The organism is Aeromonas sp. 600724 (genome assembly GCF_049175135.1).
Lineage (GTDB): Bacteria > Pseudomonadota > Gammaproteobacteria > Enterobacterales > Aeromonadaceae > Aeromonas > Aeromonas veronii_A.
Window position 1 is genome coordinate 53,918 of sequence record NZ_JAAKUM010000019.1, and the last position, 49,424, is coordinate 103,341.

Consider the following 49,424-nt stretch of genomic DNA (forward strand, 5'->3'; position numbering starts at 1 on the left):
GTGCAAAAACCTCACAAGGATGCCAGTCCGCTCACTAAACCCGATATTTTGCCACCGCCTTGTTGAGCAGCTGGGCCTGCTCGTTGAGGCCCTCGCTGGATCTCGCATTTTCCTCCGCCATGATGCTCGACTCCTGGGCGATGTCGCGGATGTTGTTGACGTTGCGGTTCACCTCGTTGGCCACCAAACTCTGCTGTTCGATGGCGGCGGCAATCTGGGTGCTCATGTCCATGATGTTGGTAACATCCTGAGTGATCTGCCCCAGCAACTCCCCTGCAGTACTGGCCTGATCCGAGCTGCGGTTGCCCTGCTCGCGGCAGGTTGCCATCACCTCGACGATGCTGCCGGTCTGTTTCTGCAGCGAGCTGATGATGCCGGCAATCTCCTGGGTCGATTTCTGGGTACGGATGGCCAGATTACGCACCTCATCGGCCACCACCGCAAAGCCGCGCCCCTGATCCCCTGCCCGAGCTGCTTCGATGGCTGCGTTGAGGGCCAGCAGGTTGGTCTGCTCGGCAATACCACGGATCACGTCGAGCACGGAGCCGATGGTCTCGCTCTCTTTTTGCAGCTGGCTCACCTCGCGGGATGAACTCTCCAGATTACCCGCCAGCGAGCGGATCTGCTCGACAGTATTCTCGACCGCAGCCCGCCCCTCCATCGCCTTGTTGTTGGTCGCCTGCGCATTGTTGGCCGCCTGCTCTGTGTTGCGGGCGATCTCTTCGATGGTAGAGCCCATCTCGGTGGACGCGGTCGCCACCATATCGGTCTCCTGCAGCTGACGCGCCGCCCCTTCACTGGTGCGCTTGACGTTGGCCGAAAGGTGATCCGCCGCTTCGGTCAGGGTGTGCACGCTCTGCTTCACATCGCCGATCAGATCGCGAAACCCGCCCAGCATCACGTCGAGATTGCCTGCCAGCTGGGCCATTTCATCTGCCCCGCGCAGTTCTATCTTCAAGCGCAGGTCATTATCCTGACGAATGCGGTTGACGGTGTCATTCACCTGAGTAATGGGACGGTCGATGCTGCGCCCCAGCAACACGCTCATGATGCCGATCAGCACAACAATCACCCCGCCACAGACCAGCATCAGGCTGTTGAGGCGAGCGCTCTGCCGCTCCAGCTCAGCGACAATGTGCTGATCGACGGCGGCAAACCCCTGTTCGGTCTGATGCACCAGATCCCGCATCTGGTTACGCAGCCCTTCATCCTCTTTCAGCCCCAGTACCTGCATCCCCTGCACCAGCGCCACAAAGTCCTGCCGGTACTGCTTGCTGGCCTGCTCCAGCTTGCCGCGATCCGCCTCCGGCAAAGTGGCAAGGCTATCCTGAAAACTCTTGTGCAAGGTCTCGAAACGCTCCAGATACTGGATATCGGAGCGCAGCATGAAGTCTTTCTCCGCCCGTCTCAGCTGCAACATGGTGATGAGCAGCCCCTGCTGATCCAGCTGCTTGAGTCCATTCTCCACCTCATGCACCGCCGCCCTCAGCTTGCCATAGAGCCCCTCCTCCGGCCCCAGACCAATCTTCTGCTGCTGGGCCACCAGATCGTTGAAGGCTTTGCCATAACCGCTGATCTGCTGATCCAGTCTGGTCAGCTCCCCCTCGACAGCCGCCAGATTGTCATCGGTCACCAGCTCCCGATTGTGCTGGTGAAAATCTGACAGCCCCTGATTGAAGCGCTCGACGAAGGTCACATCCTTACGGATCAGAAAATCCTTCTCGGCCCGCCGCAGGTTGAGCATGGCGATCTCCAGCTGGTCGATATTGCGCTGGGCTTCGGTCAGGTGACGGTGCACCTGGCTGGAGTAGATAAACAGGCCGCTCAGTACCAGCATGGCAACGGCAACCAGCACGGTATTCAGGATCAACTTATGACGGATAAGCACGATGGACCTCTCGCAAACAGGCAGTGAACTGCATTGAGCTTATGCAGAAAAGCGGCGACAGGTGATCTGTGCAAGGAATATTCATTGAAATGCCACACCCACTCCTTATACTGGTTGCACCTGTTTCCAGCCGTGGATTTGACACTATGGAATACAATACTTCTGAACTGTGCGACATCTATCAGGACATGGTGGATGTGCTTGAACCCATGCTCTGCTCCTTCGGCGGCCGCGCCTCTTTCGGCGGCGTCATCACCACCGTCAAATGCTTCGAATCGAATGGTCTTATACGTGAACTCGTCAAAGAGAACGGACTGGGACGCGTCTTGCTGATCGATGGCGGTGGCTCCATGCGCCGAGCTCTGATCGACAGCGACATCGCCACCACGGCGGCCGAGAACGATTGGGAAGGGATTGTCTGCTACGGCTGCGTCCGCGAAGTCGATATTCTGGAAGATCTGGACATCGGCATTCAGGCACTGGCAGCCATTCCGGTCGGTGCCGACAGCAAGGATGTAGGGGAGACCGATCTGCCGGTCAACTTCGGTGGCGTGACCTTCCTGCCTGACGACCACCTCTACGCCGATACCACAGGGGTGATCCTCTCCCCCGAGGCACTCGATATCGAGTAAGCCACAGACAGCGTGACGACGGGAGCCTTGGCTCCCGTTTTTTATGTCTGCAACTTGCTGAAAAATGACCAAAAAAGAGGGCCAGATAAACTGGCCCTTAACTGGAAGCAATGTGAGCAATGTCGTGCCTTCACAAGAAGTCCATCACGTTGGAACGAATGAAGTCTTTCCCGGAAAACAAGTTAACAATAATCATTCTCATTTAACTAGGCAAGCGCTATTTGCAGAAAGTGCAAAAAAATTGACCACCGCGAAGGGTGGTCAATCTGGTCAGGCTTGCCGGGTGGCCGTTTGCAGGCTGGATAATCCGGCCTCGCCCACCAGCTTGCGGCTGAGGTAACGCAACAAGACACCGTAGAGCGGCACGAACAAACCAAGGCTTATCAGCAACTTGAATACGTAATCGACGGTTGCGATCTCGACCCAGTGCTCTGCCATGAAAGGATCTGTGGTGCGCCAGAAGGCCACACTGAAGAAAGCGATGGTATCGACCAGATTACCGAACAGGGTGGAGGCCGCTGGTGCAATCCACCACTGCTTGAGCAGACGCAGGCGGTTGAACACCACCACATCCATGAACTGCCCTACCAGATAGGCCATAAAGCTGGCCAGCGCGATACGCGCTACGAACAGGTTGAACTCGGCCAGATGACCAACACCCTGGAAGCTCCCTTCGAAGAAGAGCACAGAGAGCGCATAGGAGACCGCCAGCGCAGGCAGCATCACGGTCTGGATAATCTTGCGTGCCAGACCGGCACCGAAGATCCGCACTGTCAGGTCGGTCGCCAGGAAGATAAACGGGAAGCTGAACGCACCCCAGGTGGTATGGAAGCCAAACACGGTGATCGGCAGCTGCACCAGATAGTTGCTGCTGGCAATGATCAGAATGTGGAACAACGACAGGCGAACGAGCGCCGTTTGGTACTGCGCAGGGGTCAGATTCATCTTGTGACCTTTTTGGTTAATGGGGTTAGGGAACCCATATCGCCACCATTGGCGATAATCGAGGGGCGAGATTATACGCCCCAAAACCGATAGTTCAATCTTTATGCGATTACGCTTGTCCAGGTTGGCCTGCGACAAAGCAGGCCTTGTGGGCGATAGTCACGCCTTGTGCTGTCTGGCGAGCCAGAGCAGCGCCTCCCGATCCGCCGGGCGCACCGCCTCCAGCCAGCAGCCGCTGTAGTGTTCGTACTCCAGCCGAAACTGGCTCTCTTCAAACTCCAGCAACCAGCTATGGCGGTCGGCCCCCGCATCCTGCTCGAGCGGCTGCAGCTCCCACTCTCGCAGCAAGGCCTGCGCCAACAGCGGGAACGTGTCCCAGTCGAGTGCCGGACAATCCAGCGTCACCACGCCAGCTTCGCTATCTACCTGTTTGATTTGCCAACTCATTCCCTGTCTCTCAGCTACTGCAGGAGAGCTCACCACCGCAATACCATGCCGGAGTCGGGGTGGCGAGATCCTCATATTCGGGTTGTTCATCATAGGGGTGCTGCAAGGCGGCGAACAGCCGCTCGAACGGCTGCATATCCCCTGCGTCGGCGGCGTCGATCACCTGCTGGGCCAGCGCATTGCGCAGCACATACTTGGGGTTGATGGCATCCATCTGCGCCTTGCGCACGGCATCCTCGCTGCCTTCGCGCATCAGCCGCGCCCGATAGCGTTCCAGCCACGCCTGCCAACCCACTGGTTCAGGCAACAGGGCCAGCAGAGATGCAGGCCCCCCCCCCTCTTGCGTCACCTCACCGAGACGGCGAAGGAACAGGTGGTAATCCACTTTGTTAGCCGCCAGCAACCGGAACAGCTCGCGGAACAGAGCCGGGTCATCCTCCTCCCACACCGCCAGCCCGAGTTTGGCCCGCATCAGTTCGGAGTAGTGCAGCATCAGCTGTTGCTCGTACTGGGCCAACGCTGCAGCCAGCGCATCACCGTCTACATGGCCAGCCAGCGCCTGCGCCAGTTTTTGCAGATTCCAGTAACCGACCGCGGGCTGCTGATCCAGCGCGTAGCGGCCCGCAGGGTCCGAGTGGTTGCAGACAAAATCGGGCACGTAGGCATCGATAAAGCCGTATGGCCCGTAATCCAGCGTCAGGCCGAGCAGCGACATGTTGTCGGTATTCATTACCCCGTGACAGAACCCCGCAGCCTGCCATTTGGCAATCAACCGCGCGGTGCGGCGCACCACTTCGGCAAACAGTTCGGCGCCACTCTCCAGCTCGGGGAAGTGGTGGCGCAGCAGATAGTCGATGAGTGGCGGGATCTTCTCTCCCTGCCCGCTCCAGGCGAAATACTCGATATGGCCGAAGCGCAGATGGCTGGGGGCGGTGCGCAGCACGGTCGCCCCGGTCTCCACCTGCTCGCGATAAACAGGCTCCTGACTGCCCACCAGCACCAGCGCTCGCGTGGTCGGGATGCCGAGAGCATGGAGCGCCTCGGAGGCGAGATACTCGCGAATACTGGAGCGCAGCACGGCGCGACCGTCACCAAAACGGGAGAACGGCGTCTTCCCTGCCCCCTTCAGGTGGAGATCCCAGCGCTGGCCATCCGGCGCCAGCTGCTCACCCAGCAGCAGCGCGCGACCATCCCCAAGCCGCGGGCTATAACCCCCAAACTGATGGCCCGCATAGACCTGCGCTACCGGCTGCATGCCTGGCAGCACTTTTCCCTCGCCACAACAGGCGATCCAGTCAGCCTTGCTGACGCCTCCCAGCCCCAACTCATCCAGCAAAGCCCGGTTGAGATGAAGCAACCGGGGCTGCTGCAGCGGCTGGGGGACCACGGGTTCACAGGCCCAGGGCAACTCGGTCGCAAAAGTGTTGATCAGCTTCATGGTTGTGCCATTCGTCCCTGCGTATGCTCGTGTCACTCTTTATACTGCCGTCAGCCATGCTTGCGCTAACTGGCAACCATCATTTTTCAATTCAAGGAGAAGAAGATGCAAAAATGGGTATATGCCCTGCCCTTGCTGGCACTGGCGTGGGGTCATCAGGCCAAGGCTGCCGATATAGAAGCCGGCAAAGCCAAGGCAGCGGCCTGTGCCGCCTGTCACGGCGTGGAAGGCAAGGCAATGATCCCCAACTATCCCCATCTGGCGGGTCAGAATGCCGCCTATCTGGTGAAACAGTTGAAAGCGTTCAAGGATGGCACCCGCAAAGAGCCCTTGATGGACCCCTTCATGGCGCCGCTGACCGATGCGGATATCGACAATCTGGCGGCCTTCTACGCCAGCCTGAAATAACCTCGCGTCTGACCCCAGGTTCTTCCGAGCCGCGCTTACCGTGGTCGATTAGGCTGCCTAATCGACCCTAACGACGGCAGTAGTCGATGATCAGGTCCATAAAGGCTTCGCCAAAACGTTCCAGCTTGCGGTGACCGACACCGTTGATGGCCAGCATCTCGTCCTCGGTCATCGGCATCAGCTGTGCCATCTCCACCAGGGTCGCATCGTTGAACACCACGTAGGGCGGCACCTCTTCATCCTCGGCAATCTGCTTGCGCAGACCGCGCAGCTCCTTGAACAACCGCTTGTCATAGTTGGCATTGTCGAGCAGACCGTTGCGCTTCTCCTTGCGGCTGGAGATGGGCTGTAGTCGGGGCACCGCCAGCTCAAGCTTCACCTCGCCACGCAGCACGGGGCGGGCCGCTTCGGTCAGCTGCAGCACCAGATTACGGGTGATGTTCTGGGTCAGCAGCCCCTTGTGGATCAGCTGGCGGATCACGCTCATCCAGTATTCGTGGCTCTGATCCTTGCCGATGCCGTAGGTCGACAGCTTATCGTGGCCATGATCCTTGATGCGCTGGTTGAGGGAACCGCGCAGCACCTCCACTACATAACCCACCCCGAAATTCTGCCCCACCCGCCAGACGCAGGAGAGCGCCTTCTGGGCATCTTCAGTGCCGTCATAGCTCTTGGGCGGATCGAGACAGATATCGCAGTTGCCGCACGGCTTGTCGTTGTACTCGCCGAAGTAGTTGAGCAGCACCTGACGGCGGCAGGTCTGCGCTTCGGCAAAGGCGGCCATCACGTTGAGCTTGTACTGCTCCACCTGCAGCTGCTGAGGGTTCTCGATGTTGTCGAGCAGACGGCGCACCCGACCGATGTCGGCGGGATCGTAGAGCAGCAGCGCCTCGGCGGGAGTGCCATCGCGCCCGGCGCGACCGGTCTCCTGATAGTAGGATTCGATGTTCTTCGGGATGTCGTAGTGCACCACGAAGCGCACATTGGGCTTGTCGATGCCCATACCGAACGCCACCGTCGCCACCACTATCTCGATGTCATCCTTGAGGAAGGCATCCTGGGTCTGCTGGCGCTGCTCGAGCGGCAGCCCCGCATGATAGGGCGCCGCCTTGCAGCCGTGGCGGGATAGCCGCTCGGCCACCTCCTCCACCCGGTTGCGGCTGGAGCAGTAGACGATGCCACAGTTGCCCTTCTGGCTCTGCACGTAACGCAGCAACTGCTCAGCGGCCTTGAACTTCTCCACCAGGCTGTAGCGGATATTGGGGCGATCGAAGCTGGCAGTGTGGATGAAGGGATCGTTCAGCTCTAGGCGGTGCAGCATGTCGCTGCGGGTCGCCTCGTCGGCGGTGGCCGTAAGCGCTACCACCGGCACCTGCGGGAACCACTGCTTGAGGCGCCCCAGCGCCGCATACTCAGGCCGGAAATCGTGGCCCCACTGGGAGACGCAGTGCGCCTCGTCGATGGCGAACAGCCCGAGCGGCAGCTCGGCCAGCCGATCCATAAACTCGTGCTGCAACAGTCGCTCGGGGGAGACATAGACCAGCTTGATCTCGCCGCGACGCATGGCGGCGAAGTTCTGGATCATCTCCTCCCGGCTAAGGGCCGAGTTGATGTAGACCGCCGCTACGCCGTTGGCGCGCAGGCTGTCGACCTGATCCTTCATCAGCGAAATAAGGGGAGAGACCACCACACCGAGCCCGGGCCGCAGCAGTGCCGGGATCTGGTAGCAGAGCGACTTGCCGCCGCCAGTAGGCTTGAGCACCAACGCATCGCGCCCCGCGACGATCTGCTCGATGATCTCGAGCTGACCCGGCCGAAACTGCTGATAGCCGAAGACCGCCTGCAGCAGGGCAAGCGGACTCTCTGGCTGAGGATCTGGCAGGGTTTCGGCAATCGCGGTCATGGGCTCTCCTTTGGGGTCGCCATTCTAAAGCAGCCGCCGCCCACAATAAACCTGCCATTGCGACTGTTAAAGAACTGTTGCAGACTGGCTGGAGTTTTTACTCGGCTTTGATGACAAGGATTGGGATCAGAGAATGAAACAGATGCTCAAGAAGATGGCGCTCAGTGGCATTGCCAACCTGTTTGCCGAGAAGATGCCGTTCAACAAGCTGATCGGCATGCAGGTGACCCACTACGACTTCGACAAGGTGGAACTGCGCATCAAGATGGACGACAAGCTGATCGGCAACCCCTTCCACAACATCCTGCACGGCGGTGTCACCGCCACGCTGCTGGATGTGGCGGGCGGCATGATCGTCGCCGCCTCCTGCATCGACGAGCTGGAGGAGTTCTCCCCCAGCTATCTCAAGGAGCGCTTCGCTCGCCTCGGCACCATAGATCTGCGGGTGGACTACCTGCGCCCGGGGCGCGGCAACGAGTTTATCGCCACCGCCCACATCATCCGGGCGGGCAGCAAGGTGGCCGTCGCCCGGATGGAGCTGCACAACGAAGAGGGCACCCACATCGCCTTCGGCACTGGTACCTATCTGGTGGGTTGAACCAAGTTAGTGCATAAAAACCACGCGGCTAATCCACTTTTAATCATTAGATTCCTTACCCCCTCTGGCCGAACAAGGTCCATACTGATAGTCGGGATTGTGTGCAGAGGGAGGATTGCAGGCGATGAGTGCGAAACTGGCCATCAAACCATCCAGAGCCTTGTTGACACAGCTCGAGTCCATGCTCGACGAGGTGCAGACACCCGAGTGTCGCCACTGGTTGGAACAGGAGCTTGAGGGGTATTCTCTCTCCTCACCCCTGCCTTGGTATCGCATCGTTCCCTGTCGGCAACGCGGTCACTTTCTGGATCTGAAAACGGGAAAATATTTGACCTGTCATATCAACAGTCAAACGCTATGCCAACGCGATCTGGCCCAAATTCAGTTCATTTATGCCCGTGAACCCGCCGCCCACTATTTGCTGCAACGCAATTCCGGTATTGAACCCTGGCCAGAACAGCTGCTGGAAGATTATCAGGAGCAGTTGATCCCCGGCCATCTCTGTCTGCAAGCCTGGCATGAGCCCGTGATTTCATTACGCGCACAACTGATGGAGGGAATAGAACATTTCATTAGTGAGTACCCCAAGCACGCGGCCTTGCTGCCTCAACACAGTTTCAAGGCTTTGCGGCATCAGCACTGGCATATCTGAGTAAGCGCCTGGCGCGCAAGGAGGGCACCATAGACAAGACCCATAGCGAGATTGCCACAATCTAGAGTGCCGGAGTCAGGATCAGACTCCACCGATGGGCCACCGAGCGGTGGCCCTTTTAATGTCTGTGGTCTTGCTTCGACCCTGCATACTGCAAGTCAGATCACTTGGCCAGGTAACAGGTCAGCAGCTAAAGAAAATTAGGAAAACAGGAAGGATAAATGCAAAAAGGCCGCTCTATTGAGCGGCCTTTTCAAATTTGGTCGGTGTGAGAGGATTCGAACCTCCGACCCCTTCGTCCCGAACGAAGTGCGCTACCAAGCTGCGCTACACACCGATGTCTGCGGGACGGGAATTTACCGAAAGCCCAGACCCGACACAAGTCTTTTTTGCATTTGCCAGGAAAAAAAGTGCCATTTGCTCAACTATTCAGCACTCTTTTCATCTGTTTACCGGGCTGCAGCCAGCTGGTGACATTCCGGAAACCGGCAATCAGGCCAGGCGCAGGGATGCCGGTCCCAGCAGACGGCGCTGCCAGTCAGCCACAGTGCCATGCTCCAGCCAGTCGGCTGCATGCTGGCGCCAGTTGGGGGAGAGGGCCAGATTCTCCAGCAACATCAGCAGATCCGCCTCGTTGCGCACCTGATTGAACAGGATATCCGCCGTGCGCTTCACCGTCAGTTCGGGATAGGGTCTGTCTACCAGCTCCATGGCCGACTCCGGCGACACAATCCCCTCCTCCAGCACCCGCAGCAGCCAGCCACAACGGCCATTCAGTTGCATCACCTGCGACATCTGGCCATAGCCAAAGCGCTGGTTGAGCTTGAAACAGGGGGATCTCGGCTGGCTGATCTGGATCAGCGCCTCACCGAGCCGATAGACATCGCCGATGCAGGCTTGCGCCTCGGTCAGCCCGAGACCGGAGAGGTTCTCGCCAAAGGCGGCAGGTTGCCAGGCTGTACGTGGCGCAGGCAAGCCCAGCGCGGTTTGCCAGGTCTGCCACCAGAGATAGTGATCGGCCGGATAGTAGTGGAGCGCCCGATCCGGGCCACCGTGGTGGCGCAGGTCACACTGCTCATCCCCTTCCAGACCGGCAAAGGTACAGCGAACTGGTGCAGAGATCGGTTGCTTGTGAATGGCGCTGGTGAGGCCGGGCACCAGCTCGGTGCCACGACCACTGAAAAAGGAGATCCGCATACTCATCCTCCGGATTGACGAGAGTAGGCGGATCTTATCATCTGACGAGTCAGGCGACTGCCTGCATCTGGTTGCTCATGGCGATCTCGGCGCGACGGCGCTTCTCCGCCTTGGCCATCAGATACCAGCTGCCGAAGGTAAAGAGCGATACCGACAGCAGGATCAGGCTGGCTACCGCGTTGATCTCGGGTTTCACCCCGAGCCGTACCGCCGAGAAGACCTCCATCGGCAAGGTAGTGGAGCCCGGGCCGGAGACGAAGCTAGCCAGCACCAGATCATCCAGCGACAGGGCGAACGACATCATGCCGCCTGCTGCCAGCGAGGGGGCGATCATCGGGATGGTGATCAGGAAGAACACCTTCCACGGCTTGGCGCCAAGATCCATGGCCGCCTCCTCTATGGAGAGATCCAGCTCCCGCAACCGCGCCGACACAACGATGGCTACGTAGGCGGTACAGAAGGTAGTGTGCGCGATCCAGATGGTCAACATGCCCCGCTCGGCGGGCCATCCCACCAGCTGGGCCATCGCCACGAACAGCAGCAGCAGCGACAGACCGGTGATCACCTCGGGCATCACCAGCGGTGCCGTCACCATGCCACCGAACAGGGTTCGACCACGGAAGTGGGGAATTCGGGTCAGCACGAATGCCGCCACCGTCCCCAGCGCCACCGCGGCGATCGCGGTGTAGAAAGCGATCTCCAGCGAGCGGAACACGGATCCAATCAGCTGCTTGTTGTCGAGCAGGCCGAAGTACCACTTGAGCGACCAACCGCCCCACACCGTCACCAGCTTGGAGGCGTTGAAGGAGTAGATCACCATGATGATCATGGGCAGGTAGATAAACAGCAGCCCAAGCCAGAGCATCAGCTTGGCAAAACCGAAACGTCTCATCATGCCTTGCCCTCCAGCTCTTTGGCCTGGTTACGGTTGAAGAGGATGATCGGAATGATCAGCACCGCCAGCATCACCACCGCCAGTGCAGAGGCGACCGGCCAGTCGCGGTTGTTGAAGAACTCCTGCCATAGCACCTTACCGATCATCAGGGTCTCCGGGCCGCCCAGCATTTCCGGAATAACGAACTCCCCCACCACCGGAATAAACACCAGCATGCAGCCGGCGATAATGCCGTTTTTGGAGAGCGGCACAGTGATCTGCCAGAAACGGGTCAGGTTGCGGGCCCCTAGGTCGGAGGCCGCCTCCAACAGGCTCTGATCGTGTTTGACCAGATTGGCGTAAAGCGGCAGCACCATGAAGGGCAGATAGGAGTAAACGATGCCGATATAGACCGCCAGGTTGGTATTGAGGATCTGCAGCGGTTCGTCAATCAGCCCGATCCCCAGCAAGACGCTGTTGAGCAGGCCGTTGTTACTGAGGATCCCCATCCACGCATAGACCCGGATCAGAATGGCGGTCCAGGTCGGCATCATGATCAGCAACAGCAGAACGGTCTGGGTCTCCTTGTTGGCCCGAGCGATGGAGTAGGCCATCGGATAGCCAATCAACAGGCAGAGCAGGGTGCTGACGAAGGCCATCTTGAGGGAGCCCAGATAGGCTGCGATATAGAGCTCATCCTCCTGCAGCAGCAGGTAGTTGCCCATGTTGAGCAGAATGGTGAGCTGATTGTCGGCCCAGCTCACCACATCGGTGTAAGGCGGGATCGCCACATCCGCTTCCGCAAAACTGATCTTCACCACGATGACAAAGGGCAGCAGGAAGAAGAGGAACAGCCAGAAGAAGGGGATGCCGATCACCAGCCGGCGCCCTCCGCCCCGCTTCAGTCGTTGCAAGATCTTCATGATTGCAGCACCACGCCGCTGTCATCTTCCCAGTAGAGGAACACCTGGTCATCCCAGGTTGGCCGCTTGCCGTGGCGTTCGGCATTGGCGATGAAAGCCTGAACGATTTTGCCCGAGGGCAGCTGGATGTGGTACACCGAGTGTCCGCCCAGATAAGCGATGTCATAGACCTCGCCCTTGGTCCAGTTGAAGTCCGGATGCTCGATTTCGGCCGGCTTTTGCAGGCTCATCAGCAGCTTCTCCGGCCGCAGGGCGTAGGTCACCTTCTTGTTCTCGGCACGGGAGCTGATCCCGTGGCCCACATAGATGGGCTGCTCCAGATCGGCACAGGCGATGATGGCGTGGTCCTGCTCATCCTCCACCAGCAGGCCGTCGAACAGGTTGACGTTGCCGATGAACTCGCACACCAGCCGACTGGCCGGGGTTTCGTAGATATCCATCGGGCTACCGATCTGCTCGATACAACCGTGATGCATGATGGCGATCCGCTCCGCCATGGTCATGGCCTCTTCTTGATCGTGGGTCACCATGACACAGGTAACCCCGACCCGCTCGATGATCTCCACCAGCTCCAGCTGCATCTTGGAGCGCAGCTTCTTGTCGAGCGCCCCCATCGGCTCATCAAGCAGCAGCAACTTGGGACGTTTCGCCAGCGAACGGGCCAGCGCTACCCGCTGGCGCTGGCCACCGGAGAGCTGGTGCGGCTTGCGACGGGCATACTGGGTCATCTGTACCAGCTTGAGCATCTCTTCGACACGGGCGTCGATCTCGGCCTTGGGCAGGCCATCCTGCTTGAGACCGAAAGCAATATTCTGTGCCACCGTCATATGGGGAAACAGGGCGTAGGACTGGAACATCATGTTGATGGGGCGTTCATAGGGGGGCATATCGGTGATATCCACCCCGTCGAGGAACAGACGCCCTTCGGTCGGGCGCTCGAACCCGGCCAGCATCCGCAGCAAGGTCGATTTACCGGAACCGGATCCTCCCAGCAGGGCGAAGATCTCCCCCTTGTGAATATTCAGGGAAACATTATCGACCGCCAGGGTTTCATCGAACTGCTTGCTAACCCTGTCTATTTTTACCAGCACTTCTTTGCGTTGCTGGCTGCCCTCAAGGGCTTTCTTGTAGGCACTGGAGGCTATCGCCATTACCAAACTCCCTAACGTGATACTGGCCTCACGGCCAATCCATAAAAGCGATTTGGCGCCCCAGAGCGGGCACCAAGGTCAGGTACCGGACTTGATCTTGCTCCAACTCCGGGTGATTTGACGCTGTACCGCGCGGGAATGTGCCTCCTGCACATAGAGCCGCTCCAGCACAGCCTGAGGCGGATAAACCCCCTCATCATTGCGCACCGTCTCATCCATGAACTCGCCAGCCTTGGCATTGGGGTTCGCATAGCCCACATAATTGCTGACCTTGGCGATCACCTCGGGCTGCAGAACATAGTTGATGAGAGCATGTGCCTCTTTGACATTGGTGGCATCAGACGGGATCGCCATCATGTCGAACCAGAGATTGCCCCCCTCTTTAGGAATGCTGTAGGCAATCTTCACCCCCTTGCCGGCCTCGTCGGCACGGGCTGCCGCCTGCAAGATGTCGCCGGAAAAGCCCGCTGCCACACAGATATCGCCGTTGGCGAGATCACCTATGTATTTGGAGGAGTGGAAGTAGGCCACATAGGGGCGCACCTTGAGCAACTGCGCCTCGGCGCGCTTGATATCGGCCGCGTCCTGGCTGTTGGGGTTCAGTCCAAGGTAGTTGAGGGCAGCCGGGATCATCTCGTCTGCCGAGTCGAGGAAGGCGACGCCGCAACGGGAGAGCTTCTCCATGTTTTCCGGCTCGAAGATGGCCGCCCAGGAGTCGATCTTGTCGACCCCCAGCACCGCCTTGATTTTGTCGACGTTGTAGCCGATGCCGTTGGTTCCCCACAGATAGGGCACCGCGTACTGATGGCCCGGATCCACCTTCTCGAGCTGCTTGAGCAGCACGGGATCCAGGTTGGCCAGATTGGGCAGCAAGCTCTTGTCCAGCTTCTGGAAAGCCCCCGCCTTGATCTGCTTGGAGAGGAAATTATTTGAGGGCACCACCAGATCGTAACCGGTCCGTCCGGTCAGCAACTTGCCTTCCAGGGTTTCGTTGGAGTCAAATACGTCATAGACGGTCTTGATCCCGGTCTCCTGCTGGAAATCGCTGAGGGTGGTCTCGCCGATATAGTCAGACCAGTTGTAGAAATGGAGCACAGGGGCTGCCTGGACTGCATTCGCCAATCCCATGGTCAGCGCTATGGTTAGCAATCTGGTTGTATTCACGGTGTCAGTTCTCCTGTTCAGTGGTTGACCGTCTGCGCATCCATTCGCGCGGCCCATCCGGATGGATGGCATCACTACCCTCCCGGCCGAACTGCGGACCGGGAGGGGTATTCGTTACTTACCGGACTTGATCTTGGTCCAGCTGCGGGTCATCAGACGCTGCACCTTGGCCGGCAGATCTGGGAAGGTGTAGATCTTCTGCAAGGTTGCAGAGTCCGGATAAACCCCCGGATCGGTACGGATCGCCTCGTCAACCAGCGGGGTCGCAGCCTTGTTGCCGTTAGGCGCCTGCACCTGATTGGTGATGTTGGCGATCACGTCGGGCTTCATCAGATAGTTGATGAAGGTGTGGGCCGCCTCGACGTTCTTGGCATCCGCCGGGATGGCGATCATGTCAAAGAAGCTGCCTGCCCCCTCTTTCGGAATGGTGTAGGTAAGTGCCACGCCATTTTTGGCTTCCGCCGCCCGCGCCTTGGACTGCTGCAAATCCATGGAGTAACCGACAGCAACACACAAGTTGCCGTTGGCCAGATCCGAGATGTACTTGGAGGAGTGGAAATAGGCGGTATAGGGACGAATGGAGAGGAACAGCTCCTCGGCCTTCTTCAGCTCGTCCGGCTTCTGGCTATCCGGTTTGAAGCCCAGATATTGCAGGGCGGCCGGTAACATTTCGGTCGGCGAGTCGAGGAAGGAGACGCCGCACTCCTTCAGCTTGGCCATGTTCTCCGGCTTGAACACCAGATCCCAGGAGTTGAGCGGCGCATCGGCCCCCAGTACGGCCTTCACCTTCTCGGCATTGTAGGCATAACCGATGGTGCCCCACAGATAGGGGATGGAGTACTGGTTGCCCGGATCGCTCGGGTCGAGCGCCTTGAGCAGGTCGGTATCCATATTTTGCCAGTTGGAGAGCTTGGACTTGTCCAGCTTCTGGAACACGCCAGCCCTGATCTGTTTGGCCAGGAAGGGGTTGGACGGCACCACGATGTCGTAGCCGGATTTACCAGCCAGCAACTTGGCTTCCAGTACCTCGTTGCTGTCAAACACGTCATAAACCACCTTGATGCCCGTCTCCTTCTGGAAGTTTTCCAGGGTATCCGGGGCGATATAGTCGCTCCAGTTGTAGACGTGCAACACCTTCTCTTCAGCCATTGCTCCGGCACTTGCCATGACCAGAGCCACAGAGGCAGCGATCACTCCCGTTTTGAAAGACATCATCCTTGTCTCCTAAGCAAATTGTATGCGCATGCCAACCTGCCCGGCCGCACCTCAACCCTTCAGCTTGGCGGCTGTCAGATCCAGACTGAGCCTGGCTAGCTTGACCAATTCATCAACCTGTTCCTCGGTGATCACCAAGGGGGGCGATATGATCATGGTATCGCCTACCGCCCTCATCACCAAGCCATTGTTAAAACAGAATTCCCGGCAAGTCATCCCGGCATTGGCATGGGCCGGGAAACGCCGGTTGGTCTGCTTGTCCTGGACGATTTCCAGGGCTGCGACCAGCCCGCGGCCACGGGTTTCACCCACCAGCGGGTGGTCAGCCAGCTCTGCCCAGCGGCGCTGCAAATAGGGGCCGATGGTATCATGCACTCGCTTAACTATGCTCTCCTTTTGCATAAGCTGGATATTGGCCACCGCCACCGCGCAAGAGACCGGATGGCCCGAGTAGGTGAAGCCGTGGTTGAACTCGCCCCCCTCTTCCACCAGCCCCTTGGCAACCCGGTCACTCACCATCACAGCGCCGAGCGGCAGATAACCGGAGGTAATCCCCTTGGCCAGACACATCAGATCCGGCTTGATGCCAAACCCTTCGCTGGCAAACCAGTGGCCGGTACGGCCAAAGCCGCAGATCACCTCGTCGGCTATCAGCAAAATGCCGTAGTGATCGCAGATGCGCTGGATCTCCGGCCAGTAGCTGTCAGGCGGAATGATGACACCGCCCGCCCCCTGGATCGGCTCGCCGATAAAGGCGGCCACCTTCTCCACCCCCAGCTCCAGAATCTTCTGCTCCAGCTGACGGGCCCGCTCCAGCCCGAACTCGTGGGCACTCATCCCCTGCCCCTCACCGAAGTGATAAGGCTGGTCGATGTGCACTATGCCGGGAATGGGCAGACCACCCTGGGCATGCATCCCTTTCATGCCACCCAGACTCGCCCCCGCCACGGTGGAGCCGTGATAGGCGTTGTGGCGGCTGATGATCACCTGTTTTTCCGGTTGCCCTTTGCTGGCCCAGTAGTGGCGCACCATCCGCAGCACGGTGTCGTTGCACTCGGAGCCGGAGCCGGTAAAGAAGACATGGTTGAGATGGGATGGCGTCACTTCGGCCAGCAAGGTGGCCAGCTCGATCACCGGCGGGTGCGCGGTCTGGAAGAAGAGGTTGTAGTAGGGCAACTGCTGCATCTGACGGGTGGCAGCATCCACCAGCTCCTGCCGACCATAGCCCATATTGACGCACCAAAGCCCCGCCATGCCGTCCAGAATGCGCTTGCCTTCGGAGTCTTCCAGATAGACGCCACTGGCTTTGGTGATGATACGGCTGCCCTTCTTGTTCAGAGCCTGAAAGTCGGTAAAGGGGTGCAGGTGGTGGCTGGCATCCTGCTGCTGCCACTCACGGGTAGTCTGTTGCATTGTTAGCTCCTCGGTTCCTTCGATTTAGCTGGTTCTGTTCGTCAATCATCAGGAGGGCTGCCACTCCCGCAATCACTGCCACTTTCGCGTGGACTGCGGCACGGCCTGCTCCTCACATCCTTCAATTCGAGCCAAAAACTGTTATCAACCATGCAACCAGAGCGGTGGCGAGCCAACTTCCGCTCACAACCATCCGCAGGCGGAGGCACTCCTCCATCCCGTATTACCGGTTACAGGCAGGGGAGGCAGCCTGCCTCCCCGATTCGGACGATGCGTGGCCGGCACGCATCCGGGTCAGACGTTCAGCAGCAGGAACTCTCGCTCCCAGCGGCTGATCACCCCGAAGTAGGTCTCGTACTCTTTGCGTTTGACCGCGACAAAGGCGCGTGTGAAGCGCTCCCCCAACATCTCCTTGATCGGCTCGCACTGTTCGAGATGGCTGAGCGCCTCCTCCAGCGAGCGGGGCAGACTGTAGGGCAGGTCGTAGGCGCTGGATTTCATCTCCTGCATGGGCTCCAGCTTCTCCATCATGCCGAGATAGCCGCACGCCAGGGTGGCGGCCAGCGCCAGATAGGGGTTGGCATCGGCACCGGCGAAGCGGTTCTCCACCCGGCGGGCACTGGGGTCGGAGAAGGGTACCCGCAGACCACAGGTGCGGTTCTCGACACCCCACTGGACGTTGCGTGGCGCGCTCTCACCGAAGGTGAGGCGGCGGTAGGAGTTGACGTTGGGAGCCAGCAGGGCTGTCACCGCCGGGGTGTACTTCTGCAGACCTGCGATGAAATGCATGAAGAGTTCGGAGTTGCCGCCATCCGGGGTACCGAACAGATTTCGACCGTTCATATCCTCCAGACTCTGGTGGATGTGCATGGCGGAGCCCGGCTCGTTGCTCATCGGCTTGGCCATAAAGGTGGCGTAGATGCCGTGGCGATGGGCCGCCTCACGCATGGTGCGCTTGAAAAGGAACACCTGATCCGCCAGATCGATGGCATCCCCGTGCAGGAAGTTGATCTCCATCTGGGCAGCACCGGACTCGTGGATCAGGGTATCCACCTCCAGCTCCTGCGCTTCGCAGTAGTCATACATGTCTTCGAAGATGGGATCGAACTCGTTGACCGCATCGATACTGAAGGACTGGCGAGCGGTCTCCGGACGGCCGTTGCGCCCTACCGGCGGCATCAGCGGATAGTCGGGGTCTTCGTTGCGGGTGACCAGATAGAACTCCAGCTCGGGCGCCACCACCGGCTTCCAGCCCTGAGCCTCGTAAAATGACAGAACCCGACGCAGTACGGAGCGAGGTGCAATGTCGATCAGCTTGCCGTTGACGTCGTAACAGTCATGGATAACCTGAGCGGTAGGTTCCAGCGCCCAAGGGACGAAACGGATGGTGTTGGGGTCAGGATAGAGCTGCATGTCCCGCTCCAGCGGATCGATCATGCTGTCGTCATCCGGATATTCGCCGGTCACTGTCTGGGTGAAGATCACCTCGGGCAGACGCATGCCCCCTTCTCGCAAAAACTTGTTGGCTGGGATGATCTTGCCCCGGGCGTTGCCGGTGAAATCAGGGAAGAGACACTCCACTTCCGTGATGCGATTGCTCTCCATCCAGCCCTTGATACTGTCCATGTTAAACCCCGACTCTACGGTTGCCATTGGCAAGGGTGTCTAATATATGGAACACCCTTGTTATCAAATTGTAATCAACACCACCATAAAAGCCCGCTATCAGGGGTAATGTCAAGCAGTGGTGTTTAAAAAACTATAAATAACGGCGCATATAATGACCAAGTCGGCACCAAATACTAAACACTCGTGGTCTCGCCTCTCCCCAGTGCAAAGCCGGTGCCAACCGGCCAAAACCAGATGTCAGATCCCGTCAGATCAGCCGCTAAAGGGGCCATTTTTTTGCAAAGGCGCACAATCCCTGTCCTATTTGCTTTGCTTGGCTGCTTTTTTTTGGTACAAGGCCCGCCCTGATTTGCACTCTCTTGCATGAAAACGGTGCAAATCAGACGAGAAGGGCTTGGTCTGCAGGCAGACAGCCCCCATAAACATGGATAATTGGGTTAGTAAACTGACTGGTAGTAAATCGTATGTGTGATTTCATGACTGAAGACCAACTGGCCTTTTACAAGGGGCAGATCGAGCGGCAGATCGCCGAGCTCGAAGAGCGCCTGAACTCCCAGGCCAGCCAGGCCATCGCCACCGACACCAACGAGATGGCCGATGAAATTGACCGTGCCAGTATCGAGGAAGCCCGCCGTCTGGAGCTGAACCGCATCGAGCACGACAAGCTGCACCTGCGCAAGCTGAGGGGCGCATTGAAGCGAATGAACGATGGAGATTTCGGTTACTGTGAATCTTGTGGTGACGAGATCTCTCTCAAGCGGCTGCAAGCTCGTCCAGAGTCCCGTTTCTGCGTCGAATGCCAGAGCACCAAGGAATTTAACGATACCCACGTGTTCCGCCGCGTCGCCTGATTCTTCGAAGAACCGTCACCATTCAGGTGCAACAGACGCCAGCAAGGCTGGGCCCGCGCTCAACCTTGCACAACGCCTCGCAGCAAGATGGTGACAAGTTCTGTTAGACTCCGGACACCTTCCGGAATCTACAGGAGAATAGAGAGTGAAATGGCTCATCAAACTGTGTTTGTGCCTGCCACTGCTGGCACAAGCACAGGTTCTGACGGTCAAGGTTCCCAGCCGTCCCGTCAACAATCTTGATCAGGAGTACCAGCTCAAACTGCTGGAACTGGCCCTGACCCGCTCCGGACAACCCTTTCGCATCCAGCCTGTCGAACTCGACCTCAACCAGTTCACCCTTCAGCAGCAGCTGAGCAAGGGCAAGACCATCAACGTCTTCTGGATGGGTACCTCCAGCGCACTCGAATCCTCCCTGATTGCCGTCCCCATTCCGCTGTTTCGCGGACTGGAAGGATTGCGGCTGTCGTTCATCCACGCGGATGCCCAAGAGAAGTTCAACCAGATCAATACTCTGGCCGACCTCAAACAGCTGAAGGCGGCGCAAGGGGTCGGTTGGGCCGATAACAAAATTCTGGAAAATGCGGGCATCCCGACCTTCTCCGGCCGCTACAGCAGCTTGTTTCGCCTTATCAACGACGGCGACAAGATCGACTTCTTCCCGCGCGCCCTGGTAGAGATCTTCGCCGAGCGCAGCGAGCTGGTGGCGCAGTATCCCAACCTCGCCATCGAGCAACATCTGCTGATCCGCTACCCCTTCGCCCAGTTCTTCTTCGTCAGCCCCGAATACCCCAAGCTGGCCAAGGCGATTCAGACCGGGTTGGAGCGGGCCTATGCCGATGGCAGCTTTATGAAGTTCTTCCATGACAACCCCAAGATCCGCGAAGCACTGGCCAGCGCCAACCTCGATCAGCGGGTCACCATCGCCCTGCCCAATCCGGACATGACCCCGTTGCTAAAATCCATTCCGGCCCAATATTGGGATTATCCACCACAGGGATAAGCATCCCGAGCGCCTGACCATGAGGGTCAGGCCGCGAGAACACAGTGCGCCAGGGAGGAGCCATGAAGGGAATCCAGGAGTGGTTTGTGGAGTACGGCCAGAGCCATCGCCATCCGATAAACGTCGCCATCCACAAACTGGCGGTGCCGGGCATCTATCTCTGCTCGCTGGCGCTGCTCTGGTGTCTGCCGCTCGGGCCCTTGCCAGAGCCCCTCAACTGGGCGGCAGTGGCGGCCATTCCGGTGCTGCTGTTCTATCTGCAACTGTCGTTTTCGCTGTTCGCGGGGATGGCGGTGCTGACCGCGCTCGGGCTGGCCTTCTGCCACCAGTGGCAGGGGCCGCTGCTGTGGCCCGCGGTGGCGGCGTTCGTGATTCTCTGGATAGCCCAGTTTGTCGGCCACAAGATCGAGGGCAAACGCCCCTCCTTCCTCGCCGACCTGCAATTTCTGCTGATAGGCCCCGCCTGGGTGCTCGCCAGCCTCTATCGTCGCCTGGGCATTCCCTATTGAGGAGTGCCGGGCCAACAGGAGAGACCATGACACATAACCACACGCGACATAATGCCCTGCGCCGCGCCCTGCCCCTGCTGCTGGGGGCCCTGTTTGCCGGCCCGGCGCTGGCCGACAAGGCCGACCCGGTCGGTGAAGTGAGCACAGCCTTCAAGCTGTTTGGCCCCAACCACAAGATCCTGGTGGAGGCATTCGACGACCCGCGCATCGACGGTGTCGCCTGCTATCTGGCGCGCCCCAAGACAGGTGGCGTCAAAGGTGGGCTGGGACTGGCGGAAGATCCCTCCCACGCCTCCCTGTCGTGCCACCAGATCGGCCCCATCACCCTGCCCGAAAAGCTGAAGGCGGGAGAGGAGGTGTTCGATGTCAGCACTTCACTGGTGTTCAAGGAGCAGAAAGTGGTGCGTTTTTACGACAAGAAACGCAATTCACTGGTTTACCTGACCTACAGCACCAAACTGGTGGATGGTTCGTACAAGAGTGCAGTCAGCGCCGTTCCCATTATGCCGTGGGGACAATAACCAGCCGGTTTGTCAGGTGATAGCTGACCCATTTTGTTGTAATTTGACGACACACACGCTGCGGAGCACATACCATGAAAGTCGCCGTATTCAGTACCAAGAGCTATGACAAAGAGCATTTCAACCAGGCCAACAGCCAGTACGGCTTCGACCTAGAGTTTTTCGATGTGCGGCTGGAGGCCAAAACGGCCCGACTGGCTCACGGCTTCCCAGTGGTGTGTCTGTTCGTCAATGACGATGCCGACCGCGAGGTATTGACCGAACTGGCTGCCAACGGCACCCAGGTGATCGCCCTGCGCTGCGCCGGTTACAACAACGTGGACCTGGCCGCGGCCAAAGAGCTGGGGCTGAAAGTGGTGCGGGTGCCCGCCTACTCCCCCGAGGCGACCGCAGAACACGCGGTCGGCATGATGATGTGCCTCAACCGCCGCATCCACAAAGCCTATCAGCGCACCCGCGACGCCAACTTCTCGCTGGAGGGGCTGGTCGGCTTCAACATGCATGGCAAGACCGTTGGCGTCATCGGCACCGGCAAGATCGGTCTGGCCGCCCTGCGCATCCTCAAGGGCTTCGGGGTTCGCCTGCTGGTCAACGATCCTTACCAGAATCCGGCAGCCATCGAGCTGGGTGCCGAGTACGTGGATCTCGATACCCTGTTCCGCCAATCCGACATCATCAGCCTGCACTGCCCGCTGTTCAAAGAGAACTACCACCTGTTGAACAAGGAGGCGTTCGCCAAGATGAAGGACGGGGTGATGATCATCAACACCAGCCGTGGCGGTCTGCTCGACTCCAACGCCGCCATCGAGGCGCTCAAGACCTCCCGTATCGGCGCACTGGGGCTGGACGTCTACGAGGAGGAAGAGGATCTCTTCTTCTCCGACAAGTCCAACGAGGTGATCACCGATGACGTGTTCCGCCGCCTGTCTGCCTGCCACAACGTGCTGTTCACCGGCCATCAGGCGTTCCTGACCCGCGAGGCGCTGCACGCCATCGCCGATACCACCCTCGGCAATATCCGCGCCATCGAGATCCAGGGCCGCTGCGACAACGAAGTGGAATAAGGGCTCGCCCTCTCTTCGTCACGCGCCGGGTTGTGAGACCCGGCGCCTTCGGGTAGGCTAGCCCCCCTTTTTTATTCAGGAGTCTGGCGCCCATGTTTATCGGATTTGATTACGGCACCTCCAACTGTGCCGTGGCCGTGATGGAACAAGGTAGCCCCAGGCTGCTGAATCTTGGCGCATCCCGCTATCTCCCTTCCACCCTGCATGCGCCCCACCGGGATGCTATCGCCGGTCTGTTGGCCGAAGGGCTGGCACCCGCCCAGCAGGCGGAGTACCTCAAGCTACGTGGCCCCGTGGTCACCCGCGCCCAGACGGTTCGCCGCCAGATGCGGGAAGAGGGGCTGATCGACGAGCTGAGCTTTGGCGGTGCCGCGCTGGAGCGCTATCTGGAAGAGCCGGACGACGGCTACTACATCAAATCGCCGAAATCCTTTCTCGGCGCCTATGGCCTCAAGGCCCCCCAGATCGCCCTGTTTGAAGACATCGTCTGCGCCATGATGCTCCATGTCCGCCAGCAGGCGGAGCAGCAGCTCGGTGCCCCGATCCGCCAGGCGGTGATCGGCCGTCCGGTCAACTTCCAGGGTCTGGCGGGGGAAGAGAGCAACCAGCAAGCTATCGCCATCCTGACCGAGGCGGCCCGTCTGGCCGGTTTCGAGCAGGTAGAGTTCCTCTATGAACCGGTGGCCGCCGGGTTTGAATTCGAGGCGCGCCTCACCGAAGACGCCGTGGTGCTGGTGGTGGATATCGGCGGCGGTACCACCGACTGCTCCATGCTGCGGATGGGCCCGAGCTACCGCGATCAGCTGGATCGCAGCGGCGATCTGCTCGGCCACAGCGGCCAGCGGATCGGCGGCAACGACTTCGATATCCGCCTGACGGTGGAAGGGATGATGCCGCTGCTCGGCATGCACGAGACCCTCAAGACCGGCAAGCCGCTGCCCCACCCGCTGTTCTGGGATGCGGCCGCCATCAACGACGTCAGCGCCCAGAGCCGCTTCTACAGCCTCGACACCGCCCGCCAACTGCAGGAGCTGCAGCTCGACAGCCAGCCTGGCAGCAAGCTGGGTCGTCTGGCCAGCCTGCGGGCCCACAAGCTGAGCCACCAGCTGGTGTGGCGTGCCGAGCAGGGCAAGATCGCCCTCTCGGAGCAGGAACTCAATCGCCAGTCGCTGGCCGAGCTGGAAAAAGGGCTGGAAGCGGAACTGACCCGCGAACAGCTGGCCAACGCCTCGGCCCTGCTGCTGGAGAAGATTGGCGAGCTGATGGACGAAGCGATTGCCGCCGCCGGTGTGCAGCCGGATCGCATCTTCGTCACCGGCGGTAGCGCCCGCTCGCCGCTGATCGCCAGCTTTATCCGCCAGAAGCTCCCCTCCATCCCGCTTGAGGGTGGCGATGACTTCGGCTCGGTGGCTGCCGGTCTTGCCCGTTATGCCGAGCGGCTGTTCGCCAACTGAGCCCTGAGATAGCGTAAATCGATGGCAACATAACCAAGGTGTTGCTATTAAGCGACAGTCTCGCGGGACAAGGGGCGACAGAAGCGGTCGGTCGTCCCCTCTCCCGCCCTGCTCCCGACTGCCCAAAAAGGGTATTCTTGACGCTCCCCCAACCGGAGCCCCCTCATGCCCAGATTGCCCTTTTTGCTGATCCCCCTGTTACTGCTCGCTGGCTGCAGCTCGACCGCCTTTGTTCAGCAAGATCTGCAACACCACCACTGGGTACTGAGCAAACTGGATGGCGAACCGATCAAGGCCCCCCGCGACAATCCTCCCGATTTCGAGATCGGCGAGCACTTCACCGTCAACGGCATCGCCGGTTGCAACCGCTACTTCGGTCAGGGCCATCTGGAAGATGACAAACTGTGGATCACCAGTCTGGGCAGCACCGAAATGGCCTGCATGCCGCCGCTCGACACTATCGAACAGGCTGTACTGACCACCCTTACCGAGGGGGCGACCTTGAGCGGCACCAGTCAGAACCTGATCCTGCAGGGCAAACGGCACCGTTTGGAATACACCTTGCGCGACTGGGTGTTCTAGCGCTCACAAAGCCGCATCACAAACAGGAACATGTTGTCCGGCTGTGGCACAATATGAGGCAGAGTTCGCAACGGAGGCTGCCTCAGCCATGTCGATGGATCGCCTGTTTGACAAGATCAAACAACTCCCCACTATTCCCAAGCTGCTGCACGAGTTGATGCAGAGCTTCAACGACGAGAATGCCCGCATCGACCAGATTGCGGCCAAGATCGCCATGGACCAGGTGATCAGCGTCAAGGTGCTAAAGATGGCCAACTCGGCCGCCCTGCGCCGTGGCAACGAAGTGACCTCCATCGAACAGGCGGTGATCCGCCTCGGCTTCAACCGACTGCGCTCTGTGGTGGTCGCTTCCGGCATCATCGGCACCTTCAAGGCCCCGCCCAGCTTCGACAAGAACAAGTTCTGGACCGAGACCTTCCAGGTCGCCACCATCGCCAAAACCCTGGCCCAGGAGGCCAAGGTGCTCGACCCCGAGACCGCCTTCACCTGTGCTCTTATCCACAACATCGGCGAACTACTGATCCAGAGTACCTTGCCGGAAGAGGCGGAGCTCATCAATCTGGCGATCCAGAAGGGGAGCAGCCGGGTCGAGGCCCAGCGGGAGATGCTGGGTTACGACTACGCCCAGCTCGGTGCCGAGCTGGCGCGGCGCTGGAACCTCTCCGAGGCCTTCGTCGATGCCATCTCCCAACAGCTGGATCCCCTCTCCCACGATCCGGTCAGCAAGGAGGCGGTGCTGATCCGCCTCGCCGTGTTTATCTCCTTCGCCTGGAACGCGGGAGTGCCTGCCCAGGCCATCATCGCCCGCTTCCCCAAACCGCTCGCCGACCAGTTGGGACTGGATCCCAAGTCGCTGGCAGGCCAGCTCGAAACACTGCATGAACAGGGTAATGCCCTTGCCGATCTTCTGACTCAATAAGCATCATGACCCATCCGTTTCTGTTTCATCCCCAGGTGGCGCCCTGGTTCAAAGAGAGCGCCGACGCACTGCAATTGACCCTCTTTAGCGATCTGGATGCACCGATCCGCGAGGTGTGGCTACGCCACGAGCCGGATAACGAGGAGTACCTGATCCCGATGACGGCGGTCTCCACCCGCGATCAGCTGCAGGTGTGGCAGGCGACCCTGCCGCTCATCAAGGGACAGGATATCCACCTCTACAGCTTCAAGTGCCTCACCGACGAGGAGCAGTGGTGGCTGCACGGGGCGGGCGTCAGCGCGTCCATGCCGCCACGGGAGCAACATTTTCGCTTCAACAGCCTGCACCAGCCACCGGCCTGGGTGCAGGATCAGGTGTTCTACCAGATCTTCCCCGACCGCTTCTGCAACGGCGACCCGTCGCTGAGCGTCAAGCATCACGAGTACGAATATCGCGGCAAAGCGGTCATCAGCAAGGCGTGGGGCGAACCGGTCAGTCGCCATGAAGAGGGCCACGGCGCCTGCGAGTTTTACGGTGGCGATCTGGCGGGGATCGATGCCAAGCTGCACTATCTGCAATCTCTCGGGGTGACGGCGCTCTACCTCAACCCCATCTTCGATTCGCCGAGCAACCACAAGTACGACACCCAGGACTACTTCAAGGTCGATGCCCACCTCGGCAGCAACGCGCAGTTCGCCGAGCTGACCCGCAACCTGCACCAGCGCGGCATGAAGATCATCCTCGATGCGGTGGTCAACCACACCTCTACCGAGCACCCCTGGTTCTGCCCGCCACTGGGAGCCCAGAGCAACCCGGACTCCCCGTGGCGCAGCTTCTACACCTTTGATAAAGAAGGGGATTACGTCAGCTGGAAGGGCATTCGCAGCCTGCCCAAGCTCGACTTCTCCTGCGAGAAGGTACAGGACGCCGTCTATCGGGCCGATGACGCCATCCTCCGTTACTGGATGCGCGCCCCCTACCAGATCGATGGCTGGCGCTTTGACGTCATCCACATGTTGGGCGAGCGCGGCACCGCCGAGGGCAACAGTGGTCACGTGCGCGCCATTCGCGGGGCAGTGAAGCAGGAGAACCCGGACGCCTATGTGCTCGGCGAACACTTCTTCGAGGCGAGCCAGTGGCTGCAAGGGGATCAGGAGGACGGCGCCATGAACTACTACGGCTTCGCCCACCCGATCCGTGCCTTCCTGGCTGGCAAGGATATCGCCTACCACCCCATCAAGATCAGCGCCGAAGAGCTGGATCGCTGGCTCAAACTGGCGCGGGCCCATATCCCGTTCAAGAACCAGCTGGCCCAGTTCAACCTGCTGGACAGCCACGATACCGCCCGCTTCCTCCATCTGCTGGGAGAGGACAAACAGCGGATGCAGCTGGCCGCCACACTGCTGCTCACCTATATCGGTGTGCCGTCCATCTACTACGGCGATGAAGTGGGGCTCTCCGGCGGCAACGACCCGGACTGCCGCCGCTGCTTCCCGTGGGATACCACAGACTGGGATCACGTGCTGCACGACCACTATCGTCGGCTGATCCAGATCCGCCGCCAGCGCCCCTCCCTGCGCCGTGGCGATATCCAGACCCTCTACGCCGGGCCCCACAGCTATGTGTTCGCCCGTACCCTGCAAAGCGATCAGGTGGTGGTGGCTTGCAACCGCCACCCGAGCGAGCCGCGCACCATCAGCCTGCCCCTGTGGCAGACCGCCAGCCCCGCCAGCCGTTTCACCGATGCCTTCAACGGCGAGAAGTTTGAAGTGGTGCAGGGCGAGGTGCAGCTCACCATCCCCGCCAACTCGGCCCGGGTGCTGATCTCCAGCTGAGCGAGCAACTTACGCGCTGAAAACAAAACCGGAGCCCAAGGCTCCGGTTGTTTATTCCGTTCAATCCACCATGACGTCTGGCCCTTAGCCAGCCACCATCAGTAGTTGATGCTGACGTAGGGTACTTCCGGCACCTGCCAGCACTGCTTGAGGTAGACGGTGAGCACGAAGAAGAAGTTGGCCAGCAGGTTGGCGAAGCGATAGAGAATGGGATCGAAGACCACCTCGCTCTCTTCCAGCCGCACCAGCAGCCGTACCACCTTCTTGCTGCCGCAGCGGCACAGATGGAGGGTGGGAATGGGCTGCGGCCCCTGTGGCAGCACAAAACCTGTGACGCTGCCGCGACTCGCCTCGTTGTAGTGGTCGTAACGGGCCTTGAGCCACTCAAGGTCTGCATCGAAGATCCCCAGCTTGCCGCGCACCGAGCCGTTGAGGTTGTAGATAAGCCGCTGCAGCGCCGCGAGATCCGCCATCACGGGCCGGGTATCCGCATCCGGCGCAAGGTATGACAGCACGGCCCCGACCTGACAGCAGAGCTCATCGGTGGCGATTTCAAAATCACATTTGAGCGAGGTTTCGAAGATAAAGGGGTAGCAGAGCTCGCGCTCGTCTCTTGGCTTCTTGGGGTTCATGGGGCAACCGGATTGGAAAAAAGGCCAGTTTGCCAGCCCCCACAGGAGCTGGCAAACGGCAGGTTATGGCTTGGGCTGCGCGCTGGCGGCTCAGACGCTCCTGCCGGCGGGCTCGGTGGAGGGCTGGAACTGGCCGATCATCCGCAGCGCCTCCAGCATGCGCTGGTTGAAGTTGGTGAAGCTGCTGATCTGTGCCGGATCGCTCTGACCGCGAGCGGCCAGCACAGCCGGGGTCAGCGCCTGTTGCTGGGATGGTGGCAGCAGGGTATCTGCCTGTTTCTGCACCTGCTCCAGCTTGGGCAGGTAGTCGGCAAACGGCTTGAGCAGATCCTGCAGGGAGTGCGCTCCCTGATAGGTCTGACTCAGCTTGACGCTCTGCTTGAGCTTGAGGGAGTAGGAGGCCAGCTGACTGTCGTCCAGTTTCAGTTCGTTCGCCTTATCCAGCAGATCCTCGAAGTTGCCGGAGAAGAAGTTCCCCGCCAGCTCGTCGATCCCCTTGACCAGCTTGCCGATGGACTCCATCTCCTCACTGCTGAGATCCCCCTCCAGCGAGAAACTGAAGCTCTGGCTCGACTTGAGGCTGAACTGACTACCGCTCTCATCCTTCTGGGACTTGGTCTGCCAGCTGTCGTTGAATCGCAGCACTACCTTGTCGCCATCCTTGGTCTGGATCTCCAGATAACCCTGCTGGCGACTGGCCATCTCGGCCTGCCCCATGTCGGTCGGGGAGACCTTGCCGAAGAACTCCTTCTCGAACTCCTCGAGCCCTTTCTGGATCAGCTTGTAGCTCTGATCGATACCAGTTTTGATATCCTCGTTGTCAGTCGCCCACTTGCCGAGCTGCTTCTTCGCCTCGTCAAAGCCCTTGTCGATCCCCTTGCGGGCCTGCTCCATCATCCCGGTCAGGTCGTCGTCGGATTTGCCATCGGCCCGCGCGGCACCGAGTCGCCCGGTCACGAACTGCAGCACGTTGTCCGCCACCGACTGGAAGTCGAACAGGGTCTCCGGGGTGATCTCCTCGGGCTCTTTCACCTTCGGCGCCTGATAGCCCTGGCCGTTGATCTCCAGCGAGAACTGCAATGCCTGCTGGATCAGCACCTGCGCCCACTTGGGCGGCTTGTGCAAGGAGACCGCCTCCTCGCTCTTGACCTGTTTCTGCTCCGCCTGTTGGGGCGATTTGGGAGAAACACCCACTCCCTTGGGTTGGGCTGCGCCCACGCCTTCGATCTGCATAATGTGTCCTCCCACCATGCCTGTAGATCAGCTATCGGCCTGACTGAACACTTCTTGACCACAAAATGCTGGACAATCTGCGGCTGGCTTTTAAAATCGGGCCCCTTTGGGTGGCCTGTTGCCTTCCCCCGATTTCGACCCGGCCCGGCCGGTGTGCATGTGAGGTATTTATGACCCAGTCCCAACAGCCTTCCGCGAACGCTCCGGCGCCTAGAACCGCGGCCGACTATCAGGCCCAACTCGACGAAAAGCGCGCTCGCCTCACCGGGCTGTTTGCCGGCTTCACCCTCCCGGCGCTGGAAGTGCACAGCTCACCGGCGGAGTACTACCGGATGCGCGCCGAATTTCGCATCTGGCACGAAGGGGATGACCTCTTCCACTGCATGTATGCCCCGGCGACCAAAGAGATCATCAAGATAGACCACTTCCCTACCGCCAGCCGCCTCATCAACCAGTTGATGCCGCTGCTGCTGGAGGGGCTGCGCCCACACCCGGTGCTGCGCCGCAAGCTGTTCCAGATTGACTACCTCTCCACCCAGTCCGGCCAGATCATTGTCAGCCTGCTCTATCACCGCAAGCTGGAGGCCGAATGGCAACAAGCCGCCGAAGCGCTGCAGGCCGATCTGCGCGCCAAGGGGTTCGAGCTGCAGCTGATTGGCCGCGCCCACAAGCAGAAGATTTGTCTGGGGGATGACTTCGTCATCGAACAGCTCAACGTGGCGGGTCGCCAGCTCATCTACAAGCAGGTGGAGAACAGCTTCACCCAGCCCAACGCCGCCATCAACGAGCAGATGCTGGCCTGGGCGCTGGATGTGACCAAGGGGAGCGAAGGGGACCTGCTGGAGCTCTATTGCGGCAACGGCAACTTCTCCATCGCGCTGGCGCAGAACTTCCGCAAGGTGCTGGCCACCGAGATCGCCAAGCCGAGCGTCGACTCCGCCCAGTTCAACATCGCCGCCAACGGCGTCGACAACCTGATCATCCTGCGCATGTCGGCAGAGGAGTTCACCATGGCGATGCGTGGCGAGCGGGAGTTCAACCGCCTCAAGGGGGTCGACCTCAAGAGCTACCAGTGCAACACCATCTTCGTCGACCCGCCCCGCGCCGGTCTCGACGATGCCACCGTCAAGCTGGTGCAGGAGTACGACAACATCCTCTACATCTCCTGCAACCCAGATACCCTGCAGGCCAACATGGCGGTACTGGGCGAAACCCACGAGATCGCCCGCTTCGCCCTGTTCGACCAGTTCCCCTGGACCCATCACATGGAAGCCGGGGTCTATCTGCGCCGCAAAGCCGGTTGATTCAGGCAGGCAGGAAAACAACAACAGGGCCGGATGGCCCTGTTTTGTTATTGACTGAACACAGGCCTCACTCCAGCCGGAAGTGGCCCACGATCTCCCGCAGCCGGTCGTAGGTCTGCTGCATCGCCGCAGAGCTGGCGACCGTCGCTTCGCCATTGTGGGTCAGCTGGCGGATCACTTCAGCGATGGCGCTCATGTTGCGATTGATCTCTTCGGCCACCGCGCTCTGCTGCTCCGCCGCCGTGGCGATATGGCTGATGAGATCGTTGATCTCCACAACTTCCCCTGTCATCAGATCCAGCGACTCGTTGACCCTGGTGGTGTTCTCGGCCGCCCCCTGACAGCTCTGCTTGGTGTTGCCCATGGCATCCACCACGGTGCGGGTGCCCCGCTGCAGACTGGCCAGCATGGTCTGGATCTCGGCTGTGCTCTGCTGGGTGCGGGCCGCGAGGGAGCGCACCTCGTCCGCCACCACCGCAAAACCGCGACCCTGTTCACCGGCGCGGGCCGCCTCGATGGCGGCGTTGAGGGCCAGCAGGTTGGTCTGTTCGGCAATGCTGCCGATCACCCCCAGCACTGAGCCAATCTGCTGCACATCCTGTTGCATCGCCTCGATGGAGCGGGCAGTGGCTTCCACTTCGTCCACCAGCGCCATCACGCTGGCCATCGCCTGATCTACTACCTGACGGGACTGGCTCGCCAGCTGCTGGCTCTGGCCGGTGAGCTGGGCGGTGCTGGCCGCACTCTCGGAGACGGAGACCGCGGTGCGGCTCATCTCGTTGATAGCGGTCACCACCTGCTCGGTCTCGCGTACGTGGTCCGCCAGCAGGGACTGGGCGGCGCCGGTCTGGCTGGCCAACCCCTCGATGCCGCTGTTGAGCTGGCCGCTCGCCTGCCGCACCTCCCCCATCATCTCCTGCAGCCGCTCGATAAAGCGGTTGATGCCGGCCGAGATCTGGCCCAGATCATCCTTGCTGGTTACCGCCAGTCGGCGGGTGAGATCGCCGCTGCCGCGAGAGAGCTCCAGCACAAGATCCCGCAACGAGAGGATGGGGCGATATGCCACATTGAGCGCCAACATCGCCAGCACCATCACCACGATCGCCACGCCGCACAGCGCCATGATGATCTGGCCGTTGAGGGCCCGGGTCATGGCCCGGATGTAGTCAAGATCGATGTAGCCGGTCAGCGTCCAGCTGCTGCCGCGAATATCCAGCTGGTTGGGGCGCGCTTCACTCTCCCCCTGCGGTTTGCTGTCATAGAGGTTGTTGCCCTGACTGTCGGCCAGCGAGAAGTAGCGGCCATCGCCACTCATCTTCTCCAGCAGGCTTTTGAACTCGCTCATGTCGAGGTAGTAGAGATAGGCGGAATCGGCACCGCGCGGCACCAGAATGGTGATGACCGGCTTGCCATCCACCTGTTGCAGCGGGCTGACGGTGATCTGGTTGTTGGCGGCAGGGATCAGCTTGCGCAGGGCATCGACTTTGGCACTGTCGTTGATGACCCCGCTCACGTCGAAGGCCATGTCGCCGATCACTTTGACGATGTTGTGAAAGCCGGTCTCTTGCAGGGTCTTCTTGACGTTGGTCACCCCGAAGTTGAGGTTGGCGGCCAACAGGATTTTCTGATTGATGTCGCTGGCCAGCTTCTCTTTGACCAGGGTGATCTGCTCGGTGATGTTGTGGGTGGCCTGAGTGCGAATGTAACCACTGATGAAGTGATTCACGCTGAGCCCAGCGGTGCCGATGGTGACCAGAATGGCCAGTAGCAGCAAGAGGTAAATCTTGACCTTGAATGGCATGGGTTCCCTCCAGAAGAGAGGGCTGGCAGCGCCAACCCTCCCTGCCAATCGTTATTTCTTCTTGGCGTACTTCATGGAATCCAATGCCACCGCCAGAATGATGATGCCGCCCTTGATGATGAACTGCCAGTAAGGGCTGACCCCGATATAGGTCAAACCATAGTTGATCAGGGTGAAGATAAGTACGCCGGTGATCACACCCGCGACCGTTCCCACCCCGCCGGCAAACGACACGCCGCCCACCACGCACGCCGCGATGGCATCCAGCTCGTACATGAAGCCGAGGTTGTTGGTGGCGCTACCGATACGGCCTGCTTCCAGCATGCCGCCGAAGGCGTAGAAGACCCCCGCCAGCGCATAGATCATTACCAGATTGACCGCCACATTGACGCCGGAGACCTTGGCTGCCTCGGGGTTGCCGCCGATGGCGAAGATGTTTTTGCCAAAGCGGGTCTTGTTCCACAGCACCCAGACAAAGACGCTGGCGATGGCCGCATAGAAGGTGAGATAGGAGAGTTTGAATCCTCCTATCCGGATAAACCCTTGGGCGAAGCTGGAGAAGCGGGGGTCAAACCCGGCCACCGGCGAAGCCCCTACCGAGTCAAAGTAGAGGGAGTTGATACCGTAGACGATGATCATGGTGCCCAGGGTGGTAATGAACGGGGTAACGTTCAGGTAGGCCACGATCAGACCGTTGACCAGACCAATCAGCGCCCCCACCACACAGACCAGCAGGATCACCGCAGGAATGGGCACCTCCCCCAACGTCGGGAACACCTTGTTGACGTTGGTCAGCGCCTGCAACATGGTTGCTGCTATGAGTGCCGCTAGACCGACCTGACGACCGGCCGAGAGATCCGTCCCCTGAGTGATGATGATGCCCGCCACCCCCAGCGCTATGATGACCCGCACCGAGGACTGGGTCAGAATGTTGCTGAAGTTGGTGAGGCTCAGGAAGGAAGGCTCCTGGATCACGATGACCATGAGCAGCACCAGCAGCACCAGATAGATGGCGTTTTCCTTGAGCGCCTGCATCAGATTGAAATTTTTAGCCGACTCCATAAATGTCTTCCTGTCTCTAGAGGTACAGAGATGCCAGGCGCAGTATCTCGCTCTGGTCAGTTTCTTTGGTATTGACGATCCCGGCGACCCGGCCATTGCTCATCACCATGATGCGGTCGGTGATCCCCAGCAATTCCGGCATCTCTGACGAGATGATGATGATCCCCTTGTCCTTCTTCGCCAGCTCCAGGATGAGCTGGTAGATCTCGAACTTGGCCCCGACGTCTATGCCGCGGGTGGGCTCGTCGAGCATCAGGATCTCCGGCTGGGTCAGCAGCCAGCGACCGATGATCACCTTCTGCTGGTTGCCCCCGGAGAGGGAACCTATCTGGGTCTGCTGGGTCGGCGTCTTGACCCGCATGGAGTCGATCACCCACTGGGTATCGCTCTTCATCTTGTTGTCGCTGAGCAGCCCCATGGAGCCCTTGTAGCTGTCCATGTTGGCGATCAGGGAGTTGAAGGCGATATCGAGCCGGGAGTAGATACCGGTGGAGCGGCGCTCTTCCGTCACCAGCGCAAAGCCGTTGCGGATCGCTTCGTGGGCGTTGTGGTTGGCCACCTCTTTGCCGTGCAGCTTGATGCTGCCCTGACTGCGATCGCGAATACCGAACAGGGTCTCGACGATATCGGTGCGCTTGGCCCCCACCAGTCCGGCGATGCCGAGGATCTCCCCCTTGTGCAGGTTGAAGGTCACATCCTGAATGGAGGGCTGGTTTTTCGCCGTCAGGTGTTCGATCTCGAGGATCACCTCTTTCGGCTGGTTGGTCTTTTCCGGGAAACGCTGGGTCAGTTCACGGCCGACCATCATCCCGATGATCTGATCCATGGTCATGCCCTTGAGCGGCTGGGTTGCCACCCACTGGCCATCCCGCAATATGGTGATCTCGTCACAGAGCTGGAAGATCTCCTCCATCTTGTGAGAGATGTAGACGATGCCGCACCCCTTCTCCTTCAACTTGTTGATGATCTTGAAGAGGTGGTTCACCTCTTTCTCGGTCAGGGAGGAGGTGGGTTCATCCATGATGACGATCTTGGCGTCGTAGGAGAACGCCTTGGCGATCTCGATCATCTGCATCTGGGAGACCGACAGGGTCGCGACCTTCACCTTGGGGTCGATGTCGATATCCAGCTCATCGAAGATGCGCTTGGTGTCGTCATACATCTTGCCGTGGTCGATAAACCACCCCTTGGTGGGGTAGCGGCCGAGCCACATGTTGTCCATCACGGTACGCTGCAGCACCAGGTTGAGCTCCTGATGCACCATGGAGACGCCATTTTCCAGCGCCTCTTTCGAGGAGGTGAAGTTGATCTCCTGCCCCTTGAAGAAGATCTTGCCCTGATCCTTCTCGTAAATGCCGAACAGGCACTTGAGCAGTGTGGATTTTCCCGCTCCGTTCTCGCCCATCAACGCATGCACAGAATGAGGACGGACCCGTAAATTGACATTATCGAGTGCCTTGACGCCGGGAAAGCTCTTACTGACGTCAATCATCTCCAACAGCCATTCTGATTGTTGCTGTGTTGTCATATCAGCCATCACATCTGGTTGAAAAAAGGGCAAGGGGATCTCCCTTGCCCTGGAGGAGGGAATTACTCGAATTTGGACAGGTTGTCTTTATCCACACCGACGTAGGCAACACGTACTACCTTGTCGACGATATTCCACTTGGTGCCTTCACCGGCCGGTTTGCCTTCAGCCAGGTTCTTGGTCAGCTCGAAGGTGGCTTTGGCCTGGTTGGCCGCATCGTTCAGCACGGTACCCGCCATGGCACCGCTCTTGACCATGGCCAGCGCTTCCGGCAGCGCATCGACGCCGAACACCGGAATGGCAGTCTTGCCCTGTGCTTTCAGTGATTCGACTGCGCCCATTGCCATGCCGTCGTTGTTGGCGATGACCACTTCGATCTTGTTGGCGTTGGGGCCGGAGATCCAGGCGTCCATCTTGTCTTTCGCCATGGCGGTATCCCACATACCGGTATCCATATGCAGTTGTTCAGTCTTGACGCCGCCATCGTTCAGGGTCTTGACCACGTAGGAGGTGCGCGCTTCGGCATCCGGGTGGCCCGGCTCCCCTTTCAGCAGCACGAACTGGATCACGCCATCCTTGTTCAGATCCCACTCCGGATGGGCTTTCCAGTGTTTGGCAATCAGCTGACCCTGGATGATCCCTGACTCCTTGGAGTCGGTACCCACGTAGTAGGCCTTGTCGTAGCTGGCCAGATCGGTAGCGCTCGGCTCCTTGTTGTAGAAGACAACCGGGATATCTTCGCCACGGGCTTTCTCAATCACCACCGGTGCCGCAGCCGGGTCAACCAGGTTAATGGCCAGCGCCTTCACCCCTTTGGCCAGCAGCACGTCGATCTGGTCGTTCTGCTTGGACTGGTCGTTTTGGGAGTCGTTCATCAGCAGTTCCACCCCCGGAGTGGCTGCCGCCTCCTTCTCGATGGCCTTGCGCACGACCGCCATGAAGTTGTCATCGTACTTGTAGACGGTTACCCCGATACGGGTGTCAGCCTGGGCATTGGCTCCAGCCATCATGCCCATCAGCAGGGCGGCAACTGTGGTCAGTTTTTTCATTATGTGTGCTCCGATGTGTCTATCTGTGTTGTAGGGTGGCGAGCAATTGAGCAAGCGCCAATCAATGTAATCAGTTTGTTGTCATTTCTTCTGTGATCATGACGACAAAATGAAAACGATTACACTCTGTTACATTGAAACTTTGTTTTTATTTTTCAAATACATACTGATTAAAATCAGATTTGAGACTCAATCTTTCCCACAGCATTGAGGCTAGTCGTTACTGGTCTGTTGTCAAAATGGCGCACTGGCTCGACAGTCGCCTCAATAGCTGGATTAACAGAGAGTACAGCCCCAACGGTAACGACGCTCAAGCAGTTGATACTCGGGACGCACGCTCTGGCTCCAGGAATCATCCCCACCCACACCCATGTGGGCGCCATCGAGGCAGACCCACAGCCCCTCTTCGACCACCAGATCGCTCTGGTGACGAGCAGCGGCCAGCTGTTGCTGACTGAAGCGGCTGGCACTGAAATGGAAGCAGCCGTTTACTGTCGTGCTACCCAACTGCAACTGGCGGGTATCGCAGCGCAAGCCGTTGTCGCTCGGGAAGATGTAAGGGGTGTGCATCGCCTCCAGCGGCAGGCTCCAGCGCCCCAGATCGGCGCCCAGCAGGCGATCCGGATAGTTCTCGTGCGGCCCACGCCCCAGCCATTCAGCTCGCGCCGGGACCTCGGCCAGATGGAGCAACAGACCGATCCGCGGCAGCGAAGGCAGCGCTTGCGCCAGCTCGGTTTCTATCTCCAGGCTCATGGCGCCATCGTCGGTAAAGCGGTGATGCCAGTGACTCACCAGCAGCAGCTCATCGTGGTGAAAGTAGCCATGACTGACCCGGATATCCGCTCCGGCGACCGCGATCCCCAGACAGCGGTGCTGCCACTGACCGAGGCCACAGCCCTGCCAGCGAGCAATCCAGGAGTTGGGGTCGGCGTGATCCGCTTCGCTGGTGCCGATGTCGTTGTCGAGCGGCGCGCGGTAAAAGTGATCCATGATCGGCGCCAGCAGCTGCTCCTGCCCCGATTTTTGCCAACTGGTGATGCGACCGCTCTGCTTGTCGAGCCGCCACTGACTGTTTGCGGTGGTGACCAACCAGCCATCCGGCTGCTCGCTCAGGGTGGCGGCAGCGGCGGGAGCAGGCAGAGCAAGGGGGGTCGGCAGGGTGAACTGCTGACGGGCGACCTTGTGATCCGCCTGCGACCAGGGGGTAGCCTGCGGCTGAACGATGGCCAGATCGAGCCAGGCCAGTGAGCCTGCCGCAAAGGCGGGCAGTGTCTCGCTCAGGGTCAACTCGACCACCCCCTGTGGCGCCAGATCAAGGGAGAACTCCCCCTGCTGCTGCACATGGCCGTTCTCACACAACAGCCAGCAAAGCCGCTCGTTGTCGGTTTCCCGAAACAGGTATTCGCTCTCGATCCGCACCCGCAGCGGGGTGTGCTCGAGCAGGGCAAAGCGGAACGGCTGTTGGGCGCGCTTAGCCTCGCACAGGGCGGGATGGGGGGTGCGATCCGGGAACAGCAGACCGTTGCAGCAGAACTGGCGATCGTTTTGCACATCACCAAAATCGCCGCCATAGCCCCAGTAGTGGCGACCATCGGCGGTGTATTTGTCGAGCCCCTGATCGACCCAATCCCAGACAAACCCGCCTTGCAGACGTGGATGATCGCGAAACGCCTGCCAATAGTGGGCATAACCCCCCAGACTGTTGCCCATGGCGTGGGCATATTCGCAGAGGATCAACGGCCGGTGCTCGCCGGGCAGGCCGATCCACTTGGCCAGCGCCCACTTTGGCACCTCCGGGAAGGGTTGATCCTGATGGGTTCTGGCATACATGGGGCAGATGATGTCGGTGGCCGGGGTATCGGCCCCGCCCCCCTCGTACTGCACCGGACGGCTCGGGTCGCTGCGCTTGATCCAGCCATACATGGCATCGTGGGCCGGGCCGTACCCCGACTCATTGCCCAGCGACCAGATGATGATGGAGGGGTGGTTGAAATCCCGTGCCACCATGCGGGTCGCCCGCTCCAGAAAGGCGTTGCTCCAGGCAGGATCCCGCGCCAGCCGCCCCATGGGGGTCATGCCGTGAGTCTCCAGATTCGCCTCGTCCACCACATAGAGACCGAGCCGATCGCAGAGGCGATAGAAGTCGGGGTGGTTGGGATAGTGGGAGCAGCGCACCGCATTGAAGTTGTGCCGCTTCATCAGCAGCAGATCCCGCTCCATGGTGGCACGATCGATGGCATAACCCCTGGCGGGGTGGTGTTCATGGCGGTTGGCACCACGGATCAGCAGCGGCTGACCGTTGACCCGCAGCAGGCCGCCACGGATCTCCACCACCCTAAAGCCCACATCGCACGCCTCGCTCTCGATGGCCTGACCCTGTTCGTCCAGCAGGGTCAGGGTCAGGCGATAGAGATGGGGCGTCTCGGCGCTCCACTTGCGCGGCGCAGCCACGTCGAGCCAGCACTCGGCGCGATCGTCATACGCCCCTTTTTCATCAATGGCTTGGGTGCCGATCGGCTGGCGCAGGGTCGCGACCCGCTCGCCACCGTCATAGAGATTGGCCTCTACCGACAGCCCAGCCCCATTGGCGACTTGCAGGGCAATCTTGAGACGGCCATCCCGATAGCAGGCATCCAGCTCGGGGGTCACCCGCATATCCATCAGATGGCGGGACGGTTTGTGCAACAGGCTGACGGAGCGGAAGATCCCCGACAGCCACCACATATCCTGATCTTCCAGATAGGAGCCGTCGGACCAGCGCAGCACCAGCACCGCCAGCCGGTTGCGACCGCTCTGCAGATATGGGGTCAGATCGAATTCGGCGGGCAGCCGGCTGTCCTGGGAGTAACCGACCCAGCGGCCGTTGCAGAAGAGGTGGAAGGCGCTGCTCACCCCGTCGAAGATGATCCGGCTCTGACCGCTTGCCAGCCAGCCGGCGGGCAGATCGAACTCGCGGGAGTAGCAACCGGTAGGGTTCTCTGCTGGCACCCGGGGCGGATCGCAAGGAAAGGGGTACTTGATATTGGTGTAGATGGGGCCATCGGTGGGCGGCCGCGCAGCCGGATAGGCGGCATCCAGCTGCCAGTTGCCCGGCACGGTAATGGGAGTGGCATCAGCCAGATCCTGCGCCAGCCAGCTCTCGGGCACCAATTCGGGAGCGGCAAAGAAGGAGAAGCTCCACTCGCCATCGAGCAAGAGATGGGAGGAAGAGGCCAGATCCCCCTTGGCATCCGCTTCGCTGCGCCAGCTGAACATGGGGGTATGGGCAGCCAGCCGGTTTACCGACGTAATGGCCTGAGTCTGCCAATCCTGACGCGCCACTATCTCCCTGAGCATTCACTCTCTCCCTGCTGATTAGAAAACCTATTCAGTCTAGAGAAGTATGACGCAGGGAACGGCGATCTCGCTCACACAGATGTAAACGATTACACTTGTTTTGTTAAGTAAAGCGGAGTAAAAATGATTAAAAATAGGTAAAACAATAACCGTGCAAGAAACGGCCCCGAACAGGGCCGCAAAAGGGAGCTATCCGGCCCGAACCGGTGCCACCGAGTGGCGATTTATCAGGGTGGGTGTATAGATCCGGCTCTGGGTCGCGTCACTCTCCCCCGCCGCCAGCTGAATGGCCAGCTTGGCCGCCTGGGCCGCCATCAGCTCGATGGGATAGCGCATGGTGGAGAGCTTGGGGCGCAAATATCTGGCATAGATGATGTCATCGAAGCCCACTACCGATACCTCCTCCGGCACTCGCAGGCCGTTGTCGGCCAGCACAGAGATGGCGCCCGCCGCCATGGCATCGTTATAAGCCACCACGGCAGTCACCTTGAGCCCCTTGGCCAGCAGGTTGAGCATGGCGCGCTCGCCCCCCTCCTCATTCGGCGTGCCACTCTCGATAAGCTCGGGATCGGCTGCCAGACCGGCTTCCATCAGCCCATCCTGATAACCCTGCAAACGCAAGGTGGCATCCTCGATGGCGTGATCCGAGCTGATAAAGGCGATATGGCGGTGGCCCAGTTCGATCAGGTGGCGAGTCGCCGTAGCCGCCCCCAGCCGGTTGTTGAGAGCGATGCAGCGCCCCTTGAGGGCAGGAATATCGCGGTTGATCAGCACCATACCGGGCACCCGCATGGCGTAATCGTAAAGTTCCTCGTCGCTCAGCGCCTTGCTGTGCACCACCAGCGCCTCGCAGCGCTTGCCGATCAGCAGCTCGATCGCTTCACGCTCCTGACGCGCCTTGTGAAAACCGTTACCCATCAGCAGGTGAAGGTTCTGCTCGACGGCCACGCCGGAGACCCCCTTCACCAGTGCGCCGAAGAAGGGATCGGCTACATCACCGACCACCACCCCCATGGTGTCGCAAGTCTGGCTAACCAGTGCCCGCGCGTTGGCGTTGGGGGTGTAGCCCAGTTCAGCCATGGCCTTCTGCACCACTTCGCGAGACGCGGCGCTGGCCTTGGGGGAGTTGTTCATCACCCGTGAAACCGTTGCCACTGACACATTGGCCAAACGGGCGACATCCTTGATGGTGCTCATGCTGTTTTCACTTCTTTCACTGTGCAATAGAGCGCCATTATACCCAGCAAACCCTTTGAAAACAGGGGTGAAACGCATATCTGCCATCAGGATGATCACAAAAACAGTGTAATCGTTTACATTGTTTTGCAAGCAAGCTCACAGTTTGGTCGCCACACCCTCGGCTAGACTGCTTCCAGACACTTTTTCAGTGGAGAGCAAGATGAACGTTCTGGTCACCGGCGGTTGCGGATATATCGGCAGCCACACCTGTCTGGCCTTGCAAGCGGCAGGCATGAATCCCGTGGTGGTCGACAACCTCGGCAACAGCAAACGCAGCGTGCTAGCCCGAGTCGCGGCTATCAGCGGCCAGCAACCCCTGTTCTATCAAGGGGATATTCGCGATGCAGCCTTGCTGGACCGGATCTTCGCCGAACAGCAGATCGATGCGGTGATCCACTTTGCCGCCCTCAAGGCGGTCGGTGAATCGACCCGCATTCCACTGGATTACTACGAGAACAACCTCGACGGCACCCTCACCCTGCTGCAGGCGATGAAGCGGGCTGGCGTGCACAATCTGGTGTTCAGCTCCTCGGCCACCGTCTACGGTGATCCGGCCAGCCTGCCAATCCGCGAAGATTTCCCCCGCAGCGCCACCAACCCCTACGGACGATCCAAGCTGATCATCGAGGAGATCGTCGAAGATCTGCAGCTGGCGGAGCCCCACTGGAGCATGACCCTGCTGCGCTACTTCAATCCGGTCGGCGCCCACGAGTCGGGCACCATGGGGGAAGATCCCCAAGGCATTCCCAACAATTTGATGCCCTATATCACTCAGGTCGCCATCGGCCGTCGCGACTGCCTGTCGGTCTTTGGAAACGATTACCCAACTGTTGATGGCACCGGCGTGCGCGACTACATCCATGTAATGGATCTTGCCGAAGGACACGTCAAGGCGCTGCAACACTGCGTAGGCAAGGGTGGCGTGCACACCTACAACCTGGGCACAGGCCAGGGCCAGAGCGTATTGCAGCTGGTCGCCGCCTTCTCCAATGCCTGCGGCAAGCCGCTGCCATTTCGCATCGAACCGCGCCGCCCGGGCGACATCGCCGCCTGCTGGGCCGATCCGGCCAAGGCGCAGCGTGAGCTGGGCTGGCAGGCGACCCGGGACATAGACGCTATGTGCGCCGACAGCTGGCGCTGGCAATCCGCCAATCCGAACGGTTACGAGGAGTAGGCCTGCCTGCTCCCCGGTAATAAACGACTTTATTTTTCAATACCTTATTCAGGAGAGATGATGTTCAACCCCGTCGATCATCCCCATCGCCGCTTCAACCCGCTGACCGGCCAGTATGTGCTGGTCTCCCCCCACCGGGCCAAACGCCCCTGGCAGGGACAGGTGGAGAAGGTGAGTCAGGCCCCCAAACAGGCCCATGATCCCGACTGCTTCCTCTGCGCGGGCAACACCCGGGTCACTGGTGACATCAACCCCGACTACAAGGGCACCTTCGTCTTTACCAACGACTTCGCCGCCCTGATGCAGGATACTCCGGCCGCCGATAGCGCCAGCGATCCCCTGCTGAAACTGGAAGCCGCCCGCGGCACCAGCAGGGTCATCTGCTTCTCGCCGGATCACGGCAAGACCCTGCCCGAGCTGCCGCTGCTCGCCATCGAGGGGGTGATCACCACCTGGATGGATCAGGTCGCCGAGCTGTCGGCCCAGTGGGGGTGGGTGCAGGTCTTTGAAAACAAAGGGGCCGTCATGGGCTGCTCCAACCCTCACCCCCACGGCCAGATCTGGGGCAGCGACTTCCTGCCCAACGAGATCGCCCGCGAAGAGCAGCACCAGCGTGACTGGCTGGCCGAGCATGGCCGCCCCATGCTGCTGGAGTATGTGGAGCGGGAGTTGGCGGATCGCTCGCGCATCGTGGTGGAGACCGAGCACTGGCTTGCCGTGGTTCCTTTCTGGGCCGCCTGGCCGTTCGAAACCCTGCTACTGCCCAAGGCGCACGTCCCCTCCATGCTCAACCTGACCCAGGCCCAGCAACAGGATCTGGCGGTAGCGCTCAAGGAGCTCACCAGCCGTTACGACAACCTGTTCGAGTGCAGCTTCCCCTACTCCATGGGCTGGCACTTTGCACCGCCCAAATCGGATTGCCCCGAGGCGTGGCAACTGCACGCCCACTTCTATCCGCCACTACTGCGCTCCGCTACCGTGCGCAAATTCATGGTCGGCTTCGAGATGCTGGCCGAAACCCAGCGCGACCTTACCCCCGAGCAGGCCGCCGAGCGGCTGCGCGCTCTGAGCCCCGTTCACTACAACCAGACCAGCCACACCAATGAGGAGGCCCTATGACCCCCAGCCAACGCGTCAGCACCGTTTTTGCCGAGCAATTTGCCAAAGCGCCCGATCTGCTGGTGCGCGCCCCTGGCCGCGTCAACCTCATCGGTGAACATACCGACTACAACGACGGCTTCGTGCTGCCCTGCGCCATCGACTACGAGACCTGCGTCGCCATCGGCCTGCGCGATGACCGGCAAGTGCAGGTGATCGCCGCCGACTACGACAACCAGCGCGACCAGTTCGACCTCGACCAGCCCATTGAACACCACCCCAGCCAGCGCTGGAGCGACTACATCCGCGGCGTGGTGAAGTATCTGCAGGAGCGTGGCTATGCCCTGCGCGGCCTCGATCTTGTAGTCTCCGGCAATGTGCCGCAGGGGGCGGGGCTCTCCTCCTCCGCCTCGCTGGAAGTGGCCATTGGTCAGGCCTTCAAAGAGGCGCTGGGGCTCGACATCACTCAGGCCGAGATCGCCCTCAATGGCCAGCAGGCGGAGAACAAGTTCGTCGGCTGCAACTGCGGCATCATGGATCAGATGATCTCCGCCAGCGGCAAAACGGATCATGCCCTGCTGCTCGACTGTCGCTCGCTGGAGACCCGCCTCATCCCCATGCCGGCGGATCTGGCGGTGCTGATCGTCAACTCCAATGTGCGCCGCGGTCTGGTGGACAGCGAATACAACACCCGCCGTCAGCAGTGCGAGGCCGCAGCCCGTCACTACGGAGTCAAGGCGCTGCGCGATCTCGATCTGGCAGCTCTCGAAGCGGGCAAGGCCGGGCTGGATGAGGCCTGCTATCGTCGTGCTCGCCACATCGTTGGGGAAAATGCCCGCACTCTAGCGGCGGCCGATGCACTGGCGAGCCACGATCTGACCCGACTCGGCGAGCTGATGGCCGAATCACACGCCGCCATGCGCGACGACTTCGAGATCACAGTACCCGCCATCGATGGTCTGGTGGAGATCATCAAGGCTAAAATCGGCACAGATGGCGGCGTGCGGATGACCGGCGGCGGCTTCGGTGGCTGTGTAGTCGCCCTGCTGCGCCCGGAGAAAGTGGCCGAGGTGATTGCCGCCGTCGAGGCGGAGTATCCGGCCATCTCGGGCCTCAAGGCCGACTGCTACGTCTGCTCTGCCAGCGCCGGTGCAGGGGGCATCGCATGAAAGAGTTCCATCTGCAAAATGCAGCCGGCCTGCGGTTGAGCGTACTCGATTTCGGGGCAACGCTCACCGCCCTCGAGATCCCGGTCAATGGCATCTATCGCAATGTGCTGCTGGCTTGTGATCCGCTGGATTACCCCAATCAACGCTCTTATTTGGGGGCGATAGTAGGACGTTTTGCCAATCGTATCGGCAACGGCCGCCTAGAGCGAGCAGGGCAAGAGTGGCAACTAGACGCCAACGAGGGCACCACCTGCCTGCACGGGGGCTGTGACTCTCTGCACAACCGGGAGTGGCAACTGGACGGGCTGGCGGAAGATCGCATCCGTCTGCAAACTCGGCTGGCCGATGGCGAACAGGGTTTCCCTGGTAATCTGGACGTCACCGTAGAATACCGGCTGGAACAGACCGATCTGGTGATTGAGCTGAGCGCCACCACAGATGCTCCGACCCCGGTCAATCTCACCAGCCATGCCTATTTCAACCTGGATGGTGGTGATGTGCGTGATCACCACATCATCATTAATGCAGACCGCTATCTGCCAACCGATGAACACTCGCTGCCGCTTGGCATTGCGCCGGTCGAAGGAGTATTCGATCTACGCCATGGCAAGCGGGTCGGAGAACAGTGGATGGCCCATGCGCAGCAAAAAAAATGTCTGGGATTCGACCACTGTTTCTTGTTTGTTGATGCCTCGCCCTCACCACAAGCCACCCTGATGGCAGGGGATGGCAGCCTGTGTATGGAGATGTACACCAATCAGCCAGGCGTCCAGCTCTACACCGGCAACTGGTTGGCTGGCACCCCAAAACGCGGGGGGGGACATTGGGGCAACTATCAGGGGCTCTGCCTGGAAGCACAGCAAGTGCCAGATAGTCCGAACCGTCCAGAATTAGGTAACCCATGGTTGGAGCCAGGAGAACGCTATCAGCACATAACCCGTTATCGGCTCATTCCGGTTATGGCTTGACCCACTGAAGGGGCGCGTCAAGGCGCCCCTTTGTCGCATCTCTCCCGCCCGGCTTATTCAACACAACCAAGAAAGAAGCATGCTACGGCTTGGCATCATTACGATATCAGCCACCGCGTGCAGTGCTGATGGGTGTATGGCTTTCAGAGTGACGTTGACCTGCTCGTGTCGGGTAAAGTCATTGAGTACCCATTTACATTCTTACCGCCAACCACACAACTTGGCAGGCATGACGGGAACATATGGGCACGCCCTGTGGCATAAGGAACCACTACGCAACAGGTTTTCGAGAGAGGATCAAATTTTGTTAACTGGCTGACCCCTGGTCGAGGCACGGATCAGCAACTCCCCTTCCAGCTTCATCAGTAAAGCGATGGGCTTCTCTCCTTGGGCCAGTTGCAACAAGGTGTCCACCGCCAGTTTACCCATCTCGTCGTAAGGTAGTTCGATAGAACTCAAAGGGGGCTCCATTTCGCAGGCCAGCATCTGGTTATCATGGCCCGCCACCAGAATGTCTTCCGGGATGCGCAATCCCGCCTCGGCTATCGCCTGGTAACAACCCTGAGCCATGTAATCACTGCAACAAAAGATACCATCAGGCGGCTGAGGCAGCGCCAGCAGTTGCCGAGTCTGTTCATAAGCCTCATGTAGCGACCAGTTGCCCACACGCACCCATTGTGGATCCGGTATCAAATCGTGATTGATCAACGCCTGACGATACCCCTCCAGCCGCAGACTATTTGCCTCCATCCATGGCTCCCCCTGAATAAGAGCCACTCGTTTGCAGCCTTGCTCCAACAGGTGCGCCGTCACCTTGTAACCCGCCAGCTTATCAGCAGGCAGGATGGAATAACTCTCGGACGAGCCACTGCCCTCCAGGTAGCAGTTGAGCAAAACGGTAGGCACCTGCGGGGAGAGCTCCATCTCGGCAAGTTGTCGTGTCATGGAAGAGGCAAAAATCATCCCCAGATAATCCCCCTGATTGATCTCCTGCTCGATCAACTTGGTGAGCTCCGCGCTGTTGCGAGAATCGAATGTAACCAGCATGCGATCTGCCTCCCAAGCGCGTTCATTGCAGGCATTGATCGCATCCAGAAAAGGGTCATATGGAGTCAGACCATTGAAAACAAAAGCTATTTTTCTAGCAGATGGTCCCTTGGGTAGATGTTCAGCTCGCTTATGCTGGTAACCCAGTTCGGCCGCTTTTTCAAGCACTCTACGCCGCGTTTCCTCCGCCAGTTTGATGGTGGTTGAACCATTGAGCACCAGTGAAACCGTTGATTGGGAGACACCTGCAGCTGCAGCGATGGCGCTCATGGTGATGCGTTTACTATTCATTGATATGGCCATAGTTTGAGCAGTACCGCCCAGATAATAATATTAATTATTTATCTTTTATCATGACTCATTATTACGGACATGAGCAAGCAGCACAACAGCCCACAAGGACGATAGAGGGTTTTCGGTTATCGTCCCGAGTACAGATGGCTCGCCAGCTATGCCTGTTAACCCCCTAAATTTGTTCATTTTGTGACTAATCCCTGAATTCTATCCTTCATGATTTGCAACTAAAGATATTAGCTAATATTAATTGCTGTAAGCTTAAATAATTAGTTGCAAGGATATCCGATGGCGATACAACAGTGGTCAACAGAACGAGCTTGGCAATGGTGGAACAAACAACCTTGGCTATTGGGCTTCAACTATCTCCCCCGCACAGCGGTCAACTGGACCGAAATGTGGCAGGGAGAAACCTTCGACCCAGTCACCATTGACCAGGAACTGGGTTGGGCCAACAAACTGGGCTACAACACCCTGCGAACCAATCTGCCCTTTATCGTCTGGCAGCATGATCGGGATGGCCTGCTCGCGCGCATTGAGCAGTTCCTTGGCCTGTGTAGCAAGCACAATATCCGCGTGATGATGACCTTGATGGATGACTGTGGCTTCTCCGGCGATCACCCCTATCTGGGCCGCCAGCAACCACCTCGGGAAGATGTACACAATAGCCAGGCGGCGGCCAGTCCCGGTCGGAATGTCGTCATTGACCCGACCCAATGGCGCGAAGTGGAACACTATATTCGCGACCTGATACGTACATTTGCACAGGATGAGCAGATCTTTATCTGGGATCTGTACAATGAGCCGACCAACCGGGGCATCTTTTCGGAAGGCGATGTCGAGGTGCGTTTCGATGAGTCGCTGGAGACATATGCCCACTATCTGATGGAGTTGGCTTTTGTCTGGGCCCGAGAAGAGAACCCCTCCCAGCCACTCACCGTCGGCGCGTGGCATGCACCCTACAGCATCGGTCAGGGGGATTCGGAATTTACTCCGGAAAACACCTTTACTCATCCGACCGACCTGCGCGCTATGGAGCTATCGGATGTCATCACTTTCCACTCCTATCAGCGTATGGAGGGGCTGAAAATCTCTCTGGATGTGGTCAGCAAATATCGCCGCCCGCTCCTCTGCACAGAGTGGCTGGCCAGGCATGTCGGCAGCATGATGGAACAACAACTGCCACTCTTCAAAGAGTTAAAAATAGGTGCCTATCAATGGGGTCTGGTAAAAGGGAAGACGCAAACTCACTTGCCATGGCCTTTCGTTCGCAATATCGACCCCGATTTCCGCAGGGTCTGGTTTCACGACCTGCTGGAGGAGGATGGTACCCCCTACTCTGCCAGTGAAATAGAACTGCTCCGCACATTGACCCGTTCATAACGCAAAAGAGGACGCCACCCTAGTGGCGCCCCTCACAACACATTCATGTTGGGAAAGGTTGGCAGATGACAGATCAAAAGATACACAATAGAGAGCTGGTGGGATATTTCAGCTATGCCGTCGGGCAATGCCTCAGTTTCGGCCTGGTGGGATCATTTATCCTCTATTTTTACACCGATATCCTTGGAATATCGCCCGCTGCAGCTGGGGCTATTTTCCTCATTGCCAGAGTATGGGATGCCATCAACGATCCTATTATCGCTGGTTATATGGACACTCTTAATTTCAAACGTGGCAAATTCACGCCATATATGCTTTTCGTTCCCTTCTTGATTGCCGGGATCACCTCTCTCAGCTTCATTGGCATGGATTTACCCATGACCACCAAGGTAGCTTATGCAGCAGTCACCTATATCGCGTGGGGGATGATATACACCTTGTCTGATGTACCTTTCTGGACCATGTCATCGGTCATGAGCCAAGAGCCACAGGAGCGAGCCAAGGCCGTAACCGTCGCCATGTTGGGCGTCAATATCGGCATTGGCAGTGCTTCCATCATATTCCCGAAGCTCACCGAACTGTTTGCTGCAACCAGCAGCACCAAGGGCTACATGGAAGGTGCCATCTGCCTGATGCTGATCGCCCTGCCACTGATGGTGCTCGGAGCAAGCCAGATGAAAGAGCGCATCAAGCCCAATCCGAATGACAAGATCACCATTAGGGACTCTTTCCGCGTCCTGCGTTCCAACAAACCGTTGGCGTATGTACTTGGCGCCTTCTTCTGTAACGTGTTCTTTAATCTGGCCACCGGGCTCTACATTTTCTTCTTCACCTACAACATGGGTGATGCCGGGCTGCTCTCGGTGATGGGCTCTATCGGTGTGGCAACCTCTATGGCCTGTATGCTGATGCCGATATTGACCAGCAAGCTCAGGAAACGTGATCTCTTCCTGCTACTCACTCTGCTGGAGATTGCATTACGCATCGGTTTCTATACGACAGGCTACGACAGTCTGATAATGGTGTTCGGCTTCCTCGCCTTGATCCATGCGGCCAACGTCATCACCAATCCGCTTATCTCGGCCATGTTGAGTGAGACCATCGAATATGCAGAACTAAAGTCTGGCCGCCGTTGCGCTGCCATCGCGTTCTCGGGGCAGACCTTTACCGGCAAACTGGCTTGGGCCATCGCAGGTGGTATTTCCGGTACCCTGCTGATCTGGCTTGGCTATCAACCGAATGCGGCACAGACTCAGGCTACGATGGACGGACTATTTATCTGTATATCACTTGTGCCGATATTGGGTAGCATATTACGGGTGATGATCATGACCCGCTACAATTTCACCGAAGATAAGCACGCCAAAGTACGTCATGCTCTAAATAAATGGCGATCCATTTCGTCTCTTTAACATAAAAAATGAATGCTTTACCATAAAATATACGCCAGTCGAATTGAGCGCCTCTATCCATTCAACTTGACTGGCAAATTCCATTCAAGAACATGAAAACTACAATGATTGATAAATTATTTTTTCGTTGCATTGCGCATAGGAAAAGCAATCAACATAAGTTACATGAATCATCGAAAGCCACTGGGTAAACTTTTGCTGAAGTATATTACACGATAATAAATATCCATTGCCTCCATTGGTCTTTGAGGAGTTCAAATTTGTCGGTTTATTTCTGGCACAATATCGTTATTGTGCCAATCGCTCTCTGCGTTCTGGTTTTCTGGCTCGACACCGCCAACCTCGGTCTCTGTGCAGCCTTTCTGACCACAGGATCTTTTGCCTTGCAAGTTATACACATAATAAAGGCTATGTCCCAATTACGTGTTGCATGGGGCGCCCCAGGGCCTCATACAAACACACTTTGATATTTACGCCTTT

General features: G+C 59.1%; 42 protein-coding genes and 1 tRNA gene. 20 read left to right on the top strand and 23 right to left on the bottom strand.

Annotation, left to right across the window (positions count from 1 at the left end):
* Window positions 1-34: 34 nt before the first annotated feature.
* Window positions 35-1,888: a methyl-accepting chemotaxis protein gene (locus tag G5168_RS17455; protein ID WP_421209218.1), complete on the bottom strand. Its 1,854-nt coding sequence runs from the start codon at window positions 1,886-1,888 to the stop codon at window positions 35-37.
* Window positions 1,889-2,034: 146 nt separating this feature from the next.
* On the opposite strand from G5168_RS17455, the gene rraA reads away from it, so the two are divergent.
* Window positions 2,035-2,520: a ribonuclease E activity regulator RraA gene (gene rraA / locus G5168_RS17460; RefSeq protein ID WP_005340678.1), complete on the top strand. Its 486-nt coding sequence runs from the start codon at window positions 2,035-2,037 to the stop codon at window positions 2,518-2,520.
* A gap of 270 nt (window positions 2,521-2,790) precedes the next feature.
* Here the strand turns inward: rraA and G5168_RS17465 are convergent, their stop codons facing one another.
* The 3 genes from G5168_RS17465 to G5168_RS17475 form a co-directional block, all read right to left on the bottom strand.
* The gene (locus G5168_RS17465; protein ID WP_005340680.1) at window positions 2,791-3,465 is read right to left on the bottom strand and encodes a 7-cyano-7-deazaguanine/7-aminomethyl-7-deazaguanine transporter; all 675 of its coding nucleotides are present in this window, start codon (window positions 3,463-3,465) and stop codon (window positions 2,791-2,793) included.
* A 159-nt stretch (window positions 3,466-3,624) separates the two neighbouring features.
* The gene (locus tag G5168_RS17470) at window positions 3,625-3,912 is read right to left on the bottom strand and encodes a DUF3630 family protein (protein WP_421252510.1); all 288 of its coding nucleotides are present in this window, start codon (window positions 3,910-3,912) and stop codon (window positions 3,625-3,627) included.
* 10 nt (window positions 3,913-3,922) lie between these two features.
* Window positions 3,923-5,350, bottom strand: coding sequence for a protein adenylyltransferase SelO (locus G5168_RS17475; RefSeq protein ID WP_421252511.1), 1,428 nt, complete (start codon window positions 5,348-5,350; stop codon window positions 3,923-3,925).
* A gap of 105 nt (window positions 5,351-5,455) precedes the next feature.
* Between G5168_RS17475 and G5168_RS17480 the strand changes: the two genes are divergently transcribed.
* Window positions 5,456-5,758 carry a c-type cytochrome gene (locus tag G5168_RS17480; protein WP_421172444.1) on the top strand — a complete coding sequence of 101 codons (303 nt, stop codon included), beginning with the start codon at window positions 5,456-5,458 and terminating at the stop codon, window positions 5,756-5,758.
* A gap of 67 nt (window positions 5,759-5,825) precedes the next feature.
* Here G5168_RS17480 and recQ read toward each other — a convergent pair whose 3' ends face one another.
* Window positions 5,826-7,661, bottom strand: coding sequence for an ATP-dependent DNA helicase RecQ (gene recQ, locus G5168_RS17485; protein ID WP_042081697.1), 1,836 nt, complete (start codon window positions 7,659-7,661; stop codon window positions 5,826-5,828).
* A gap of 133 nt (window positions 7,662-7,794) precedes the next feature.
* Here recQ and G5168_RS17490 point away from each other — a divergent pair, with 133 nt between their 5' ends.
* A complete protein-coding gene (locus G5168_RS17490) occupies window positions 7,795-8,259 on the top strand; it encodes a thioesterase family protein (protein ID WP_042054246.1) in 465 nt (154 codons plus the stop codon).
* Between the two features lie 124 nt (window positions 8,260-8,383).
* On the top strand, window positions 8,384-8,911 hold the full coding sequence (locus G5168_RS17495; protein WP_005356927.1) for a hypothetical protein: 528 nt from the start codon (window positions 8,384-8,386) through the stop codon (window positions 8,909-8,911).
* A 260-nt stretch (window positions 8,912-9,171) separates the two neighbouring features.
* On the opposite strand, the gene G5168_RS17500 is transcribed toward G5168_RS17495, so the two are convergent.
* The 9 genes from G5168_RS17500 to G5168_RS17540 all read right to left on the bottom strand — a co-directional run bounded on the left by G5168_RS17500 (window position 9,172) and on the right by G5168_RS17540 (window position 18,474).
* Window positions 9,172-9,248, bottom strand: a tRNA-Pro gene (locus tag G5168_RS17500).
* Window positions 9,249-9,403: 155 nt separating this feature from the next.
* Window positions 9,404-10,108 carry an MOSC domain-containing protein gene (locus tag G5168_RS17505; protein WP_421252512.1) on the bottom strand — a complete coding sequence of 235 codons (705 nt, stop codon included), beginning with the start codon at window positions 10,106-10,108 and terminating at the stop codon, window positions 9,404-9,406.
* Between the two features lie 49 nt (window positions 10,109-10,157).
* Window positions 10,158-11,003, bottom strand: a complete 846-nt coding sequence (locus tag G5168_RS17510; protein ID WP_374995764.1) for an ABC transporter permease subunit — start codon at window positions 11,001-11,003, stop codon at window positions 10,158-10,160.
* Window positions 11,000-11,905, bottom strand: a complete 906-nt coding sequence (locus G5168_RS17515; RefSeq protein WP_216952653.1) for an ABC transporter permease subunit — start codon at window positions 11,903-11,905, stop codon at window positions 11,000-11,002. Before G5168_RS17515 ends, G5168_RS17510 begins: the two co-directional genes overlap by 4 nt.
* The gene (gene potA, locus G5168_RS17520; protein WP_216952652.1) at window positions 11,902-13,056 is read right to left on the bottom strand and encodes a polyamine ABC transporter ATP-binding protein; all 1,155 of its coding nucleotides are present in this window, start codon (window positions 13,054-13,056) and stop codon (window positions 11,902-11,904) included. Before potA ends, G5168_RS17515 begins: the two co-directional genes overlap by 4 nt.
* 78 nt (window positions 13,057-13,134) lie before the next feature.
* Window positions 13,135-14,220, bottom strand: a complete 1,086-nt coding sequence (locus G5168_RS17525; RefSeq protein ID WP_201937656.1) for a polyamine ABC transporter substrate-binding protein — start codon at window positions 14,218-14,220, stop codon at window positions 13,135-13,137.
* A 114-nt stretch (window positions 14,221-14,334) separates the two neighbouring features.
* Window positions 14,335-15,432, bottom strand: a complete 1,098-nt coding sequence (locus G5168_RS17530; protein ID WP_201937706.1) for an extracellular solute-binding protein — start codon at window positions 15,430-15,432, stop codon at window positions 14,335-14,337.
* 54 nt (window positions 15,433-15,486) lie between these two features.
* On the bottom strand, window positions 15,487-16,848 hold the full coding sequence (locus tag G5168_RS17535) for an aspartate aminotransferase family protein (RefSeq protein WP_216979719.1): 1,362 nt from the start codon (window positions 16,846-16,848) through the stop codon (window positions 15,487-15,489).
* Window positions 16,849-17,142: 294 nt separating this feature from the next.
* Complete coding sequence (locus G5168_RS17540) at window positions 17,143-18,474, bottom strand: glutamine synthetase family protein (protein ID WP_005342613.1); 1,332 nt, start codon at window positions 18,472-18,474, stop codon at window positions 17,143-17,145.
* A gap of 467 nt (window positions 18,475-18,941) precedes the next feature.
* Between G5168_RS17540 and G5168_RS17545 the strand changes: the two genes are divergently transcribed.
* The 9 genes from G5168_RS17545 (at window position 18,942) to malZ (ending at window position 27,215) form a co-directional block, all read left to right on the top strand.
* Window positions 18,942-19,328 carry a TraR/DksA family transcriptional regulator gene (locus tag G5168_RS17545; protein ID WP_216952650.1) on the top strand — a complete coding sequence of 129 codons (387 nt, stop codon included), beginning with the start codon at window positions 18,942-18,944 and terminating at the stop codon, window positions 19,326-19,328.
* Between the two features lie 145 nt (window positions 19,329-19,473).
* On the top strand, window positions 19,474-20,331 hold the full coding sequence (locus tag G5168_RS17550; protein WP_216952649.1) for a hypothetical protein: 858 nt from the start codon (window positions 19,474-19,476) through the stop codon (window positions 20,329-20,331).
* A 62-nt stretch (window positions 20,332-20,393) separates the two neighbouring features.
* Window positions 20,394-20,840, top strand: coding sequence for a DUF962 domain-containing protein (locus G5168_RS17555; RefSeq protein ID WP_216952648.1), 447 nt, complete (start codon window positions 20,394-20,396; stop codon window positions 20,838-20,840).
* A 26-nt stretch (window positions 20,841-20,866) separates the two neighbouring features.
* Window positions 20,867-21,361 carry a CreA family protein gene (locus G5168_RS17560; protein ID WP_064341036.1) on the top strand — a complete coding sequence of 165 codons (495 nt, stop codon included), beginning with the start codon at window positions 20,867-20,869 and terminating at the stop codon, window positions 21,359-21,361.
* 74 nt (window positions 21,362-21,435) lie between these two features.
* The gene (locus G5168_RS17565; protein ID WP_064341035.1) at window positions 21,436-22,425 is read left to right on the top strand and encodes a 2-hydroxyacid dehydrogenase; all 990 of its coding nucleotides are present in this window, start codon (window positions 21,436-21,438) and stop codon (window positions 22,423-22,425) included.
* A gap of 92 nt (window positions 22,426-22,517) precedes the next feature.
* On the top strand, window positions 22,518-23,879 hold the full coding sequence (yegD, locus tag G5168_RS17570) for a molecular chaperone (protein ID WP_227341603.1): 1,362 nt from the start codon (window positions 22,518-22,520) through the stop codon (window positions 23,877-23,879).
* Window positions 23,880-24,044: 165 nt separating this feature from the next.
* Window positions 24,045-24,461, top strand: coding sequence for an META domain-containing protein (locus G5168_RS17575; RefSeq protein WP_227341604.1), 417 nt, complete (start codon window positions 24,045-24,047; stop codon window positions 24,459-24,461).
* 88 nt (window positions 24,462-24,549) lie between these two features.
* Entirely contained in the window at window positions 24,550-25,380 is an 831-nt protein-coding gene (locus G5168_RS17580) for an HDOD domain-containing protein (protein ID WP_227341605.1), read from the top strand.
* 5 nt (window positions 25,381-25,385) lie between these two features.
* Entirely contained in the window at window positions 25,386-27,215 is a 1,830-nt protein-coding gene (gene malZ / locus G5168_RS17585) for a maltodextrin glucosidase (RefSeq protein WP_227341606.1), read from the top strand.
* A gap of 98 nt (window positions 27,216-27,313) precedes the next feature.
* Here malZ and G5168_RS17590 read toward each other — a convergent pair whose 3' ends face one another.
* Window positions 27,314-27,847: an ATP--cob(I)alamin adenosyltransferase gene (locus G5168_RS17590; protein ID WP_421252513.1), complete on the bottom strand. Its 534-nt coding sequence runs from the start codon at window positions 27,845-27,847 to the stop codon at window positions 27,314-27,316.
* Window positions 27,848-27,937: 90 nt separating this feature from the next.
* Window positions 27,938-29,080, bottom strand: a complete 1,143-nt coding sequence (locus G5168_RS17595) for a DUF5610 domain-containing protein (protein WP_421252514.1) — start codon at window positions 29,078-29,080, stop codon at window positions 27,938-27,940.
* 170 nt (window positions 29,081-29,250) lie between these two features.
* Between G5168_RS17595 and trmA the strand changes: the two genes are divergently transcribed.
* Complete coding sequence (gene trmA / locus G5168_RS17600; RefSeq protein WP_421252515.1) at window positions 29,251-30,384, top strand: tRNA (uridine(54)-C5)-methyltransferase TrmA; 1,134 nt, start codon at window positions 29,251-29,253, stop codon at window positions 30,382-30,384.
* A gap of 67 nt (window positions 30,385-30,451) precedes the next feature.
* Here the strand turns inward: trmA and G5168_RS17605 are convergent, their stop codons facing one another.
* From G5168_RS17605 to G5168_RS17630, 6 genes are all read right to left on the bottom strand, one after another.
* Window positions 30,452-32,185 carry a methyl-accepting chemotaxis protein gene (locus tag G5168_RS17605; protein WP_421252516.1) on the bottom strand — a complete coding sequence of 578 codons (1,734 nt, stop codon included), beginning with the start codon at window positions 32,183-32,185 and terminating at the stop codon, window positions 30,452-30,454.
* 51 nt (window positions 32,186-32,236) lie between these two features.
* Window positions 32,237-33,247 carry a galactose/methyl galactoside ABC transporter permease MglC gene (gene mglC / locus G5168_RS17610; protein ID WP_005342585.1) on the bottom strand — a complete coding sequence of 337 codons (1,011 nt, stop codon included), beginning with the start codon at window positions 33,245-33,247 and terminating at the stop codon, window positions 32,237-32,239.
* A 16-nt stretch (window positions 33,248-33,263) separates the two neighbouring features.
* Complete coding sequence (gene mglA / locus G5168_RS17615) at window positions 33,264-34,784, bottom strand: galactose/methyl galactoside ABC transporter ATP-binding protein MglA (RefSeq protein WP_041234376.1); 1,521 nt, start codon at window positions 34,782-34,784, stop codon at window positions 33,264-33,266.
* 53 nt (window positions 34,785-34,837) lie between these two features.
* Window positions 34,838-35,824, bottom strand: coding sequence for a galactose/glucose ABC transporter substrate-binding protein MglB (gene mglB, locus G5168_RS17620; protein WP_216952641.1), 987 nt, complete (start codon window positions 35,822-35,824; stop codon window positions 34,838-34,840).
* A 276-nt stretch (window positions 35,825-36,100) separates the two neighbouring features.
* A complete protein-coding gene (locus G5168_RS17625; RefSeq protein ID WP_421252517.1) occupies window positions 36,101-39,160 on the bottom strand; it encodes a beta-galactosidase in 3,060 nt (1,019 codons plus the stop codon).
* A 189-nt stretch (window positions 39,161-39,349) separates the two neighbouring features.
* Window positions 39,350-40,357 (bottom strand): substrate-binding domain-containing protein, encoded by a 1,008-nt coding sequence (locus tag G5168_RS17630; protein WP_005356970.1) that lies wholly within the window; start codon window positions 40,355-40,357, stop codon window positions 39,350-39,352.
* Window positions 40,358-40,559: 202 nt separating this feature from the next.
* Between G5168_RS17630 and galE the strand changes: the two genes are divergently transcribed.
* The 4 genes from galE to G5168_RS17650 are packed head-to-tail and all read left to right on the top strand — an operon-like array spanning window position 40,560 to window position 44,808.
* Window positions 40,560-41,573: a UDP-glucose 4-epimerase GalE gene (gene galE, locus G5168_RS17635; RefSeq protein WP_323913389.1), complete on the top strand. Its 1,014-nt coding sequence runs from the start codon at window positions 40,560-40,562 to the stop codon at window positions 41,571-41,573.
* A 60-nt stretch (window positions 41,574-41,633) separates the two neighbouring features.
* Entirely contained in the window at window positions 41,634-42,692 is a 1,059-nt protein-coding gene (locus tag G5168_RS17640) for a UDP-glucose--hexose-1-phosphate uridylyltransferase (RefSeq protein WP_323913406.1), read from the top strand.
* Window positions 42,689-43,840, top strand: a complete 1,152-nt coding sequence (gene galK / locus G5168_RS17645; protein ID WP_421252518.1) for a galactokinase — start codon at window positions 42,689-42,691, stop codon at window positions 43,838-43,840. Before G5168_RS17640 ends, galK begins: the two co-directional genes overlap by 4 nt.
* Window positions 43,837-44,808, top strand: coding sequence for a galactose-1-epimerase (locus G5168_RS17650; protein WP_323913392.1), 972 nt, complete (start codon window positions 43,837-43,839; stop codon window positions 44,806-44,808). Before galK ends, G5168_RS17650 begins: the two co-directional genes overlap by 4 nt.
* 297 nt (window positions 44,809-45,105) lie before the next feature.
* On the opposite strand, the gene G5168_RS17655 is transcribed toward G5168_RS17650, so the two are convergent.
* Window positions 45,106-46,146, bottom strand: a complete 1,041-nt coding sequence (locus G5168_RS17655) for a LacI family DNA-binding transcriptional regulator (RefSeq protein ID WP_323913394.1) — start codon at window positions 46,144-46,146, stop codon at window positions 45,106-45,108.
* Between the two features lie 291 nt (window positions 46,147-46,437).
* On the opposite strand from G5168_RS17655, the gene G5168_RS17660 reads away from it, so the two are divergent.
* Together G5168_RS17660 and G5168_RS17665 are read left to right on the top strand one after the other, a co-directional pair.
* Window positions 46,438-47,532, top strand: a complete 1,095-nt coding sequence (locus G5168_RS17660) for a 1,4-beta-xylanase (RefSeq protein ID WP_421252519.1) — start codon at window positions 46,438-46,440, stop codon at window positions 47,530-47,532.
* A gap of 65 nt (window positions 47,533-47,597) precedes the next feature.
* Window positions 47,598-48,944, top strand: a complete 1,347-nt coding sequence (locus G5168_RS17665; RefSeq protein ID WP_216952636.1) for an MFS transporter — start codon at window positions 47,598-47,600, stop codon at window positions 48,942-48,944.
* The last annotated feature ends 480 nt before the right edge of the window (window positions 48,945-49,424 follow it).

Bases quoted from the DNA above. Each gene is read 5' to 3' on its own strand.
- rraA (WP_005340678.1), top strand. From the start codon at position 2,035: ATGGAATACAATACTTCTGAACTGTGCGACATCTATCAGGACATGGTG.
- G5168_RS17465 (WP_005340680.1), bottom strand. From the start codon at position 3,465: ATGAATCTGACCCCTGCGCAGTACCAAACGGCGCTCGTTCGCCTGTCG.
- G5168_RS17590 (WP_421252513.1), bottom strand. From the start codon at position 27,847: ATGAACCCCAAGAAGCCAAGAGACGAGCGCGAGCTCTGCTACCCCTTT.
- G5168_RS17665 (WP_216952636.1), top strand. From the start codon at position 47,598: ATGACAGATCAAAAGATACACAATAGAGAGCTGGTGGGATATTTCAGC.
- G5168_RS17555 (WP_216952648.1), top strand. From the start codon at position 20,394: ATGAAGGGAATCCAGGAGTGGTTTGTGGAGTACGGCCAGAGCCATCGC.
- G5168_RS17495 (WP_005356927.1), top strand. From the start codon at position 8,384: ATGAGTGCGAAACTGGCCATCAAACCATCCAGAGCCTTGTTGACACAG.
- G5168_RS17655 (WP_323913394.1), bottom strand. From the start codon at position 46,146: ATGAATAGTAAACGCATCACCATGAGCGCCATCGCTGCAGCTGCAGGT.
- G5168_RS17625 (WP_421252517.1), bottom strand. From the start codon at position 39,160: ATGCTCAGGGAGATAGTGGCGCGTCAGGATTGGCAGACTCAGGCCATT.
- G5168_RS17650 (WP_323913392.1), top strand. From the start codon at position 43,837: ATGAAAGAGTTCCATCTGCAAAATGCAGCCGGCCTGCGGTTGAGCGTA.
- G5168_RS17540 (WP_005342613.1), bottom strand. From the start codon at position 18,474: ATGGACAGTATCAAGGGCTGGATGGAGAGCAATCGCATCACGGAAGTG.
- G5168_RS17545 (WP_216952650.1), top strand. From the start codon at position 18,942: ATGTGTGATTTCATGACTGAAGACCAACTGGCCTTTTACAAGGGGCAG.
- G5168_RS17660 (WP_421252519.1), top strand. From the start codon at position 46,438: ATGGCGATACAACAGTGGTCAACAGAACGAGCTTGGCAATGGTGGAAC.
- recQ (WP_042081697.1), bottom strand. From the start codon at position 7,661: ATGACCGCGATTGCCGAAACCCTGCCAGATCCTCAGCCAGAGAGTCCG.
- G5168_RS17595 (WP_421252514.1), bottom strand. From the start codon at position 29,080: ATGCAGATCGAAGGCGTGGGCGCAGCCCAACCCAAGGGAGTGGGTGTT.
- trmA (WP_421252515.1), top strand. From the start codon at position 29,251: ATGACCCAGTCCCAACAGCCTTCCGCGAACGCTCCGGCGCCTAGAACC.
- mglB (WP_216952641.1), bottom strand. From the start codon at position 35,824: ATGAAAAAACTGACCACAGTTGCCGCCCTGCTGATGGGCATGATGGCT.
- G5168_RS17515 (WP_216952653.1), bottom strand. From the start codon at position 11,905: ATGAAGATCTTGCAACGACTGAAGCGGGGCGGAGGGCGCCGGCTGGTG.
- G5168_RS17530 (WP_201937706.1), bottom strand. From the start codon at position 15,432: ATGTCTTTCAAAACGGGAGTGATCGCTGCCTCTGTGGCTCTGGTCATG.
- G5168_RS17535 (WP_216979719.1), bottom strand. From the start codon at position 16,848: ATGCAACAGACTACCCGTGAGTGGCAGCAGCAGGATGCCAGCCACCAC.
- G5168_RS17480 (WP_421172444.1), top strand. From the start codon at position 5,456: ATGCAAAAATGGGTATATGCCCTGCCCTTGCTGGCACTGGCGTGGGGT.
- malZ (WP_227341606.1), top strand. From the start codon at position 25,386: ATGACCCATCCGTTTCTGTTTCATCCCCAGGTGGCGCCCTGGTTCAAA.
- galE (WP_323913389.1), top strand. From the start codon at position 40,560: ATGAACGTTCTGGTCACCGGCGGTTGCGGATATATCGGCAGCCACACC.
- mglC (WP_005342585.1), bottom strand. From the start codon at position 33,247: ATGGAGTCGGCTAAAAATTTCAATCTGATGCAGGCGCTCAAGGAAAAC.
- G5168_RS17475 (WP_421252511.1), bottom strand. From the start codon at position 5,350: ATGAAGCTGATCAACACTTTTGCGACCGAGTTGCCCTGGGCCTGTGAA.
- G5168_RS17580 (WP_227341605.1), top strand. From the start codon at position 24,550: ATGTCGATGGATCGCCTGTTTGACAAGATCAAACAACTCCCCACTATT.
- galK (WP_421252518.1), top strand. From the start codon at position 42,689: ATGACCCCCAGCCAACGCGTCAGCACCGTTTTTGCCGAGCAATTTGCC.
- G5168_RS17565 (WP_064341035.1), top strand. From the start codon at position 21,436: ATGAAAGTCGCCGTATTCAGTACCAAGAGCTATGACAAAGAGCATTTC.
- G5168_RS17510 (WP_374995764.1), bottom strand. From the start codon at position 11,003: ATGATGAGACGTTTCGGTTTTGCCAAGCTGATGCTCTGGCTTGGGCTG.
- potA (WP_216952652.1), bottom strand. From the start codon at position 13,056: ATGGCGATAGCCTCCAGTGCCTACAAGAAAGCCCTTGAGGGCAGCCAG.
- yegD (WP_227341603.1), top strand. From the start codon at position 22,518: ATGTTTATCGGATTTGATTACGGCACCTCCAACTGTGCCGTGGCCGTG.
- G5168_RS17630 (WP_005356970.1), bottom strand. From the start codon at position 40,357: ATGAGCACCATCAAGGATGTCGCCCGTTTGGCCAATGTGTCAGTGGCA.
- G5168_RS17505 (WP_421252512.1), bottom strand. From the start codon at position 10,108: ATGCGGATCTCCTTTTTCAGTGGTCGTGGCACCGAGCTGGTGCCCGGC.
- G5168_RS17640 (WP_323913406.1), top strand. From the start codon at position 41,634: ATGTTCAACCCCGTCGATCATCCCCATCGCCGCTTCAACCCGCTGACC.
- G5168_RS17490 (WP_042054246.1), top strand. From the start codon at position 7,795: ATGAAACAGATGCTCAAGAAGATGGCGCTCAGTGGCATTGCCAACCTG.
- mglA (WP_041234376.1), bottom strand. From the start codon at position 34,784: ATGGCTGATATGACAACACAGCAACAATCAGAATGGCTGTTGGAGATG.
- G5168_RS17605 (WP_421252516.1), bottom strand. From the start codon at position 32,185: ATGCCATTCAAGGTCAAGATTTACCTCTTGCTGCTACTGGCCATTCTG.
- G5168_RS17470 (WP_421252510.1), bottom strand. From the start codon at position 3,912: ATGAGTTGGCAAATCAAACAGGTAGATAGCGAAGCTGGCGTGGTGACG.
- G5168_RS17560 (WP_064341036.1), top strand. From the start codon at position 20,867: ATGACACATAACCACACGCGACATAATGCCCTGCGCCGCGCCCTGCCC.
- G5168_RS17575 (WP_227341604.1), top strand. From the start codon at position 24,045: ATGCCCAGATTGCCCTTTTTGCTGATCCCCCTGTTACTGCTCGCTGGC.